At 59.4% G+C, this 55,780-nt stretch carries 56 protein-coding genes and 3 tRNA genes (1 of these 59 cut by a window edge); 26 read left to right on the forward strand and 33 right to left on the reverse strand.

What is annotated here, in order from left to right; all coding sequences use genetic code 11:
• Positions 1 to 353: 353 nt before the first annotated feature.
• Entirely contained in the window at positions 354 to 650 is a 297-nt protein-coding gene (locus tag QP970_RS07725) for a hypothetical protein (RefSeq protein WP_239269631.1), read from the reverse strand.
• A 339-nt stretch (positions 651 to 989) separates the two neighbouring features.
• On the reverse strand, positions 990 to 1,136 hold the full coding sequence (locus QP970_RS07730; RefSeq protein WP_239269632.1) for a hypothetical protein: 147 nt from the start codon (positions 1,134 to 1,136) through the stop codon (positions 990 to 992).
• 193 nt (positions 1,137 to 1,329) lie between these two features.
• On the opposite strand from QP970_RS07730, the gene QP970_RS07735 reads away from it, so the two are divergent.
• Entirely contained in the window at positions 1,330 to 1,755 is a 426-nt protein-coding gene (locus QP970_RS07735; protein WP_441303174.1) for an IS30 family transposase, read from the forward strand.
• Between the two features lie 128 nt (positions 1,756 to 1,883).
• Here the strand turns inward: QP970_RS07735 and QP970_RS07740 are convergent.
• The 6 genes from QP970_RS07740 to QP970_RS07765 form a co-directional block, all read right to left on the reverse strand.
• A tRNA-Arg gene (locus QP970_RS07740) sits at positions 1,884 to 1,956 on the reverse strand.
• Between the two features lie 170 nt (positions 1,957 to 2,126).
• Positions 2,127 to 3,194, reverse strand: coding sequence for a GTP-binding protein (locus tag QP970_RS07745; RefSeq protein WP_239269633.1), 1,068 nt, complete (start codon positions 3,192 to 3,194; stop codon positions 2,127 to 2,129).
• A gap of 52 nt (positions 3,195 to 3,246) precedes the next feature.
• Positions 3,247 to 4,821 carry an SLC13 family permease gene (locus QP970_RS07750; protein WP_239269634.1) on the reverse strand — a complete coding sequence of 525 codons (1,575 nt, stop codon included), beginning with the start codon at positions 4,819 to 4,821 and terminating at the stop codon, positions 3,247 to 3,249.
• Between the two features lie 284 nt (positions 4,822 to 5,105).
• Positions 5,106 to 6,470: a magnesium transporter gene (gene mgtE / locus QP970_RS07755; protein ID WP_239269635.1), complete on the reverse strand. Its 1,365-nt coding sequence runs from the start codon at positions 6,468 to 6,470 to the stop codon at positions 5,106 to 5,108.
• A gap of 124 nt (positions 6,471 to 6,594) precedes the next feature.
• Entirely contained in the window at positions 6,595 to 6,918 is a 324-nt protein-coding gene (locus QP970_RS07760) for a DUF202 domain-containing protein (protein WP_239269636.1), read from the reverse strand.
• A complete protein-coding gene (locus QP970_RS07765) occupies positions 6,911 to 7,273 on the reverse strand; it encodes a YidH family protein (protein WP_239269637.1) in 363 nt (120 codons plus the stop codon). The genes QP970_RS07760 and QP970_RS07765 overlap by 8 nt, the downstream gene beginning before the upstream one ends.
• An 85-nt stretch (positions 7,274 to 7,358) precedes the next feature.
• Here QP970_RS07765 and QP970_RS07770 point away from each other — a divergent pair, with 85 nt between their 5' ends.
• Positions 7,359 to 7,736: an NUDIX hydrolase gene (locus tag QP970_RS07770; RefSeq protein WP_239269638.1), complete on the forward strand. Its 378-nt coding sequence runs from the start codon at positions 7,359 to 7,361 to the stop codon at positions 7,734 to 7,736.
• Positions 7,737 to 8,305: 569 nt separating this feature from the next.
• Here QP970_RS07770 and QP970_RS07775 read toward each other — a convergent pair.
• A tRNA-Ser gene (locus tag QP970_RS07775) sits at positions 8,306 to 8,394 on the reverse strand.
• A 120-nt stretch (positions 8,395 to 8,514) separates the two neighbouring features.
• Here QP970_RS07775 and hisC point away from each other — a divergent pair.
• Positions 8,515 to 9,567, forward strand: coding sequence for a histidinol-phosphate transaminase (hisC, locus tag QP970_RS07780; RefSeq protein ID WP_239269639.1), 1,053 nt, complete (start codon positions 8,515 to 8,517; stop codon positions 9,565 to 9,567).
• The gene (locus QP970_RS07785; protein WP_239269640.1) at positions 9,568 to 9,960 is read left to right on the forward strand and encodes a phage holin family protein; all 393 of its coding nucleotides are present in this window, start codon (positions 9,568 to 9,570) and stop codon (positions 9,958 to 9,960) included. It abuts the gene before it with no gap.
• Between the two features lie 9 nt (positions 9,961 to 9,969).
• On the opposite strand, the gene QP970_RS07790 is transcribed toward QP970_RS07785, so the two are convergent.
• Entirely contained in the window at positions 9,970 to 10,230 is a 261-nt protein-coding gene (locus QP970_RS07790; RefSeq protein ID WP_023016533.1) for a MoaD/ThiS family protein, read from the reverse strand.
• Positions 10,231 to 10,288: 58 nt separating this feature from the next.
• On the opposite strand from QP970_RS07790, the gene QP970_RS07795 reads away from it, so the two are divergent.
• Genes QP970_RS07795 through QP970_RS07810 form a run of 4 tightly spaced genes read left to right on the forward strand, consistent with a single transcriptional unit; the run spans position 10,289 to position 13,356 of the window.
• Positions 10,289 to 11,425: a molybdopterin molybdotransferase MoeA gene (locus QP970_RS07795; RefSeq protein ID WP_239269641.1), complete on the forward strand. Its 1,137-nt coding sequence runs from the start codon at positions 10,289 to 10,291 to the stop codon at positions 11,423 to 11,425.
• Positions 11,422 to 11,901, forward strand: a complete 480-nt coding sequence (locus QP970_RS07800) for a MogA/MoaB family molybdenum cofactor biosynthesis protein (protein ID WP_239269642.1) — start codon at positions 11,422 to 11,424, stop codon at positions 11,899 to 11,901. Before QP970_RS07795 ends, QP970_RS07800 begins: the two co-directional genes overlap by 4 nt.
• Complete coding sequence (locus tag QP970_RS07805) at positions 11,891 to 12,352, forward strand: molybdenum cofactor biosynthesis protein MoaE (protein WP_023024915.1); 462 nt, start codon at positions 11,891 to 11,893, stop codon at positions 12,350 to 12,352. Before QP970_RS07800 ends, QP970_RS07805 begins: the two co-directional genes overlap by 11 nt.
• Positions 12,349 to 13,356 carry a ThiF family adenylyltransferase gene (locus QP970_RS07810; protein WP_239269643.1) on the forward strand — a complete coding sequence of 336 codons (1,008 nt, stop codon included), beginning with the start codon at positions 12,349 to 12,351 and terminating at the stop codon, positions 13,354 to 13,356. The genes QP970_RS07805 and QP970_RS07810 overlap by 4 nt, the downstream gene beginning before the upstream one ends.
• Positions 13,357 to 13,379: 23 nt before the next feature.
• Here the strand turns inward: QP970_RS07810 and QP970_RS07815 are convergent, their stop codons facing one another.
• The 4 genes from QP970_RS07815 to QP970_RS07830 all read right to left on the reverse strand — a co-directional run bounded on the left by QP970_RS07815 (position 13,380) and on the right by QP970_RS07830 (position 15,371).
• Entirely contained in the window at positions 13,380 to 13,634 is a 255-nt protein-coding gene (locus QP970_RS07815; protein WP_023024910.1) for a hypothetical protein, read from the reverse strand.
• Between the two features lie 149 nt (positions 13,635 to 13,783).
• Positions 13,784 to 14,542, reverse strand: coding sequence for a hypothetical protein (locus QP970_RS07820; RefSeq protein ID WP_239269644.1), 759 nt, complete (start codon positions 14,540 to 14,542; stop codon positions 13,784 to 13,786).
• A gap of 270 nt (positions 14,543 to 14,812) precedes the next feature.
• Positions 14,813 to 14,971: a hypothetical protein gene (locus QP970_RS07825; RefSeq protein ID WP_023024906.1), complete on the reverse strand. Its 159-nt coding sequence runs from the start codon at positions 14,969 to 14,971 to the stop codon at positions 14,813 to 14,815.
• A gap of 315 nt (positions 14,972 to 15,286) precedes the next feature.
• Positions 15,287 to 15,371: transfer RNA gene (locus QP970_RS07830), tRNA-Ser, on the reverse strand.
• 128 nt (positions 15,372 to 15,499) lie between these two features.
• Between QP970_RS07830 and QP970_RS07835 the strand changes: the two genes are divergently transcribed.
• Positions 15,500 to 16,456: an NAD(P)H-quinone oxidoreductase gene (locus tag QP970_RS07835; protein ID WP_284772160.1), complete on the forward strand. Its 957-nt coding sequence runs from the start codon at positions 15,500 to 15,502 to the stop codon at positions 16,454 to 16,456.
• A gap of 18 nt (positions 16,457 to 16,474) precedes the next feature.
• Here the strand turns inward: QP970_RS07835 and QP970_RS07840 are convergent, their stop codons facing one another.
• A complete protein-coding gene (locus QP970_RS07840; RefSeq protein ID WP_284772158.1) occupies positions 16,475 to 17,728 on the reverse strand; it encodes an aminotransferase class V-fold PLP-dependent enzyme in 1,254 nt (417 codons plus the stop codon).
• A 213-nt stretch (positions 17,729 to 17,941) separates the two neighbouring features.
• Between QP970_RS07840 and wzm the strand changes: the two genes are divergently transcribed.
• Together wzm and wzt are read left to right on the forward strand one after the other, a co-directional pair.
• Entirely contained in the window at positions 17,942 to 18,793 is an 852-nt protein-coding gene (gene wzm / locus QP970_RS07845) for a galactan export ABC transporter permease subunit Wzm/RfbD (RefSeq protein WP_051138399.1), read from the forward strand.
• Between the two features lie 55 nt (positions 18,794 to 18,848).
• Entirely contained in the window at positions 18,849 to 19,649 is an 801-nt protein-coding gene (gene wzt / locus QP970_RS07850; RefSeq protein WP_237792304.1) for a galactan export ABC transporter ATP-binding subunit Wzt/RfbE, read from the forward strand.
• 3 nt (positions 19,650 to 19,652) lie between these two features.
• Here the strand turns inward: wzt and QP970_RS07855 are convergent, their stop codons facing one another.
• Positions 19,653 to 20,318 carry a GNAT family N-acetyltransferase gene (locus QP970_RS07855; protein WP_284772157.1) on the reverse strand — a complete coding sequence of 222 codons (666 nt, stop codon included), beginning with the start codon at positions 20,316 to 20,318 and terminating at the stop codon, positions 19,653 to 19,655.
• 62 nt (positions 20,319 to 20,380) lie between these two features.
• Between QP970_RS07855 and glfT1 the strand changes: the two genes are divergently transcribed.
• The gene (gene glfT1 / locus QP970_RS07860; protein ID WP_284772156.1) at positions 20,381 to 21,298 is read left to right on the forward strand and encodes a galactofuranosyltransferase GlfT1; all 918 of its coding nucleotides are present in this window, start codon (positions 20,381 to 20,383) and stop codon (positions 21,296 to 21,298) included.
• Between the two features lie 24 nt (positions 21,299 to 21,322).
• Here the strand turns inward: glfT1 and QP970_RS07865 are convergent, their stop codons facing one another.
• From QP970_RS07865 to QP970_RS07875, 3 genes are read right to left on the reverse strand one after another with little or no spacing between them, the layout of a single operon-like run.
• A complete protein-coding gene (locus QP970_RS07865; protein ID WP_005280656.1) occupies positions 21,323 to 21,763 on the reverse strand; it encodes a GtrA family protein in 441 nt (146 codons plus the stop codon).
• Positions 21,764 to 21,774: 11 nt separating this feature from the next.
• The gene (locus QP970_RS07870; protein WP_284869844.1) at positions 21,775 to 22,683 is read right to left on the reverse strand and encodes a plasmid pRiA4b ORF-3 family protein; all 909 of its coding nucleotides are present in this window, start codon (positions 22,681 to 22,683) and stop codon (positions 21,775 to 21,777) included.
• A gap of 9 nt (positions 22,684 to 22,692) precedes the next feature.
• Positions 22,693 to 23,157 carry a hypothetical protein gene (locus QP970_RS07875; RefSeq protein ID WP_284772154.1) on the reverse strand — a complete coding sequence of 155 codons (465 nt, stop codon included), beginning with the start codon at positions 23,155 to 23,157 and terminating at the stop codon, positions 22,693 to 22,695.
• Positions 23,158 to 23,191: 34 nt separating this feature from the next.
• Between QP970_RS07875 and QP970_RS07880 the strand changes: the two genes are divergently transcribed.
• From QP970_RS07880 to QP970_RS07900, 5 genes are all read left to right on the forward strand, one after another.
• Positions 23,192 to 23,467 (forward strand): hypothetical protein, encoded by a 276-nt coding sequence (locus QP970_RS07880; RefSeq protein ID WP_284772153.1) that lies wholly within the window; start codon positions 23,192 to 23,194, stop codon positions 23,465 to 23,467.
• A 127-nt stretch (positions 23,468 to 23,594) separates the two neighbouring features.
• Positions 23,595 to 25,010: a decaprenylphosphoryl-beta-D-ribose oxidase gene (dprE1, locus tag QP970_RS07885; protein ID WP_239269651.1), complete on the forward strand. Its 1,416-nt coding sequence runs from the start codon at positions 23,595 to 23,597 to the stop codon at positions 25,008 to 25,010.
• Positions 25,011 to 25,055: 45 nt separating this feature from the next.
• Entirely contained in the window at positions 25,056 to 25,814 is a 759-nt protein-coding gene (dprE2, locus tag QP970_RS07890) for a decaprenylphospho-beta-D-erythro-pentofuranosid-2-ulose 2-reductase (protein WP_239269652.1), read from the forward strand.
• 129 nt (positions 25,815 to 25,943) lie between these two features.
• A complete protein-coding gene (locus QP970_RS07895; RefSeq protein WP_239269653.1) occupies positions 25,944 to 27,920 on the forward strand; it encodes a galactan 5-O-arabinofuranosyltransferase in 1,977 nt (658 codons plus the stop codon).
• Between the two features lie 75 nt (positions 27,921 to 27,995).
• A complete protein-coding gene (locus QP970_RS07900; protein ID WP_239269654.1) occupies positions 27,996 to 31,442 on the forward strand; it encodes an arabinosyltransferase domain-containing protein in 3,447 nt (1,148 codons plus the stop codon).
• Positions 31,443 to 31,479: 37 nt separating this feature from the next.
• On the opposite strand, the gene QP970_RS07905 is transcribed toward QP970_RS07900, so the two are convergent.
• Both QP970_RS07905 and QP970_RS07910 read right to left on the reverse strand, forming a co-directional pair.
• Positions 31,480 to 32,358 carry an alpha/beta hydrolase gene (locus QP970_RS07905; protein WP_239269655.1) on the reverse strand — a complete coding sequence of 293 codons (879 nt, stop codon included), beginning with the start codon at positions 32,356 to 32,358 and terminating at the stop codon, positions 31,480 to 31,482.
• 58 nt (positions 32,359 to 32,416) lie between these two features.
• Positions 32,417 to 34,351: a M13 family metallopeptidase gene (locus QP970_RS07910; RefSeq protein WP_239269656.1), complete on the reverse strand. Its 1,935-nt coding sequence runs from the start codon at positions 34,349 to 34,351 to the stop codon at positions 32,417 to 32,419.
• A 42-nt stretch (positions 34,352 to 34,393) separates the two neighbouring features.
• Here QP970_RS07910 and QP970_RS07915 point away from each other — a divergent pair, with 42 nt between their 5' ends.
• From QP970_RS07915 to QP970_RS07925, 3 genes are all read left to right on the forward strand, one after another.
• Positions 34,394 to 34,975 (forward strand): hypothetical protein, encoded by a 582-nt coding sequence (locus QP970_RS07915; protein ID WP_239269657.1) that lies wholly within the window; start codon positions 34,394 to 34,396, stop codon positions 34,973 to 34,975.
• Positions 34,976 to 35,827, forward strand: coding sequence for a PrsW family intramembrane metalloprotease (locus tag QP970_RS07920; RefSeq protein ID WP_239269658.1), 852 nt, complete (start codon positions 34,976 to 34,978; stop codon positions 35,825 to 35,827).
• A 226-nt stretch (positions 35,828 to 36,053) separates the two neighbouring features.
• Complete coding sequence (locus QP970_RS07925) at positions 36,054 to 37,385, forward strand: SLC5/6 family protein (RefSeq protein WP_239302394.1); 1,332 nt, start codon at positions 36,054 to 36,056, stop codon at positions 37,383 to 37,385.
• Positions 37,386 to 37,403: 18 nt separating this feature from the next.
• Here QP970_RS07925 and QP970_RS07930 read toward each other — a convergent pair whose 3' ends face one another.
• The 8 genes from QP970_RS07930 to betA all read right to left on the reverse strand — a co-directional run bounded on the left by QP970_RS07930 (position 37,404) and on the right by betA (position 43,401).
• Positions 37,404 to 38,252 (reverse strand): hypothetical protein, encoded by an 849-nt coding sequence (locus QP970_RS07930; protein WP_239269660.1) that lies wholly within the window; start codon positions 38,250 to 38,252, stop codon positions 37,404 to 37,406.
• A 72-nt stretch (positions 38,253 to 38,324) separates the two neighbouring features.
• Entirely contained in the window at positions 38,325 to 38,633 is a 309-nt protein-coding gene (locus QP970_RS07935; protein ID WP_239269661.1) for an MGMT family protein, read from the reverse strand.
• Between the two features lie 20 nt (positions 38,634 to 38,653).
• Positions 38,654 to 39,481, reverse strand: coding sequence for a VOC family protein (locus QP970_RS07940; protein WP_284772150.1), 828 nt, complete (start codon positions 39,479 to 39,481; stop codon positions 38,654 to 38,656).
• Positions 39,482 to 39,766, reverse strand: coding sequence for an RNA-binding S4 domain-containing protein (locus QP970_RS07945; RefSeq protein WP_023016489.1), 285 nt, complete (start codon positions 39,764 to 39,766; stop codon positions 39,482 to 39,484).
• Positions 39,767 to 39,823: 57 nt separating this feature from the next.
• Entirely contained in the window at positions 39,824 to 40,153 is a 330-nt protein-coding gene (locus QP970_RS07950) for a YbjQ family protein (protein ID WP_005276253.1), read from the reverse strand.
• Positions 40,154 to 40,162: 9 nt separating this feature from the next.
• Positions 40,163 to 40,810 (reverse strand): LysE family translocator, encoded by a 648-nt coding sequence (locus QP970_RS07955; protein WP_005276251.1) that lies wholly within the window; start codon positions 40,808 to 40,810, stop codon positions 40,163 to 40,165.
• A 106-nt stretch (positions 40,811 to 40,916) separates the two neighbouring features.
• On the reverse strand, positions 40,917 to 41,600 hold the full coding sequence (locus tag QP970_RS07960; protein ID WP_239269663.1) for a LysE family translocator: 684 nt from the start codon (positions 41,598 to 41,600) through the stop codon (positions 40,917 to 40,919).
• A gap of 28 nt (positions 41,601 to 41,628) precedes the next feature.
• Complete coding sequence (gene betA, locus QP970_RS07965; RefSeq protein ID WP_239269664.1) at positions 41,629 to 43,401, reverse strand: choline dehydrogenase; 1,773 nt, start codon at positions 43,399 to 43,401, stop codon at positions 41,629 to 41,631.
• A gap of 333 nt (positions 43,402 to 43,734) precedes the next feature.
• Between betA and betT the strand changes: the two genes are divergently transcribed.
• The 3 genes from betT (at position 43,735) to QP970_RS07980 (ending at position 49,118) form a co-directional block, all read left to right on the forward strand.
• Positions 43,735 to 45,975, forward strand: coding sequence for a choline BCCT transporter BetT (betT, locus tag QP970_RS07970; RefSeq protein WP_239275737.1), 2,241 nt, complete (start codon positions 43,735 to 43,737; stop codon positions 45,973 to 45,975).
• Positions 45,976 to 46,020: 45 nt separating this feature from the next.
• Positions 46,021 to 47,598: an aldehyde dehydrogenase family protein gene (locus tag QP970_RS07975; RefSeq protein WP_284869845.1), complete on the forward strand. Its 1,578-nt coding sequence runs from the start codon at positions 46,021 to 46,023 to the stop codon at positions 47,596 to 47,598.
• A gap of 167 nt (positions 47,599 to 47,765) precedes the next feature.
• The gene (locus QP970_RS07980) at positions 47,766 to 49,118 is read left to right on the forward strand and encodes a hypothetical protein (protein ID WP_284772149.1); all 1,353 of its coding nucleotides are present in this window, start codon (positions 47,766 to 47,768) and stop codon (positions 49,116 to 49,118) included.
• Positions 49,119 to 49,562: 444 nt separating this feature from the next.
• Here the strand turns inward: QP970_RS07980 and QP970_RS07985 are convergent, their stop codons facing one another.
• The 3 genes from QP970_RS07985 to QP970_RS07995 are packed head-to-tail and all read right to left on the reverse strand — an operon-like array spanning position 49,563 to position 51,588.
• The gene (locus tag QP970_RS07985; protein ID WP_237792272.1) at positions 49,563 to 50,282 is read right to left on the reverse strand and encodes an SDR family oxidoreductase; all 720 of its coding nucleotides are present in this window, start codon (positions 50,280 to 50,282) and stop codon (positions 49,563 to 49,565) included.
• A gap of 34 nt (positions 50,283 to 50,316) precedes the next feature.
• A complete protein-coding gene (locus QP970_RS07990; protein ID WP_284772148.1) occupies positions 50,317 to 50,859 on the reverse strand; it encodes an NADPH-dependent FMN reductase in 543 nt (180 codons plus the stop codon).
• Between the two features lie 39 nt (positions 50,860 to 50,898).
• Complete coding sequence (locus QP970_RS07995) at positions 50,899 to 51,588, reverse strand: alpha-ketoglutarate-dependent dioxygenase AlkB family protein (protein WP_239269669.1); 690 nt, start codon at positions 51,586 to 51,588, stop codon at positions 50,899 to 50,901.
• Positions 51,589 to 51,633: 45 nt separating this feature from the next.
• Here QP970_RS07995 and QP970_RS08000 point away from each other — a divergent pair, with 45 nt between their 5' ends.
• Both QP970_RS08000 and QP970_RS08005 read left to right on the forward strand, forming a co-directional pair.
• Entirely contained in the window at positions 51,634 to 52,299 is a 666-nt protein-coding gene (locus QP970_RS08000) for a sugar O-acetyltransferase (RefSeq protein ID WP_239269670.1), read from the forward strand.
• Positions 52,300 to 54,570, forward strand: coding sequence for an ATP-dependent RNA helicase (locus tag QP970_RS08005; RefSeq protein WP_239269671.1), 2,271 nt, complete (start codon positions 52,300 to 52,302; stop codon positions 54,568 to 54,570). It begins immediately after the preceding gene.
• Between the two features lies 1 nt (position 54,571).
• Here QP970_RS08005 and QP970_RS08010 read toward each other — a convergent pair whose 3' ends face one another.
• Positions 54,572 to 55,342, reverse strand: coding sequence for a TSUP family transporter (locus tag QP970_RS08010; protein ID WP_239269672.1), 771 nt, complete (start codon positions 55,340 to 55,342; stop codon positions 54,572 to 54,574).
• 58 nt (positions 55,343 to 55,400) lie between these two features.
• Between QP970_RS08010 and QP970_RS08015 the strand changes: the two genes are divergently transcribed.
• Positions 55,401 to 55,780: the start of an AbrB family transcriptional regulator gene (locus QP970_RS08015; RefSeq protein ID WP_239269673.1), read on the forward strand. The gene runs 727 nt beyond the window's last position; only the first 380 of its 1,107 coding nucleotides appear in the window; its start codon is at positions 55,401 to 55,403; the stop codon falls past the right edge of the window.

Below are 55,780 nucleotides of genomic sequence, written 5' to 3' on the forward strand. Positions count from 1 at the left end.
AACCAGAAACGAAGAAAAAATCGCTGCCTAACCGCTAGGTAGCTCTACTACGTGTCCACGATTTGCGGGCAACCCCACTTTGATTCCCTGTTTCCCTGGGCAGTTATTTGTTACTTTTACGTTGTCAGCACTTGGCTGGACGTTAACGCAGGTAGCAACCGGGGACGAAGCGGAAAAGAAACTAATTCCGCCCTTAGTTGCGTCGGGGAGAAAACCGTCTGGGTCGACAGAGAGTGGCACGGTGTCCCCAGGTTGATACTGATTATTTTCAGATGCGTGGGCGGTGACAGGGAACACTGCAGTTAGTAAAGTGCAGCCCATTAAAATGAGACCCTTTTCCATGTCATTGACAATCATCCTTTCTGGATATATTCCATAGAATTGAATTTATCCTTTTCGGGAGTTGAGGTAAGGAACATCTCTACGAAACCAGAGCCCTGAAGTATTTCATCCCACTCGATAGATTCTTCATTTCTACTTAAATCAGGGAATCTTCCCCAAAGGCGAACGACTTTTCCTTCGTGAAGTCTAGGGTTAAAGAGGTCGAAGTGGTACCAGAGCTGATTTTCGGGGGAGCCGCTGTTTCTTCCCGCTTGGATGCCGACTCCGGCTAAAATTGTTTCCTCTGGAAGTATGGTGTCTTGAAACATTTGGGTGGATATATTTTTCAAAAACTTGATTTCATCAGTCGTGATAGAAACAAATTGATTGATGACTATTCTCCTAGCGGTAGAAAGCAGTGATTATTCCGACAGGTCGGCCGTCTCCGCTTGCGGGATCTACTCGTTCTGTGGCAACAACCGTCATAACTCTTCCATTGATTGGGTAAGAGCATTTTTTCTTGCCATTTCCTGCATTTAAGCCGCCTTTGCAGTCGGGGGCGTTATGTAAAACTGTGTCAATCTCTGTAGTGGCTGGAACGAAACCGTCGTGACTGTCTTTGATGTGAGAAAGCCCAAAACCAACACTGCCGGGTTCATCTCCTTGTCCTACGCGGAGTGGAAGATCTCGCCTTTCGGGCCAATGATTGTTTGGCTGATGGTCCAGTCAATTGGCTGAGCGGCCACTGCAGTGGGGGAAACAAGTAATCCGATAAATGCCGCCAAAGTGGCGGATAAAAATTTCTTTACTTTCACGGCAACGCCATTCAAATGTGTTTGGAAGATTTGCGACGGGAGAGAATGAAACCTTTGGTGCTGATGTTGGTGTCAAGTGAGGCATGAACCAAAAAGGAAACCCTGTCTCATTAATTATGATGGTCTAACTCTCCGTTTCCCGCAAGACCTTTTTGTGAATGCATAAATTAATTTATGCATTGCTTCAATCGGGCTGCTACTCGAACGCGTCAGCCGATTTGTTGTCCTTGGCCACCTGCCAGGCAGGCACACCAGCAAAGAAGTATTCACAGCCCTGCACAAGGCTGTCGCTGGAATCGATAAAGCACTCTGGTCATCAATTACCTGGGACCAAGGAAGCGAAATGGCAGGCCATAAAGCCTTTACCATGGCCACTGACATTCCCATCTACTTCTGCCATCCAGGATCACCGTGGGAACGCGGCAGCAACGAAAACACCAACGGCAGGCTCAGGAGAAACCTTCCCAAAAACAGCGACCTGTCCATCTACAGCGCCGAGGACCTGGAGATGATCGCCAACATACACAACCACAAACCACGCAAAGCGCTCAACTGGCGCACCCCAGCCGAAGTCATGACCAACGCCCTGACACAAACCGGTAGTATCACACCAAAGTAACCATCATCGTTGCAACGACCCCTAGAATCCAAGCCTCCGACACTCCTCGCCCACTCCGAGAATAAGCCCGGAAATAAAAAATCTCGAGACACCGTCTTGGAGATGATGTCTCGAGATTCGAAATTTTGTGCGCCCGGAGGGATTCGAACCCCCAACCTTCTGATCCGTAGTCAGATGCTCTATCCGTTGAGCTACGGGCGCAGTCCGTTGTGAAGCAGCGCGTATGCTCTGCTGTGCAACGAGAATTTACTATACCCACGGACCTGAAAACTAACAAATCGCCTGTACAGAGCCGTGTTCGGCGGGATAGCCAGCGGTGTATTGTTCACCCGCCGTTCACGCTTGAGCTCGGTGTGGAGGGCGAGGGGAGGCTATACAAGGGCGGAGGCTTCGGCATCGGAAAGCAGGGCGTCTTGAAAGGCCTGCAGGGTGGATTCATGATCGAAGTCGACGCCGATGAGCACGAGCTCCGTGCCGGGGGTTACACCATTGGCGGCCCATAAAGAAGCGGGCATAATCTGCAGGTTTGGCCCGGCCTGCTGCCACGCGTGGGCCACGCGCAGATCGGTATCGATCCAGCAATACCCCTTGGACCGCACGAGGCCCGTGCTTGCCCGGAGGGCGGCGATGAGGCGCTCGCGGTTAAAGGGGCGGTCGGCGCGAAAGACGACTGAGGAGATGCCGTATTCCTCGGTTTCTGGAGTGTGTGGGTTCGCAAGCTCTTCGGCATAGCCGTGATAGGCGGCAGCGGTGGCGGTATTGAACAAATGCGCATCGAGAACTAGCCCCGGTTCGATGACCCCGTGGGTCACCGGCACCACGCGAGCCCGTGGATTCATGGCGCGGACTGCGGCGATGACGCGCTCGGTTTCGGCGGCATCGACAAGATCGGTCTTGGTAATGAGGATAAGGTCGGCGAATTCGACTTGGTCCACTAAGAGATCAGAAATGGTGCGGTCATCTTGGGGCGTAGCCTCGATGCTTTCGGAGACGAGGCTGCGGCCGCGGCGCAATTGGTTTAAGAAGGTGGAGGCATCGACGAGGGAGACCATGGTGTCGATGGGGGCGGCATCGGCAAGCGTGGTGCCATCGGCAAATTCCCACTCAAAGGTGGCAGCCACGGGCATGGGCTCAGAAATGCCGGTGGATTCGATGACGATCTGATCAAAGCGGCCGGAGCGCGCCAGCTTGCCCACGGACTCGATGAGGTCTTCACGCAGGGTGCAGCAGATGCAGCCATTCGACAGCTCCACGAAGCGATCCTCGCCGCGTTCGAGGTGGCCTTCGCCGGCGACGAGGGCGGCATCGATATTGACCTCAGAAAAATCGTTGACGATGACCGCCAGCTTGCGCCCCTCCCGGTTCGCGAGCAGGTGGTTAAGTAGCGTGGTCTTTCCGCTGCCTAAAAATCCGGACAGCACGGTAACAGGTGTAGCCATCCTTTAATGGTAACGTTTTTCATTAAAGGATGGCTACTGAGGTGCTTAATGTCTAGACCGTCAGCCCGAAGATCGGTACCGCCAGCAGGAAGACGGTAAGGGTGATGAGGAAGATACCGATGACGTTGAGTCCAACGCCGCCCTTGATCATCTCGCCAATCTTGACGTAGCCGGAACCATAAGCAATGGCGTTCGGCGGGGTTGCCACCGGCAGCATGAAGGCACAGGTTGCGGCCAAGGCGACCGGGATGGTGAGCAGCAGGACGTTGATATCGCCTTCGGTGGTCAGGCCCACGCCCACGGCGACGCCGCCCATGATGGGAATGAAGGTGGCCGCGGTGGCGGTATTGGAGGTGATCTCCGTCAGGAAGAGGACCAGGGCGGCCACGGCTGCGACGATGAGCACGATGGGCAGGGAGCTGAGCCCCTTGGCCATCTCACCGATCCACAGGGACAAACCGGAGGAGTTGAAGGCCGAGGACAAGGAGAGGCCACCGCCGAAGAGGAGGAGGACGTCCCATGGCATTTCATTGGCCGTCTTCCAATCCAGCAGGCGGATGCGGCGCTCCGAATCGGCCGGCAGGATGAACAGGAGGATACCTGCGGCGATGCCGACGATGGCATCGTCATAATTATCAAAATCGCCAAGGACGATGGGCAGGGTTACCCAGGCCAGGGCGGCTAGGACGAAGATGATGCCGGTCATGATCTGCGGGCGGGTCCATGAGCCCAGCGCCTTGATTTCCTCGTTGATGAGCTCGCGGCCGCCGGGGATTTCGGTCATTTCCGGCTTGAAGATGGTAATCAACAGCGCCCATGCGATGAGTAGGAAGACAAGCGCCAGCGGCACGCCGACGGCCATCCAACGACCAAAGCCGAGGGTGACGTCCCAGGTATCGGCCATGTACGCATTCAAGAAGGCATTCGGCGGTGTACCAATCAGGGTACCCAGCGAGCCGATGGAGGCGGAGTACGCGATGCCCAGCATGAGGGCGGTGGCGAATTTCTTCTGCTTATCCCAACCGCCAACGGTCTCTGCGGTAAGCGCCAGCACGGACGTACCAATCGGCAGCATGACGACGGCCGTTGCGGTATTCGATACCCACATGGACAAAAAGCCGGTGGCCAGCATGAAGCCCAAAATGAGGCGGCGCGGCGAGGTGCCGATGAGCTTTACCACATAAAGCGCAAGGCGGCGATGCAGGTTCCAGCGCTGCAGCGAAAGCGCGATAAGGAAGCCACCCATGAACAAGAAAATGGTGGCAGAGGCATACGGCGCGCCGACTTCCTTAATGGTGCCCACGCTTGCGAGCGGGAAGATGACCAGCGGAATCAGCGCGGTGGCAGCCAGCGGGATGGCCTCAGTCATCCACCACACACCCATGAGGATGGTGACCGCCGCAACGGTGCGGATGGCGCTTAGCGTGTAATCGGCTTCCTCGTCCACGCCGGTGGACTGCTGGACCGTATCGATGGCATTTGAAGGGAAGATGAAAAATACGAGGATGGCCAGGGCGAGGCCGATGAAAAGGCCAATGAACTGGCGGCGCCATTCATTGCGTGGGGCACCCGGATCCTCAGCGCCCTCTGATTGGGCGGTAGATTCGTGAGTATGCGGGGTGGTCATGCCGCGAACTCCTTTGCTAGAGAGACTTTTAGCAGGGCGGGGGTGTGATAGCTCTGTCAATTACCAGCAATCGAGCCGGATCCTTGGTGCATCCCGAACATCATTCAGTCCGTGCAGAGCATGCTAAGACCCTACAAAACATTTGCACCAGAAACCACAAACTTTACTGAATTCACCCCCACCGCATTTAAAATTCACACACCGCAGCTACTCACAATGTGAAATTTTCCCCACCGGTTCGCTACCCCCGCCCGGCGCGCCAGGCCCCGTGTGCCAGGGGGCCTTTATAGCCCGAGCACGGACTTGGCGATGAGGAAATAAATAATCAGACCCGTGGCATCGCAGAACGTGGAGATAAACGGATTGGAAAATACGGCAGGGTCCGCGCCAATGGTCTTTGCAACGATGGGCATCAGCCCGCCCACCGTGGCGGATATGGAGCAGATTAAAAACAGCGTCGAGCCAATGACTAGGCCAATATCTACGCCATAGACCACCGTTGCCAGGCCGAACCCTGCCAAGCCCAATACTGCACCAAGCAGCATGCCTACCCGGAGCTCGCGCCAGAGAACGGCAAGGAGGTCGCGCCCGCGGACATCGCCAAGCGCCAGCGCACGGGTGACCGTCGTTGCTGCCTGGTTTCCCGTATTGCCGCCGGTACCGGTCAGCAGCGGGATAAACAGGGAAAGCACCACGGCCTGCGCCAAGGTGTCCTCGAAGGCGTCCAGGACCCGCACGGTCAACAGCGCGGACACCGCCAGAACCAGCAGCCACACGATGCGGGACTTCACCAATTTTAATAGCGGCGTGGACAGGTACGGCTGCTGCAGGGCCTCGGTACCGCCGGCGCGCGCTGAGTCCTCGCTATCTTCTGCTTCGACGATGTCAATGGCATCATCCCAGGTCAAAAGGCCTACCAGGCGGTCCGAATCATCCACGATGGGCAATGCCAAAATATCGAGCGGCAGGAACCACCTAGCTGTGGCTTCCGCATCATCATTGGCGTTGGCATAGATGGGGCTTTGCATGATCTCCCCAATCGTGGTGCCCTCCTCCGCGGTAAAAATCTCCCGCAGCGTCACCACGCCCACTAGGCGGCGGTCCGCGCGGGTGATGGGCACCGCATAGATGGTTTCCAGCTCATCGGCCTTCGCACGCAGGGTCCGCAGCGCTTCCTCCACGCTCATTTCGGGATGGATGCCGGGGACCTCGGGCGACATGCGGCGGCCCACCGAGCCCTTGGTATAGCCCAGGACAACCCCGGTGACATCCCGCTTTGATTTGGTAAGCGAGCGCAGCAGCCGATCCGCGATTTCCGCCGGCAGCTCATCCAAAAGGGCCACGCGGTCTTCTGGCTCGAGTTCATCGAAGAACTCATAAACATCAGCATTTCCCAGCTCATCGATGATATCTGCCTGGTGCTTGGCATCCAGGGCATCAAATACCACGATGGATTTACGCCGCGGCAACAAGCGCAGGGCCAGCGCGGCGCGGATGGCATTTTGCCGCTCGACGATGGCGATGAGCTCTTGCAGTGGCACCTCATCAAGCAACGCCTGCAAGCGGGGCGCTTTTTGCGGGTCAATGGCAGAATCCTGCTTCAACCATGCCTCGACCGTATCGCTGGCCTGCTCAGTAGTATCCGCCATCGCCGTCACCTTGCCCTTCTCGCCCCTCATACCGCGGCACCGGTGGCCACCGTAATTGATATAGCCCCACATAGATTACGCGTATCTCCCATCAGCACACAGCGCTGCGGGGAAAAATCTGCCTTTAGGCAAAAACACCCCACAAGGCAAAGGCCGCAAGCAGGGAGACCAGCCCCGCGCTACTGGCCAAGACGGCGGCGCTGGGGAGGTGGCGGTGGGTGCGCAGGGAGGCATCGACAAGCGATGCCCGCTTCCTCACCGCCAAGATCAGCACCAGCACGCCCGCCGCGAGCGCCAGCAACGGGAGAAACACACTAACGCTGACCACCCGCATGACCCCTAGGAGTATCACCGCCAGCGCGAGGATGGTGCGCTGCCACGATAGGCGGGTGCGCTCGGGCTGCAAGCCGGGGTCAAAGAGCTCCCCATGCGGCTGCGGGCTAGGCAAGTAACTCTCCTACCAGCAGCACGGCCGCGATAACGACGATGGTGCCCACCAGCACCGGGATGGCGATGCTAAAGGGCAGCGGGCGCTGTTGCCGCAAGGCACGCTCAGCCCGCTTCCATTGCACCCACGCGACTATCGGCAGCACAATCGCCACCACCAGCATGAATGCGGAAACCACCGCGCGCAGGGTCGCCGGTAGCGGCACATCGAAAGCCTCCAAGGCCACTCCCCCGGCAATCAGCGCGAGCGAGGTGCGAATCCATGCGAGGAAGGTGCGCTCATTCGCCAGCGTAAAACGCGGATCAGGGTCACTTCCTACCCCAAATACCGAGCGGGGAAACCTCGAATCGCTCATGCCTTCCTACCTTATATTCAATGCACGTCCTTAGCGCGATAAGGCCGCGAGCCTGTTCGCCGGTCACCTCGTTATGATCGGGGCCATGATTGAAGTCGCAGCCATCGTTTTCCGCAATTCCTTTGGCCACGTGCTTGGCGTACGCAAGGCCTCATCCACAAAGTTTCAGCTGCCGGGCGGCAAGCTAGAAGAAGGCGAAAGCCCTGTCCAGGCCGCTGCGCGCGAGGCGGAAGAAGAAATCGGCGTGCAGGTACGCCTACCTGAACTCACTGAGCTCGGCACCTTCACTGCCCCGGCCGCCAATGAACCGGGCCAGACCGTCCGCGGGCATATCTTTACCTACCCGCGCCCCGTCATCGCCCACGCCGCGGCCGAAATCGCCGAAACCGCCTGGATCGATCCCGCCGACCCGCAGTGCGAGCTTGCCGATCTCCTGCGTAGCAAGGTTTTTCCGGCGCTGTAAAGTGGTCAAGCTCGCGTATCAACAGAGAGCCACGCCTACACCCCGTCACCTGCGGCGGGAAGAATCGTGGACCAGCGATGACGTAACAGCCGCTCTGGGGTCAACAAGGTGTGGTTTACTACTTATTTAGACTGACGCCCTGCATTCTCCGCCCACACGCGCACTCCGACAGAAGCAGCAGTCAGAACAACAATGAAGATGGTCACTAAGCCGATGCCTATTACATCGGTCAGCCACAAAACAAATATCACCAAAGAGGCGACTGCTAAAGCGAGCAAAACTCCGTTTTTGTCTTCTGCGCTTTATCCATGTCTCCATTATTCACGATAAAAACTCACCACGCGACGAGTTCATCCTTCTGAAAAATCTCCTTGAGCACCAAAAGCGCCCTCGGAGAACTACATTTCCATTTCATGCCCGTAGCGGGGGAATACTCGTATTACGCTTGCAGAATAGGGGGCCTGGCTCCTGATTGGTGGCCACCGCATTTTGTCATTTAACCCCGTTTAGGCCTGTCGTTTAAGCTGGCAAAACAACAAAATCCCAAGCGCATTCGCCCGGGATTTGTGTGGCGGAGATGAGAGGATTCGAACCTCCGGACCCCAGAAGGGTCAACTCCTTAGCAGGGAGCCCCATTCGGCCGCTCTGGCACATCTCCAAGTTCAGAAAGAACCGTAAAAGACAATACCTGCCGCATGCGCCACGGCCAAACTAACCCCCTGGTTTTGTCCCCGGTTTTCTTCCACGCGCGCAGGAGAGACGACCTAGAGTGGTAGCCATGATTCGCTCCGACTTACGCGCCATTCCGGGCTATGTGCCCGGCGCGCGCCACGATGATGCCCTCAAGCTCTCTTCTAATGAGGCCACGCAGCCACCGCTGCCTGAGGCCGCAGAGGCTATGGCCCGCGCCACCGCCGAGGCCAATCGCTATCCGGATATCGCGGCCACCGAGTTGCGTGAGGATCTGGCCGAGCACTTAGGCGTGAGCTTCGACCAGGTTGCGGTAGGCACGGGTTCTTCCGCGCTGTGCCAGCAATTGGTACAGATCACCACCACGCCCGGTGAGGAAGTGATTTTTCCGTGGCGTTCCTTCGAGGCTTATCCCATCTTTGCCCAGGTTGTGGGCGCACGCCCCATTCCAGTTCCACTCGATGCGGACCAGCGCGTGGATTTGGCCGCGATGGCGGAGAAGATTACCGCGGATACGCGCCTAATTTTCGTCTGCAATCCGAATAATCCTTCCGGCACCACCGTGACTAAGGCGGAGTTCGCCGAATTTATGGACGCGGTGCCAAGCGATGTCCTCGTTGCCCTCGATGAGGCCTATATCGAATACAACCGGAATTCCGATACCCCGCTGGGCACCGAGCTTTTTGGCACTTATCCCAACGTGGTTTTCCTGCGGACCTTCTCCAAGGCCTATGGTTTGGCCGGCGTGCGCGTGGGCTATGCCTATGGCCCAGAAGATGTCATCGCGGCGCTGAATAAAGTAGCGATTCCGTTTTCCATCAACGCCGTGGCCCAGGCCGGTGCCCGCGCCGCGCTAGCAGCGCAGGATTCGCTGCGCGAGCGCACCGAAGAGACCTGTGACCAGCGCCAACGGGTGGAAAAGGAACTGGCAGAATGGGGCGTTCCCCACTCGGAAGCCAACCACGTATGGCTGCCGGCGGCGAATATTGAAAGGCTAGGAACGCCGCAGGAATTAGCCGCACGCCTAGCCACACGCGGCGTGCTCGTTCGCGCCTTTAGCGAAGGCATACGCATTACTATTACAACCGAGGAAGAAACTAACGCCCTGCTGCAGGCGTGGAACGATACCGTAGGAGGCTAAATGCGTTCGTTGACCAATTTTGCCCTCAATGTAGTCGCCATCGCGATTGCGCTCTGGGTCGTAGTGGGCATTATCCCCGGGATTTATATCACCCCGGATAAGCTGGGCAATTTCATTGCTGTGGCCATTGTTTTCATCATCATTAATGCGGTGGTCATGCCCGTGCTGCGTTTTATCGGCGCCCCGCTGACCTGCCTTACCCTAGGGCTATTCGCGCTCGTCATCAACGGCGCCGCCCTGCTGATCGTGGAGTGGACGCTCAATACCTTTGACTTAGGAATTGGCCACCTTGTGGTCAATTCCTGGGGCTCTGCAATCTTCGGCGCCATCGTCTTGTCCTTAGTCAGCAGCTTGGTCAATTTCTTTACCAGCCCGCTGCGCGAGCCGGTCTAAAGGAACGGGTTATCCCCCGGCGAAGGGCGGCAGCACGTCAACGCGGGTCACGCCCATGAGCGGCGAGTCCGCCTGAGTGTTGCCGGCGCCATCGATAAGAAAGTTGCAGCGCCCCAGCACCTCTTTCATGCTCATACCGGCCTCCGTAGTGCCGGTGTGGTCCTTGCCCAGCTGCTCTATGAGCTGGCCTAAGGTGGTGGGCGCTTTTACCTGCTCCGAAGCTACGCCAGCCGCGGCACGAGCGGCGGCGAAATAGTGAACGGTCAACATGCTTCCTACTATGCCCGCAGGCTTCGAACGTGTCGAACTCGCGGGTAAACTTGACGCCATGCGCACTCCCGAAACCCACGCGCACGAGGTCGCGGCTGCCCTCGGCCCGCGCGAAGTCATATCCCGGTCCTTGGGCCAGGCACAGGAGATGGTCCTTGCCTCCGATGTCTATACCACCTTCCCCTCGCCGCGCTTTAGCAATTCCCAAATGGATGGCTACGCGCTGCCTGCTACCGAAGCCGGTGCGTATGAGGTGGGCCCCACCATCGCCGCAGGCGCGGATCCCGCCGAGCTGCTGGATGGCCCTTTGCGCGCCGCCAGCCCCATCATGACCGGAGCCAAGGTTCCGGAGGGCACGGCAGCCATCGTGCCGATTGAAAAGTGCCAGCCGCAGGAGTTCCTCCAGCCGGGCGAGACCATTACAGTTCCGGCCACTGAAAAGGGCCAATTCATCCGCGGGACGGGCACGGACCTCGAGCAGGGCGCTCTCCTGGCCGCCAAGGGCGATAAGCTCACCCCGGTGCGCTTGGCCGCGCTGGCCTCCCAGGGCATCGAGGAGGTCACCGTTTACCGCCCCGCCCGCATCCTCGTGTGCACCGGCGGCGCGGAAATTGGTACGGGTATAGCTGCTATTCCCGATGCCAATGCACCGCTCATCTCTGCTATGGCCCACCGCGCCGGCATTGAGGTCGCCGGTTATGTCACCACCGATGATGATCCGGAGGTGCTCACCCGCGCGCTGGAGGAGGCCACTAAGCTCCACCGCCCCGATGCCATCGTCACCTCCGGCGGTATTTCTGCGGGCAAATACGAGGTCATCCGGCAGGTGCTCACCGGCTGGTTTGGCCACGTGGATCAGCAGCCCGGCGGGCCGCAGGGCATCGCCAGTTTCCATGGCACCCCGGTCATCTGCTTGCCCGGCAATCCGATTTCCACCATGGTGAGCTTCCGCCTCTTTGTCGCCCCCACCCTGGGCTGGGCACCCGCGGCATATCGCGTACCAATCGCGCACGCCATCGAGGGGCTGCCCCACAAGGATCAATTCCGCCGCGGGTACGCCGATGCGCAAGCCCACGTTACTGGCGGTGCTAGCTCTCACCTGCTGGCCCAAGCCGCCAATGCCACCCACCTCATCCGCATTCCTGCCGGTAAGAGCCTCAGCGCAGGAGAAAAAGTAAAGGTCTATCCCCTATGAGTTCTGCTCGCACCGCCATTGTTTTGGTCGCCTCCACCCGCGCCGCCGCCGGGGTCTACGAGGATCGCTCGGGCCCCATCGCAGTAGATTTCCTGCGCCGCAAGGGTTTCGACTGCCCTGATGCCCGCGTGGTGCCCGATGCCGATATCGCCGCAGCGGTGGACCAGGCCTTCGCCGAAAAGCCCGCGGTTATCCTTACCTCCGGCGGAACGGGCCTGACCCCGGACGATCTCACCGTCGATGCCGTACAGCCCCATCTCACGCGGGAGCTTCCCGGCATCGCCATGGCCTTTTGGAATAAAGGCTTGGAGACTATCCCCACCGCAGTGGCCTCGCGCGCGGTCGCAGGCGTCAATGACACCACCTTTGCCATGACCCTGCCCGGTTCTACCGGCGGAGTCAAAGATAGTTGCGCCGTGCTAGAGGATTTAATCGTCCACATCGTCGATATGTTAGAAGGAAAACATGAGCACTGATCCTTCTTATGTCGCCGCGCAGACTGGGCTCACTGTCGGCGCCATACTGACCGAGCAGCCCCTCGAGCCCCTCCTTGCCGCCGCCAAAGCAGAGGTCACCACCTCAGCCATGGGCGCGGTGGTCACGTTCGAGGGCATCGTGCGCGATCACGATGGCGGCCGGCCCGATGTCACTCAGCTGTCTTACTCCGCACACCCTAGCGCCCCAGAAAAGCTGCGCGAGATTGTCGATGAAGTAGCAGGCCAGCACCCCGTGCGCTTGTGGTCGGCCCACCGCACCGGCGATCTACAGGTGGGCGATTTGGCCTTTACCGTCGTCGCCGCCTCTGCCCACCGCGGCGATGCCTTCCGCGCCGCGGAGTCCTGTGCCGATCGAGTCAAGGCCGAGGTGCCCATTTGGAAGGAACAAAGCCACGGCGATGGCTCCATCAACTGGGTGGGCCTCGAATGAGCACACGCTATGCCCGCCAGGAGGCCCTGTGGGGTGATAAGGGCCAGCAGAAATTGGCTGACTCCCACGTCGCGGTCATCGGCGCGGGCGGGCTTGGCTCACCGGCGCTGCTCTACCTGGCAGGAGCCGGGGTGGGCCGCATCTCGCTTTTCGATGACGACCTCGTCTCCCCCTCCAACCTCCACCGGCAGGTCATTCACACCACCGCCTCCATTGGCACCGTAAAGACCGAATCGGCCGCAACGGCGGTGCGGGCCCTCAACCCTGAGGTGGAGCTCATCTGCCACGGCCGCCTAGAATCCGCCACCGCCCTCGAGCAGCTGCGCGGCTGCGACGTGATCCTCGATGGGACGGATAATTTCGACGCCCGCTACCTGTGCTCATGGGCCGCCCACAGCCTGGGCATTCCCCACATTTGGGCTTCTATCCTGGGCTTTGATGCGCAGATGAGCGTCTTTTGGTCCGGCAAGGGCCCTGTGTACGAGGATGTTTTCCCCACCGCTCCTGCCCCGGGCGAGGTTCCGTCGTGTTCCCAAGCCGGCGTCCTGGGCCCCATCGTTGGCACGGTGGGTTCTGCGATGGCCTTGGAGGCTTTGAAGATCATTACCGGCGTCGGTGCCCCACTTATTGGCACGCTCGGTTACTTTGAGGCGCTATCTGGGACCTGGGAGTATATCCCCATCCGCCCCACCGGCGCGCAGCCTACCCAGCCAGCCGATGCCCCCGAGGTTCGCGAGATCCCCGCGCACGCCCCGCTTATCGATGTCCGCACCGACGCCGAGCGCGCCCGCTCTGCCATTCCTCATTCAACGCATCTGCCCCTCGACCGCATCCTCGCCGGCGAAAACCCGGACATCGGCCAGGGCGATGCCGCTGTTATCTACTGCGCTAGCGGCATCCGCTCCGCGCAAGCCGTCCACGCATTGCGCGGCCGCGGCTACGAGCACGTTGTTTCACTGCGCGGCGGCATTAACGCGTGGTTGGAACAGCACGATTTGTCCTAGCCTCGCCAAACAGTGTGGGGTGCCTATGGCCTTCCGTATTTGTCTTCCTTGCCGCGAACAAAGACGAACCAGATCAGCGGCCCCAAGAAAGGAAGGGCGAAGGTAGCGGCGATAAAGAGTATCTTGGCCGCAATCGTGTACCCAGAAGCGATAATAGAAATAACCGCCGCAATCCAGAACGCGACGAGCAAAATAATGGGAAGGAACCCAAGGAACCACCACGTGTCATTAGAGTTAGTAGATTCCGCTGCTGCTACATAAAGTTCCGAGGTATTCATGACGTCCTTTCGTCGAGCATTTTTATCTCTGGGACAAAGCCAGCACCGCATCGATACCTGACTTGCCCTGTACATTTCCAAGATTAAGTCTGCGCCGCACTAGGCGCGTCATCCCCCGGTATGAAATGCCACAGCAGAATCCCACTGATCTAAGAGGTCTTCCGGTGCCCTGTCATCTCTAGGTTCGCTTTGTCGCCATCTAAGGTGAGGTTTCCCGTCAGTTCCTGCGTGGCCACAGCACCCGATTCGCCTTCCCCATAGGCACGCCACGTTACTGTCACGGTATCGTCGGTCCACTCCAGCTGATTAATATGCCTGCGTGCTGGCTCCATGCCATTACGGGTCCAGTCTTCTACCTGGGTAATGTAATTCAGGTCATTGTCATAAATGAGCAAGTTATCCGGCCAGGCCACGCCGCCTTGATCGCAGACATAGGTAATAACGGCTTCATCTTTGCCATCACCGTTGATATCGGCGTAAGCACCCTTAGGGGTTCCATCCTTGTTGAGCTTTAGCCCGGCGGCAGCATTGGGATATCCAGTCTTTAAGTGCTCGGGCAAAGTCCCATCCACCAACGTGCCGGCGTCATGCTCACACAACGCTGGTACCCACAAGGAGTACAAGTCTTCCACTGGGATGATCTTATTTTCCCCTGAAGTCGCAGATTTCTGGGCCTTTTCCGTCACTGTCGCAGTGCTCGGCTCCGTCGCGGAATCTGAGGCTCCAGCACCTTCATCATCCGTGTTTGAACTGGAGGATTCTTCGCTGACCTCGGAGGTCGCGCTAGATCCGGTGAAATTCGGCTCGCTATCGGCCTTATTAGGTTCATCGGAATTAGAGCAACCGGAAACAAAAGCGACAGCGGTCACGGCCAGGATCGCGCAAGGAGAGGTGAGAGAATTAGGCATAAGCGCAGCATACAGTGCTAGGGCGGCTGGATTCGCGCCAATGGAGGTAAAAATGAGAATTCGGCAACCTGGCGGGAACCAGAAGCTAGCCAACTATCATCTTGTTGTGGGTCACTTTTGGAAAGGAAGTAGGGGGCTCCGTTCTGATTCCAGACAAATTTCTAATGCATATCAGGTTTACCATCATCGCTAGAAATCAGGATGGGTCAGCGCATGAATAAACCCCGAGACCAAATGGCCTCGGGGATTTATTTTCTCGCTTCTTAAATCTTAGAAGCCGAGGATGGAGCGGTTAAACTCGTTAACAGCGTCCGGAACCAGGTAAGGCACCTGACGGAAGAACAGGCTTGCCTGCTCAAGAGCGTCCCAGCCGGTGGAGACTGCGGAGTGTGCTGCTTCCTGTACGTTGGATACAAGATCAAGAATCATTTCAGAATTCCTTTCGAGGTTGGAAAATTCTTATACGCGTTTCCGCGCGCACTGATCATTGTATGTGGTTAGGTGCGGTGATGTGCAACTTTCGAGTAGGCAGTTTATAGATTTGTTAGAAAACAATCGTCCTGGGGTTTAAACGATCTGCATTACATTTTCTTTCTATCTAAAACTTTCGCGCAATAAATTTTAGTTTCAAAGATGATCAAGGGAAGTAGGGAAAGGTTCCACGTTTTCCCGTCCGAGGAAAGGATGAGCCGTACAGACAAGACAAAACCCCTAGTCAGCTGGGACTAGGGGAAATGCTCTCTGCGGAGACGGCGGGATTTGAACCCGCGGAGGAATAAACCTCGCCGGTTTTCAAGACCGGTGCATTCGGCCGCTCTGCCACGTCTCCATCGTGCCGAAGAGGCAACTTGGTTAGCTTACTAAACGGTCCCGCGCGAATCACATTGCCCCACAAGGAAATGGACGTGGCGCACACCACACCCCCTCCATTACATTGGCCGTATGAGTGCTACACAGATGAAGGCAATCGTCCAAACCGATCCTGATACCCCACGGTCGCTAGAGCTACAGGACGTAGACGTTCCTGAGCTGCGTTCCGGCGAGGTACTGGTGAAGGTGAAGGCCGCGGGTGTCAACCGCGGCGATATTCTGCAGACGATGGGCGCGTACCCGCCGCCGCCAGGGGCATCGGACATCATTGGGCTGGAGGCCGCCGGCGTGATTGAGGATGCCGGCGATACGGACTGGGAAGCCGACACCGAGGTCGGATGCCTACTCGCAGGCGGCGGCTATGCGGAATACGTCGCCGTCCCGCAGGGCCAGCTGCTTCCGCTGCCCAAGGGATTTAGCCTGGAAGAAACCGCGGCCGTGGTTGAGGTCGGCTGCACCGTGTGGTCCAACCTGGGCATCGAAGCGGGCCTGCACGAGGGCCAGCGCGTGCTCATCCACGGCGGTGGCGGCGGCATCGGCACCTTTGCCATCCAGGTAGCCAAGGCGTTGGGCGCCGAGGTAGCTGTCACCGCCGGATCACAGGAAAAGCTAGACCGTTGCCGCGAGCTCGGCGCGGATATTCTCATCAACTACAAGGAGCAGGATTTCGTCGATAAGCTCAAGGGCAGCTGCGATGTCATCCTGGATATCATCGGCGCGAAGTACCTGGAAAAGAACATGAAGTGCCTGGCCAAGGACGGCAAGCTCATCATCATTGGCATGCAGGGCGGCACCAAGGCGGATATCAACCTGGCCCCCATGCTGCCGAAGCGCCTGACCATTCAGGGCACGACGCTGCGCGCGCGTGATTTGGACGATAAGGCGGAGATCGTCGCCGGCACCATCAAGAATGTGTGGCCCATGCTGGAAGATGGCCGCGTGAAGCACGCGCTGCACGGCACGTACCCGCTTGCCGATGCCGCCAAAGCCCACGCCGCCCTCGACAGCGGCGAGGTCACCGGCACGCTGGTGCTTACGGTGTAGTTTCCCAGCGCGCCTTCCTTAGGCGAGCGAGGCAACGACGCGCACGAGGTGCTCGATATCGTGGTGGGTATTAAACGGGCCCAATGCTACGGTGACGGCACCGCCGATTTCTTCCACGCCCATTTCCGTGAGCAGCGGCGTTTGTGGGGCCAGCGTGGTGACGAGCCCATTATCAAAGAGGCGCTTGTACACCGTCTCCGCGGGCACGCCCTGGACCGCAAAGGTAAGGCGCGGCAAGCGATTATCGGATGCGCCCGCTGCCGCCTCGCCGGTAACACCCAGGATGTGTACGGCGGGAAGCGTGCTCAAAAATGAGTACAGATCCGCGCGCAAGTCCTCGAGGTAGGCGCTCAAGGCGGTCATGGACTTATTAAGCCGCACCCGGCGCGATCCCTTATCCCCACCGGCCAGGGCCGCGAGGTGATCTACCAGTGGGCCCACTCCGCCGGCTAAGCCGGAGGAGACGGGGGTTTCTAGCTTGCGGCCGTCTTCCTTGGAATAGATGGGATTTAGGGCATCCAGGCGGCGGAGCATGCGCGTATCGCGGAAGACCAAGGCAGCCATTTGCGGCCCGCCCAGCAGCCCGATGTCGATGCCCACGATATCCGCGCCCAGCTCATCGAAGCGGATGGGGCGGTAGGGCGCGATTGCGGAGACATCGAGAAGCGTCCAGGCACGCGAACGCCCCCGCACCGTGTCAATGATCTCCTCAGCTGGGGATACCGTGCCCAAAAGCTCATGCGCGGCGGAAAAGGAAACGAGCCTTGTAGAGCCATCGACAAGCTCTGCGAACTGGAATCCCGGCAATTCGCCGGTGCCAAGGTCCGGCTGCGCCCAGCGGATATCGGCGCGCACGTCAGAAAAAGCGGAATACAGCGTGGGAGGATCCAGCTTGGACAGCACCACCGAGGAATTGCTGCCCAATAGTGGGCGTGCCGCACGCGACAGGGATTGGTACAGCACGGGCAGGGATGGGCCAAGGACCACACGGTCTGCCTTGGAAGCGGTGAGATCCGCAATGGCCATGCGCGCTGCTGCATAGTTGCCATCGCCTGCCAACCGGCCCGGCTCGGGCGCGGCCGAGTGGGCGCCGCCTGGTCCCTCTTGCGTCGCTACCGCCGTCGCCATCCGGAAAGACCGGGCAACGCCGGAGGTCACGCGCTCCGAAATTTGGGGCACCGCGTGCGCATTGAGGTATGTCCAGCCATCAGATAGTCCGGTGTACAAACCTCGCGCACTAAAGACGTCATAGTGTGCCGAAGCTGCTGGCATTAGGTCCCCTTCTTCATCGCACTGAACAACTGCCACCACGTGGCGGTCGATTCCCTACTGTATACGCGTTTGCTCTCAGTTTCCCAAATCTGAATTTTCCCTGGGCATCACTGTTTTCCCAGGCTAGCGGCGTGTAGTTCCCGTTTGCCCAGCACGCGCGCTAGGGTGTTGGGCGTGCAAGATAACAATCAACTGCGCGCTGATATCGCCCGCATGACCTCCCAGCCAGAAGGCGAGGCTATCCCAGCGTCCCAGTCCATGACCCTCAAAGCTGCTTTCGCAGACCTTATGCGGGGTGCACAGCAGCGTGAGCTGTGGTTCAAGCTGGGCCTGCAAGATATCAAGCAGCGCTACCGCCGCTCCGTCCTCGGCCCATTCTGGATCACCATCGCCACCGGTGTGATGGCGCTTGCCTTGGGCCTCTTGTATTCCATGCTTTTTCAGATTCCCGTCGCGGAATTCCTTCCCCACGTCACCGTGGGCCTTATTATGTGGACCTTTATTTCGGGCTGCATTAAGGAAGGGTCCACGGTCTTTATTGATAATGAGGGACTGATTAAGCAGCTTCCCGCCCCGCTTTCGGTGCACGTGTACCGGCTGGTGTGGCGCCAAACCCTGTTTTTGGGCCATAACCTCATCATCTGGCTCTTGCTAATCATGATCTTCCCGCGCAACTTGGGCTGGGAATTCTTCCTCTTTATCCCCGGGCTACTGCTCCTGCTCATTAACGGCGTGTGGGTCACCATGTTCTTTGGCATCATCGCCACGCGCTTCCGCGATGTCGCCCCGCTGCTTGATGCCCTGACGCAGCTACTGTTCTACGTCACCCCAATCGTCTGGATGACCAATACGCTCAAGGACCAAGGCGGTGCGGTGGCGGACCGCGCCCGCATCGCGGAAATCAACCCGCTGTATCACTACTTGGAAATCGTGCGCGCCCCAATGATTGGTGAGCCCGTTGCCGCCTACCACTGGTGGATCGTCATCGGCTGCACCGCAATCGGCTTGTTCATCGCTGGGCTAGTCATGCGCAAGTGGCGCTTCCGCGTGAGCTACTGGGTATAGCTTCCCTTCCTTTACTCCCACCCCACCATGAGGCTCGTTGAAAGGATAAAAACTGATGGTCTCAATTGATACGTATAACGCGTGCGTGGACTTTCCCATCTTTGATGCCAAATCCCGCTCCCTAAAAAAGGCCATGCTTTCTACCGCGGGTGGTGCCATTGGGAAAAATGACCACAACACCGTGGTGGTTGAGGCGCTGCGAGATATTAACCTGCACCTGCGGGAAGGCGATCGCGTCGGGCTCGTTGGCCACAATGGCGCCGGCAAGTCCACGCTGTTGCGCCTGCTCTCCGGTATCTACGAGCCCACGCGCGGTACCGCCGATGTCCGCGGGCGCGTCGCCCCCGTCTTTGACTTGGGCGTGGGCATGGACCCGGAGGTATCCGGCTACGACAACATCATCATCCGCGGGCTTTTTTTGGGCCAATCCATCAAGCAGATGAAGAAAAAGATGGATGAAATCGCGGAGTTCTCCGAGCTGGGCGATTACTTGTCCATGCCCCTGCGCACCTACTCCACCGGTATGCGCGTGCGCCTAGCACTTGGCGTGGTGACCTCCATTGAGCCGGAAATCCTGCTGCTGGATGAGGGCATCGGCGCCGTCGACGCAGCCTTTATGGCCAAGGCCCGCGTGCGCCTGCAAGAGCTGGTCAAGCGCTCCGGCATCTTGGTCTTTGCCTCCCACTCCAATGACTTTTTGGCGCAGCTGTGCAATACCGCGCTGTGGATCGACCACGGCGAAATCCGCTCCGTGGGCGAGGTATCTGAAGTCGTGGGCCAGTACGAGGGCCCAGAAGTAGGCGAATACGTCCGCGATCTGCGCCAGCGCTTTGAGGGCGAAGAGGCGGCTGGGTAGAAGCTAGCGCAGCATCCCCAGCAGCTGCTGGCTCAGCCCGGAAACCTCCACGTGCAGGTCATCCGGGCGCTTGTAATTGGGGGCCTCCACGCGCGCAGTCACGTGCCGCTGCGGACTATTCTCCGGCCCCGCCTTTTCTTCTCCTTCAGAAACCACCTGGTAGCCCAGCTTCTGGCTCACCCGCGCCGAGGCCTCATTCTGTGCCACCCAGCTCGTGGTCATCGCCTGCGCGCCTAGGTAATCCAGCCCAAAGGCCACTACCGCGTGCCGGATGAGCGTGCCCACACCCTGGCCTTGGAACCGGTGAAAGACCCAGGAGCCCGTCGCAATTTCTCGCGTTGCAGCAAAGTCCTCCGCCCGCGCATCGATGGTGCCCAGGATTTCTCCCGAATCTGCGTCGCGCACGATGAAATCCAAGGACCATTTCTCTGGGCGCAGCTGCGCCCGGTTGCTCCACCGGAACTGGGCCGCCGCTGACGGAGTATTCATCCTGGGATTAAAGAGCCACGGAAAGGCGTAATCCGGAATGTCTGCGCCGTAGATATCCTCTGCCGCCACACCGGCGATTGCCGCAATATCCTCATCGCGCATTACGCGCAACTCCACGCCAGGGTGGGTTGTATTGCCCGCGCGTATCGTCAGCCCGAACGGTGGCCACATGCTTTCCATAGGCAGTCAGCTTAGCCCACGCGGAGTGTTTATCCGCGGCAGATCCATTCCCCGGTGGCAAGATGGAACGCATGACTGCCACCCTTGATTCCACCGGTACCACCGCTGCCGTCATTGTCACCCACCAGCGCGCGGACTTGCTGCGTGCCTCGCTCGAAAAGGTAGTCAACCAAACCCACCCCGTGCAGTGGGTCATCGTAGTGGATAATGGCGCCGAGGATGCGGTCCGTGACGCGGTGGAATCCCTGGCAGGCGATCGCGCGGTCTACGTGCCGTCCAAGACCAACCTAGGTGGTGCGGGCGGATTCGCCCTCGGTTTCCTTACCGCGCTATCACTCGGCGCCGACGCCGTGTGGTGCGCCGATGATGATGGCCGCCCCGCCGATTACGGCGTATTAGAAGAGCTCTACCGCGTGGCAGGGAATAATAACCTGCACGAGGTCTCACCTGCCGTGTGCAATATCGACGATCCCGGCAGCTTGGCCTTCCCGCTGCGCCAAGGGCTGGTGTGGCGCCGCCGCATGGAGGAACTCGAGGGAGACTTCCTGCCCGGCATCGCTTCTTTGTTTAATGGCGCTCTGATTTCCGCCGCGGCGATGCAGACCATTGGCGTTCCGGATTATCGCCTCTTCATCCGCGGCGATGAGGTGGAATACCACCGCCGCCTGGTCAATTCCGGGCTGTCTTTCGGCACCGCCTTGACCACCAGCTACCTGCACCCGGACGGTTCGGATGAGTTCAAGCCCATCCTGGGCGGCAAGATGCATACCCAGTACCCGGAAGGCGAGTTCAAGCGCTTTTTTACCTACCGCAACCGCGGCTACCTGCTGTGGCAGCGCGGCATGCGCAAGCTTTTGCCCCAGGAATTTGCTCGCTTTGGCTGGTTCTTCTTGGTCCAACGCCACGATCCGGCCGGCTTCCTGGAGTGGCTCAGGCTGCACAACCGCGGGCGCCGCGAGGATTTCCGCCGCCCCCGGTAATCGCTCCTAAGGCGTGCCGCTGGCCTATTTTTCCTTAAAGATAAAGACCCGCTGGATGGCAAAGTTGGTCACCGTCGCCACGCCTTGGGCAATGACGAAGGCGATGGTGTCTTTCACCGCGCCCTCAAAGCCTAGGGAAATCAGCGGCTCATTGAGTACCCAGTACAAGAAATTCTGCACGGCAAAGGTGGATACGTATAACACGCCCACCGTTGCGGCCGTGCGTCCGGACACCTTTGTGCCAAAGGTCCAGCGCGCATTGGCCAGATAGGCAGCGATGGTGCCAAAGACCCAACCAATCGCCTTCGCCCCAGAGCGGTGCAGACCTAAGTGGGTCAATAGCAGCGTCAACCCATAGTCAATGACGGCGGCAAAAACACCCACCGCAATAAATCGCACCAGCTGCTGCTTCAAAGAGCTGGAGGGGCGCTTTACTTCTGCAGCATCTTCAAGTGGATTAGTCACAGGCAGTTAGCTTACCCGCGCAGCAGCGCTCGGTACATGTCTAGGCGGTACACCGGCGCGGCGGCGTCCTTGCCGTAGGCACCAATCTGGGATAGCTGGTGCAAGGAGGCATCGCACAGCGCGCGAATCTCCGCACCTTTCAAGGTGTTGCCATCATCGTTGACCCAGCCCAAGGCATCCATGGTGGTTTCCACCACGGAATCGGTCAGCTCGTCACCGCCCATGCAGGATAGCGCCAAGGCCATGGACCAAAAGGCATCTTTTCCCTCATTGGTGACTTCACGCGGCAGGCTAGCCAGCGCCTCAGCCGTGGCCGCCGGCAGATCACTTCCGCGGTTTAAGTCCATGGCCTGTAAGAGCGGAACAAAGTCATAGAGCTTGGTGCGCTCGATGAGCGCCCTTACCTGGGGTTTAACCTGTGCCAGAACTTCATCGGTGATTTTTTCACCGGTCAATTCCCGGTTCACCGCAGTAAGTTCAAAGGGCGCGAAGAGGTTGCCCGAGCCGCCCACGCACAGCGCGCTGGGGGTGCCATTATCGCGGGGATAGATTTCTGCGACCACCAGCTCAAAGTCCCAGAGGCCCCACACAAAATCGATCTGGTCGCCCTCGCGCCAAAGGAATTCGGAGGCTTGACGCTCTGGGTCAAGGCGCGGGCCGCGGGCATCACTGTGCTCGTAAAAGTGCCACGGGGAGTTTTCATCCGGCAGACCAAAGCAGATGTGTAGTACTTTCTGCAGCTCATGTAAGGTAAGCGCATCGCTAAAGCCGATTTGACGGTGGACTTCCCCATCCGCACGGATATTGGAGGCTTGGCAGATGACGGTGAGCGGTTCCCGCTTTAGCGACAGCAGCGGGTCGGCACGGCGAGCCCGCGCCTGTGCAGTATCGGTGACCCCTGCATTCATGGGCCCCACCATACGCAAATTTTAAGAAGCCAGTTTTTCTATATCGCGCGCTTCGAGCTCGCTGATGATAAACGTCGCCGCCGCGCCAATTGCTCCCAACAGCGTCCACGGGCGCTTAACGCCGCGCTTGCGCAGGAAAGACACCACCTTGCGGGATACGGCTACATCGGCCCACAAAGCAAGGCCCACCAAGATGAGCACCGCCGCCAAAATAGCCCAAAGTTTCAGGCCCTTATCCGCAAATTCCTGCGGTGAGCGCGGTTCATCGCCGTCCTCTTCGGCCTGGGCGTTGGTATAGGCCACCAATGCGCCAAAACCAATCGTGGACAAAACGTAGGCGGTAATAAGGCCCTTTGTGGATTTAATCCAGTCCGGGTAAGAGGTGACGATGCCCTGTGCGGCCGCTTGGGTGATGCGACCGGCCAAGGTGTCATCGAGGGCGTAATTATCGCGGGATTCTTCTGCTGCTTCGCGGTTGTTTGTCATAGCGACCACTCTAAGCGGCGGTAAGCTATTGCGCATGTACTCGGAAAAGACAGAGCATATGACACCCGCCCAGCAAGCCGCTCAGGATGAGCGGGCCGAGGACGATAAGCGCAACGGGCATTTTGAGGCAACAGAGCACACCAATCTGCCGCTTAGCCCCTTTATGACGCGCCTGATGGCAGAGGAAATGCCGATTTTGGATTCTACTTCGCGCCGCCGCGTGTACGAGATTTTGGACAGCTATGAAGGGCCCACCATTGAGTCCCAAGCGGACCTGCCGGAAGAAATCCGCGAGATCATGGATCTCTAAAGCGCCGCATTCGGGGCAGTCTGTGTGCCCCAAGCTGTTTTAAATATCACGAACGTCACTCCAGCCACCGCACTATGAGCTAGGTAGGCTGGTACATCGATACAATCCGTCGAGCAAAGAGTAAGAGATGGAACTACATACCACCGAAAAGTCCCTGCACGGCTGGGGCCGCACCGCCCCCACGACCGCCCATGTGCTGTCCACGGAAGACGTGGACGTCATCAAGAATGCAGTGGCACAGGTCGCGGACGATAACTCGGACAAGCCCGCCCACCTGCGCCGCGGCGTCATCGCGCGCGGCATGGGACGCTCCTATGGTGACCCCGCCCAAAATGGCGGCGGCCTGGTCATCGACATGCAAAAGCTGAACAAGATCCACTCCATTGACCCGGAGTCCGCGCTTGTTGATGTCGATGGTGGCGTCACCCTTGACCAGCTCATGAAGGCCGCGCTGCCCTATGGCCTGTGGGTTCCGGTCCTGCCGGGCACCCGCCAGGTCACCATCGGCGGCGCCATCGGCCCCGATATCCACGGCAAGAACCACCACTCCGCCGGTTCCTTTGGCAACCACGTGGTCTCCATCGAGCTGCTGGTTGCTGATGGCCGCGTTCTCCACCTCACCCCAGAGGGCAGCGAGGATGACCCGAGCGGTGACCTCTTCTGGGCCACCATCGGCGGCATGGGCCTTACCGGCATCATCCTGCGCGCTACCATCCGCATGACCAAGACGGAGACCGCCTACTTCATCGCGGATACGGATCGCACCGATAACCTGGAAGAAACCATTGCCTTCCACTCGGATGGTTCGGAGCACAACTACACGTATTCCTCCGCCTGGTTCGATGTCATCTCCCCAGAGCCGAAGCTGGGCCGCTCCACCATTTCCCGCGGCTCCCTGGCCACCTTGGCGCAGCTCGAGGAATTGGCCCCCAAGCTGGCGAAGGATCCGCTCAAGTTCAACGCTCCGCAGCTGATGACCGTGCCGGATATCTTCCCGTCTTGGACGCTGAATAAGCTCAGCCTGTCCGCTGTGGGCTTGGCCTACTACACCATGGGCGCGCCGGCGAAGAACCAGGTAAAGAACTTGACGCAGTTCTACCAGCCGCTCGATCTCATTGGCGAGTGGAACCGCGGCTACGGTTCCAAGGGCTTTTTGCAGTACCAGTTCGTCGTTCCCACGGAGGCCGTGGAGCCATTCAAGGAGATCATCCGCGATATCCAGCGCTCCGGCCACTACTCCGCGCTGAACGTATTCAAGCTCTTCGGCGAAGGAAACCGCGCGCCGCTGTCGTACCCGATGCCTGGCTGGAACGTCTGCGTGGACTTCCCCATCCGCCCGGGCTTGGGCGAGCTTCTCGATGACCTGGATCGCCGCGTCATGGAGTTTGGCGGCCGCCTGTACTTGGCAAAGGAATCGCGCACCTCTGCCGAGAACTTCCACCAGATGTACCCGGGCCTAGAAGGCTGGCTCAAGACCCGCAATGACATCGACCCCACCGGGGTCTTTGCCTCCGATATGTCCCGCCGCCTCGAGCTGCACTAATCACTGGACTCATCACCACCCCTCATGAAGGAGATTTTTTAAACCATGCTTAATGCAGTAGGCCAAGCCCAGCACATCCTGCTTTTGGGCGGTACCTCTGAAATCGGCCTCGGCGTCGTCGCCGAATTCCTCGAGCGCGGACCCGCCAAGGTCACCCTGGCCGCCCGCGCCCAGTCCCCGCGCATCGAGAAGGCACAGGCTGACCTGGAGGCCCGCGGCGCGGAAGTCGAGGTCGTGGACTTTGATGCCACCGACTTTGACTCGCACCCGGCGGTCATCGATAAGACTTGGGAGCGCGGCGATGTCGATATCGCCATCGTGGCCTTTGGCACCCTAGGTGACCAGGAAGAGCTGTGGCAAAACCACGACAAGGCCGTGGCTTCTGCCCAGACCAACTACACCGCGCCCGTCTCCGTCGGCGTGCTGTTGGGTGAAAAGTTCAGGCACCAGGGCCACGGCACCATCGTGGCGATGTCCTCGGTGGCCGGCATGCGCGTGCGCCGCTCCAACTTTGTCTACGGTGCTTCCAAGGCCGGCGTGGATGGCTTCTACATCAACTTGGATGAAGCACTGCGCGGCTCTGGCGCCAACGTGCTCGTCGTCCGCCCGGGCCAGGTTCGCACCAAGATGTCCGCTGAGGCCGGCGATGCCCCGCTGACCGTCAATGTCTCTGACGTGGCCAAGGCCACCGTGCAGGCGGTACTGGATGGCAAGCAGTCCATCTACGTCCACCCGCTGTTCAAGTACGTATCGCTGGCATTCAAGTTCATCCCGCAGCCCATCTTCCGCAAGCTGCCGTTCTAACCAGTTCCTGCGCGCAGGGTATGCCGGGCTCCTCAAGGCCCGCGGCCCTGCGCGCTTTGCTAGTTAATAAGCCAGCTCACACCGCGCCTAATCCCAGAAGAGTGATTAAGGTATGCGAAACTAAAGGGCATGACAAGCCCAGCTACGCCTTCCCAAGCAGTTCCCGTGAGCGAGGAGAAACGCACCACCGCCTACCACGCCGATGCCATGTCGCACCGCAGCACCCTGCTGGGCATTATTTTCGCAGCGCTGGGCGGCGGGGCAATTACGCTTTTCGGCTGGTATGCCTTCAAAACCGTCTCCCTGCCCTCCTTTAATACCTCCATGGTCACCCGCGCGCTGTGTACGGTCGGCGTGATCTTGACGTTGGCCTTGGCAGGTGGCTTTAGCGCGTGGTGGCTCTATGACCACTACAAGGAGAATTTCTCTCGCCCGCGCTGGCGCACGTGGGTGACCTACGCCATCACGTATCTCTCCCCCGCCTTATTGACCCTTGCCACCGTGGGCCTGCCGCTGTCTGCCTCGCGCTTATGGCTCGATGGCGTGCAGGTGGACCAGGCATTCCGCACCCAGTTCCTTACCCGGTCAGTAGATCAAATGGGCTATGCGGACATGAACTACCTAGACATGCCCACGTTTTACCCGCTGGGCTGGTTCTGGCTAGGCGGACGGCTCGGCTCCATATTGGGTATTCCCGGCTGGGAGGTTTATCAGCCGTGGGGCCTGATTTCCATCGCGGTTGCAGGCTGTATCCTCGTTCCCATTTGGCAACACCTCACTAAATCCCTGCCGGTGGGAACAGCTATTGCGCTTACCACCACCGCCATTACCTTGACCATCGCGGCGGAAGAGCCTTATTCCGCGGTCATCGCCATGGGCATGCCCGCCATCGCGGTGTTAAGCGCGCGCGCATTCAAAGGATCGTCGTTGTCTACCGCCGCGGTCGCTATCTACCTCGGAATCTCCGCTACCTTCTATACCTTGTTCACCGGCGCGGCAGCGCTGACCGTGGTCAGTCTGATCGCCGTTTTCACCGCGCTGTACGACCGGGCGTGGCGACCCATCGTGCGCCTAGTCATCATCGCGGTGGGATCGCTGGCCATCGCAGCCATCGCTTGGGCCCCATACCTCTGGCAGGTTCTGCATTCGACCGCACCCCTGCAAGCCACCGCGCAGCACTACTTGCCGGAAGAAGGCACGCAAATTCCGGTGCCGTTCCTTTCCTTGAGCATCGTGGGATTCCTCTGTCTTGCCGGTCTAATCTTTATTATCATCCGGTTGCGAGATGCGGAAGTCCGCGCGCTGGGGTTGTCCATCATAGGCATTTATGTATGGACGGTGCTGTCCATGGTGATGACCTTGGTCGGCACCACCCTACTGAGCTTCCGCCTTGAGGTCATCGTGGTGCTGTTGTTCGCGACGGCGGGTATCCTTGCCCTTGCGGAAGTCCGCACAGCCGGTATTCACCGCCTGTACCCCGCTAGTTTCTCCCACACGGCCAATAAGCGGATTACGGCGGTTTTTGGCATTTTCCTCGCCTTGGCTGGAGTCCATTATGCCCAGCAGATTCCCGAGGCAAACGAAGATGCCATCGACCACGCCTACAGTGATACCGATGGTTACGGCGAGCGCGCGGATCGCTTTACCAGCGATTCCGCTCATTATTATCTGGATATCCACAACTTCATCCAGGATCAGGGCTATACGGCCAACGAAACGGTAGTCCTCACGGATGAAAAAACCTTCATGGCTTACTACCCATACTGGGGCTTTAACGCCTTTACCAGCCACTATGCAAATCCCCTCGGGGAATTCAAACACCGCAATGACCAGATTGAAGCCTGGGCGGATGAGTCATGGGACTCTACTCCTGCAGAGTTCCAAAAATCCCTCGATTCCGCACCGTGGCGCGGGCCGGATGCCATCATCTTCCGCGGCGACCTCGACAATAAAGATGATGGGTTCAAGGTGCACTTGGCTGAGGATATCTATCCTAACCAGCCAAATATTCGCTACCGCGCAGTCTTCTTCAACCCCGAGGTCTTTGCGGAAGGCTGGGAGCTGGAGCAAACGGGTCCATTCGTAACGGCGGTGCGAACCAAGTAAGTTCACCCACACTTCCCCGGGGTTATCGGGGCGTGCACACGGGAACTTGGGCCAGACTGACGTACACTAATCGCCGTGTCAGATAGCCTTAAAACGAAATCGAAAGAAGCACGCCCCTCCGGGCTAAGTATCGCCACAGCCCCTGCCGGGTTGCGCTGGACCGCGATCATCGCCGGGTTAATTGGTTTCCTGTGTTTTATAGCCACCCCGCTATTGCCAGTGAACCAAACCCAGTCTTCCTTTGATTGGCCGCAGAATGATTCGCTGCAATCTATCAATGCACCACTTATCTCCGTGGCGCCGGAAAACTTGGAGGCCACCATCCCCATGTCCGCGGTGGATGAGCTCCGCGATGGCCAAAACATGGTCTACAGCACCGTCCCACCCGAGTCCAAGAAGGCATCGAACCGCGGCCTATTTGTCCGTTCCGGCGATGACGGCTTGTCTGTGGTCTCGCTCGATGAGGTCCTACTGACCTTAAGCGCTAAAGAAGTAGCGCAGCTTTCCGATGACGCCCAGCTGCACATCTCCGCCACCGGTGACGGCACCACCGTCAGCGTCGGCAAACACAAAAAGACCACCGAAGATGACCTGCGCCCGCAGGTCACCGGTGTGTATACCGAGCTTAAAGATGATGCCAATGTGCAGAACTTGGTCGATGACGGGCTGAATATCCACGTCGATATCAACTCGCGGTTTACTTCTTCTCCCTCGCTGATTAAGTCCATCGCGATGTGGCTCGGCGTCGCTATGGTGATTGTCTCGCTGTTCTGCCTGTGGCGCATTGACCGCCTTGATGGGCAAAAGTTGCGCTTCATGCCAGAAACGTGGAAGAAGATTCGCCCCCTCGATGGCGTCGTCGCCGCCGTCTTGGGCCTCTGGTACATCTTCGGTGCCAATACCTCTGACGATGGCTTCATCTTCTCTATGAGCCGCGTCTTCGATAACGCCACGTACATGGCCAACTACTACCGGTGGTACGGCGTGCCCGAGGCACCATTCGGCTCACCGTACTATGACCTCGTCGCGCTACTATCGCAGATTTCCACGGCGTCGGTCTTCGTCCGCCTGCCCGGACTAATTTCGGGGCTCATTATCTGGTTCATTCTTTCGCGGGAAATGCTGCCGCGCTTTGGGGACATCGTCGATGCCCGCCGCGTCAGCCACTGGACCGCCGCACTAATGTTCCTAGCCTTCTGGCTGCCGTATAACAACGGCACCCGCCCAGAACCGATCGTGGCCCTAGGCGTGATGGTGACGTGGGCATCCTTTGAGCGCGCCATTGCCACCCACCGGTTGCTGCCGGCAGCCGTAGGCACCATCGCTGCCACGATTACGCTCGCCGCCGGCCCCACTGGCCTTTTTGCGGTTGGTGTATTCCTCGTGAGCCTGCCGCACCTTTTCCGTGCGATGGCCGCGCGCGTGCCCGCCATGGGCGGTGGCGCTACCGGTTGGCTTAGCTTGGTTGCCCCATTTTTGGCTTCCGGCACTGCCATCATCGTCGCTGCCTTTGGAGATCAGACCTTGGCCAGCGTCGCTGAATCCACCCGGGTGCGCTCGGAGGTCGGCCCGTCGCTGCCGTGGTATGCCGAATACGCCCGTTATTCCACGCTCTTCCAAGAATCCGTGGATGGTTCGCTGACCCGCCGCTTCGCCGTACTCACCATGCTGTTTTGCTTGGTGCTCATCCTGGCTGCGTTTATCAAGGACCGCCGCGTTATTGGTGCCGCAGTCGGCCCCACCCAGCGTCTGCTCATCATCGTGGCGCTGTCGATGTTCTTCCTCATGTTCACCCCGACCAAGTGGACGCACCACTTTGGTATCTATGCCGGTGTCGCCGGGGTGATCGCTGCGCTGGCTGCCGTAGTGCTATCCAGGTTTGCGTTGCGCTCCCCGCGCGCCCGCACCTTTAGCATCGCCGCGGTGCTCTTCTTGCTCTCCATCTCCTTCGCGGGTTGGAATGCTTGGTGGTACGTATCCTCCTTCGGCATCCCATGGTGGGACCGCACGGTGCAGTTCAAGGGTATTGAGGCCAACTCGATCCTGCTCGCCATCTCCTTGGTCGTCCTCGCGGTCGGCGTGGTGCAATCCTTGCGCCACAGCCATCACAAATTGCAGGCCCAAGAGGAAGGCACGGAAAAAGAATTCAAGCAAGAAGCCGCCGCGAAGGTATCGCGCTCGGCCGGCATCATGTCCGCGCCCATCGCGGTAGCCTGCGCCATTGTGGTGGCTTTTTCGATGGCTTCTTTTGCCAAGGCCACCGTCGCCCAGGCGGATTCCTACTCAGTGGGCAAGGGCAACCTAGCATCCTTGCGCGGTGATACCTGCTCGCTAGCCAATGAAACCTTGGTAGAAACCAATACCAATGACTCCTTCCTCACCCCGGTGGATGGGGACTTGGGCGATTCCTTGGTAGACAAGGATGAAACCAGCAACGGATTCGGGCCGAATAATATCCCCGAATCCATCGAGCCTGAGGATCAGGATTCTGCTTCTGTGGGTGCCATTGGAGATAGCTCCCAAGATTCCGACTCCACCAGCCAAGACGATGCCACCGCTGGGACGGATAAGGAATCGGGCGGGGATTCTTCTGATGATTCGCAGGAGACCCGCCGCGCTGGGAAGAAGGCTTCAGAAAGCACCGATACGTCTGAAGGCGGTGTCCGCGGCACGAAGGGCGTCAATGGCTCGACCATGCACCTGCCCTTCAACTTGGACTACACCAGCGTGCCAGTCTTGGGCTCCTACACCGAAAGCCAAGAGTCGCTGTCCCAGGTAACCACGAAGTGGTATCACCTGCCGGAGACTACGGAAAATACCCCGGTTCTGGCTGTCAGCGCCGCGGGCAAGATTTATCACCACGATGTCAATGATGTGGAACAAGAGGGCATGGAGCTCACCTTGGAATACGGCACCATTGATGAGGATGGCAAGGTCACCGATAAGGGAGAAAAAGAGCTTTCCGATGTCGGCGCCACCCCCAAGTGGCGCAACCTGCGCCTGCCCATGGATGAATTGCCGGAAGAAGCCAATGTCGTGCGCCTAGTGGCCGAGGACGATTCCACCGATGAAGATGACTGGCTAGCCTTCACCCCGCCGCGCGTGCCGGAACTAGACAGCATCAATAACCAGTTCCCTGCGGAAAAGCCCGCGCTCTTGGACTGGGCGGTGGCTCTGCAGTTCCCCTGCCAGCGCACCTTTGACCACTACGCCGGCGTAACCGAGATTCCGGAGTATCGCATCCTCCCAGATGCGGCGGCGCAAACCTCCCTGACGGATTTCCAATCCTTCTCCGGCGGCGGTGCCATGTCCACTGCGGAAGCGGTGAACTACTCCTACGAAATCCCGAGCTACCTCAATAACGATTGGGCGCGCGACTGGGGCGCCATTGAAAAGTACGAATTGCGTACCGATTCACAGGGCAATACCCCGGCCAAGGCAGAGATCGATTATGAGGACGTTACTCGTTCTGGACTGTGGAAAGAGTCCGAGATGAAGATCCGGCCAGAGGGCGAGCAATAGCGACCGCCCCTAGCTGTGCAGCCAGCCGCAGCCGGTTTTATTGCGTCAGCTCACCGCGCAAAAATTCGGCTGCATCCTGCACCCGCTGGCGCGCCACGGCCGGGGTGGACACGCGGTGGGTCGAGACATAATCGCGCTCTTTAGCTTGGGGAATGTGGACACGATCGGCTATCTCATCCTCGGTCGCGGTCTGCACGAAGGTCTCAGGGAATTGTTTAGGCAGCTCATAGCCCACGCGGTAGTCCTCCGGCAGGTTGGCTAGGGCGCCGAAGTCGGGGAAGGTGAGCAAGAGGGCATCGGCAGGCGCGAGCGCTGCCAATGCACCGCCGGAAGAATATCCCCACGTGGTGACGTGGGAGGCGCCCTGCTCGCGGGCATAATCAATGGCGCGGTTGACCGCCGCGACCATGTCTTTGACCGTATGCTCCGGCGCGAGCGGATAATCCACGTCAATGATCGTGGTGCCGGAAAGCTGCGCGGCGGCGGCAACCTCGGGGCGCCACTGCATTTCCAGCGCCTTCCCATCGCCGCGCCACCAGCCGCCGGAGTGCAACGATACCGCCCACCGGCCAGTGGGCTCAGAGGGGCGAAAAATGGCGCCGACCTCGGCGGAGTCTACGGTAATGCCGTCCGTAAACGCCGTACCCGGAAGCGCATGATTAACGCCGGTGCCCAACACCATCATGGCGGCGTGGGTGATGCGGTCTGGCAGTAGGGCGCAATACTGGTCCGCCTCCGGCGAGCCACCGCCGACCCAAGGCGGGCGGAAATCCGGCGCCTCATAATGGGCGTCGATATAAGAAACCAGCTGCTCTAGCTGTTCTTCCTCGCTCATCTGGCGGTCTTGCCCGCCGATGCGCCATTGTTGGCCGGGCTCTAGCGGCCGGTGCGGATCTTTATCGTGTGCATCAGTCATATTTCCGAGCCTACGCGTGCACATGATGCGCACAAGGCAGGCTCGGGGAAGAACTAATTTACCAGATGGTGACGCGGTCCGCCGGGGCCAGGTACATCGGGGAGTCTTTGTCTACGTCGAAGGCCTCGTAGAATTCGGCGATATTCGCGGCGATGAGGTTGCAGCGGAACTCCGCGGGCGAGTGCGGATCAATGGCCAGGTACTGGGTCGCCATCTCCGGGCGGATGGCCGTGCGCCAGACGCGGGCCCAGGACAAGAAGAAGCGCTGCAGACCGTTGTAGGTGTGCTCGGCCAATTCCGGCTCGGCGCCGTCGACCACAAATTCTTCTTCTTGGCCCAGCAGGTCAATGCCCTTATCGGCGCAGTAATTCTTGTAGGCCACCACGGAAATGCCCAGTCCGCCTAGGTCACCAATGTTTTCACCCAAGGTGAATTTGCCGTTGACGCCGGAAGATTCGGTGCCAGCATCCTTTAGCACCGTAGGCACCTGGCCATCGAATTGCTCCACCAGCTTTGCCGTGAGCGCCTCAAAGTCCGCGCGGTCTTCATCGGACCACCAGGAGTTCAGGTTGCCCTGGCCATCGAATTGCGAGCCCTGGTCATCAAAGCCATGGCCGATTTCGTGCCCGATGACAGAACCAATGGCGCCGAAGTTCTCAGCGGCATCCGCATCCGGGTTATAGAACGGCGGGCGCAGGATGGCGGCCGGGAAGGTGATGTCATTGACCACCGGGTTATAGAAGGCGTTGACGGTCTGCGGGGTGGTGACCCACTCGTCGCGGTTGGCGGGCTTGCCAATCTTTGTCAGTTCATAGTCGTGGGAAAAGGCGGACCCGGCGCGGGCATTGGCAATCAGTTCCGCGCCCTGGTCAGAAATCTCCAGCCCGGAGTAGTCGCGCCAGGTATCGGGGAAACCAATCTTGGCCTTGAACTGGGAAAGCTTTTCTAGGGCGCGCTCGCGGGTCTGCGGGGTCATCCACTCCAGCTGGGAAATGCGCTCGCGGTAGGCAGCGATGAGATAATCCACCAGCTCATCCATCTCGCGCTTGGAGGATTCTGGGAAGTGCGCGTCCACGAACTCCTTGCCAATTTCCTCTCCTACCAGGCTTTCTGCCAGGCCCACCGCGCGCTTCCAGCGGTCGCGCTGCTGGGTCGCACCAGAGAGCCGGGTGCCGTAGAACTCGAAGTTCTTTGCGCCTACTTCTTCCGGCAAGAGGGCCGCGCGGGAGCGCAGGATGTGCCAGGTGGCCCACAGCTGCCAATCAGCCATGCGGTCAGCGGTAAAGAGCTTTTCCAGGTGCTCCAGGTAGGACGGCATCATATTGACCACGCGGTGCTCCGGCAGCTTTCCGCCGGCGAGCAAGGCTTGGGTGATGGAGGGCAGCTCAGAAAACTCGCACGGGTTATTGGTCTTTACCGCATCGCGGGTAGAAACCACGTCCCAGTGGCCCGCCGCCAGTTCTTTTTCCAAACCGACGATGCGCTCGGCGGCAACTTCGGTGCCGAGGCCAAATAGGCGGGTGGGCTCGATAAAGCCCAGCATCTCCGCCACGTGCTTCTCGTAGGCGGTCAGCGTTTCCGCGTGCGCTTCCTCGCGGTAGTAGGCCTCATCCGGCAGGCCTAGCCCGGATTGCACGATATAGGCAACGGCCTCTTCCGAGCCGGAGTCCTTTTCCACCCAGAACGTCGCCGGCGCCCCCACGCCCTCGCGCTCGAGCTCGCCCAAGCGGTGCGCCAATTCCGTGGGATCGGCGGCGCTCAAGCGGTCAAGGTCCGCATCCAATGGAGCCATGCCGGCATTGTTGACGCCCGCGGTATCCATGAAGGATGCATACAGCTTGCCGGGGCGAGCATCGTTGTCTTTGACGATGTCATGAACCAGTTCTTCTGCTTCATCGCGCAGCGCGTGGAAGGTGCCATCCACACCGCGATCATCTGGGACAACGTGATTTTCTACCCAAGGTCCGTTGACTAATTGATAAAGATCTTTCATGGTTGCCACTGTAGGCCAAACCTTCCAGTTAAGGTATGGACTATGGAAAAATTCCGCTTTCCACCAGCCCGGCCGCGCGTCCTCTTTATCGCCGTCCTTGCCTTCGTGACGGTGGTCCTCGCCTTGCCCGCCATCGTCCACGCGGTGCTACCGCCGCACCCCGCCGATGTGGAGCAAGTAACCCTGTCTGATCCCAGCCAGGACTGGGATATTACCGTGCCTGATCTGTACTGCGAGCGCGACTATACTTCGCTGGCTAGCGTTGGCTGGACCTGCGGTGACACCTCCGTGCAGGCGGTCATCGTGGAAGATACCGACGACGATGAACACACCCTGCGCCGCATGGTCCGGGCCTATGGCATGGCCCCAGGTCTTCCCGAGGGCGAGGTCTACGAAGGTAAAAATGGCGCCCTCGCGCTTGCCGATGCCCCCTCCTCCACCGCCGCCATCTCCATCAACGGCACCGGTGCGGACGAAAATAAGGACTGGGTGGTCACCGTCACCGGGGAATCCGCCGCAACGCGCACGACCACTCAACGCCTCTGGAAGGCCTTCGGGCAAGACGAACTACCAGAAGAAGTCACCGCTGATATCGAGGAGTTTTCTGGAAAGGCCTTGGTTTAAATGTCTAAGCTCTTTCGCACCGCGCTGTGGATTTTCTCCGGTCTGGGCCTTATCGGTTTTATCTCCCAGACGGTCATCACCCTATTGATCTCACCGCTGATGGGCATTATCAGCATCCTCATCGCGGCGATCCTCGTCGCGGTAGTCATCGCGCTATTGCGCCTGAGCCCTATGTGGGCGCGCCCGGCGCGCGTATGGGCACCGCTTGCCTTTTTATGGGGCTCCGGCATGGCCATTAGCTTGGCATCTATGAGCTCCCCGGCGGTCATGCAGCTCGCCATCAATTCAGGCTGGATCGATTCCTTCATGTCCTGGAGCGGCGCCTATCCCGAAGAGATTTCCAAGGCCACGGGCGTTTTATTCGTCCTGATGTCCTTCCGCCAACTCAACCGCCCCTGGCACGGGTGGATGGTCGGCGCCGTCATCGGCCTTGGATTTGAAGCCAACGAAAACATCCTTTACGGCTCCATGGGCGCTACCACCCACCCGGATAGCGATTTCACCGGGCTCATACAGATGTGGGGCCTGCGCCTTATCGCCGGCCCTGGCCTGCACGTTTTGCTCACGGCGCTGGCCGGTTGGGGCATCGGCTGGGCCCTCTACGCTGCCGCCAAGCCGCTCTGGTGGCGCATCAGCGTGGCACTCGGCTGCCTCGCGGTATCCTTCCTCCTCCACTTTGGTTGGAATTACCTGCACGATTCCGATATCGCGGCCGTTATCCAGGCCCTTGCCGTAGCTATTATCTTGTACCCGCTGAGCGTCTGGCTCATCCTGCGCGGCAATAAATACGCACACGACGATGACAGCTACAGCCACAGCACCGCAGAGGAGGCGCTATCCTTCACCCGCTAACCCCAAGCCGTGCTTGTTTCTCCCAAAATGTCCAAACCAACCGCATTCCGCCAAAACTTCTCCAGCTTTCAGAGAAACGCGGTTGCTTTAGACGCTCGAGCCTTCCGTAGATCCCCCCCGGCCGCAAAAATCTGTGGTTTAAGGCACATGCGGGTAGTGACTTTCGCTACACTCTCTACAAGGCGCTTTTGCCACCTATCCTCCACTTTAAGGACTGAGGACCTTCATGAATGCCCCAACCCACGAGTCCCGCACGGATGACAGCACGGAAAGTACCGAGGGGGCAGCTCCGACAAATTCCGCAGAGGAAGCCAACCGGCAGAAGGCGGTGGGCTCCGCCCTGTCTTGGGTCATCGCGCTTTTTGGCACCGGTGTTGGTGCCGGCATCCTCTTCTTGCCGCTCAACGCCGGCGCCTTCGGATTTTGGCCGCTCGTCTTCGCCACCGTGTTCATCTTCCCGCTGGTGTATTTTTCCCACCGGACCTACGCCCGCATAGTCAGCGGCGCACCACAAGAACAACACGGGAAAGACGTCCTAGAGCTGGTGCGCTACTACCTTGGCCGCAATAGCGGCCTTTTCATCGCCGTCTTGTATTGGCTGGCCATCGTGCCAACAGTGCTCATTTATGGCATCAGCATTACCAATGTGGTCGATAGCTTCATCGTCAACCAGCTCGGCGGGCCGAGCATCAACAGGTGGATACTATCCATTGCCTGCGTAGGCGTCATGACGGGCCTTTTTGCCATCGGCCGCCGCCCCATGCTGTGGCTGGCCCAGATGCTGGTCTACCCGCTCATCGTCGCCTTGGCGGCAACCTCCATTTATTTGATCCCCAAGTGGGATTTCGAAAGCTTCCTCAACGTTGAATACGAAGGCGGTATCTGGGGAATCCTTAAGGGCATCCTGCTTATTCTTCCGGTGCTGGTCTTTTCCTTTTCCCACATGGCCGCGCTATCGCAATTCTCCGTAGACGTGCAGCCGGCCTACGGCAAAAAGACGGAGAAGTTCGTCTCCCGCGTGGAGCTCTATACCGCCGCAATGCTCGTGGTATTTACCATGTTCTTCGTCTGGTCCTGCGTCCTCGCGCTCGGAGCGGACGGATTGAAGGAGGCAGCCGATCAAAACATCCCGGTGCTGTCTTATTTCGCCAACGTCACGGGCACGCCGTTCATTGGTTATATGGCACCGCTAATTACCATGTGCGCGATCATCTCTTCCTACTTCGGGCACATGCTTGGTTCCGAGGAAGGCACCGAGTACCTCCTGCGCATTGCCGTTCCCCGCATGGCCAATAAGCTTTCGCGCCGCGCGCTGCTCAACATCATTTATGTCATCGTATTCGTGGCAACGGCCCTCGTGGCCGTCTTCAACCCCTCCATCATGGACATGATTTCAGTGGTTGGCGGCATCTTCGTGGCATTCTTGGTCTATCTGGTGCCGGTCTACATGTTTAAAAAGGTCGATGACTATTCCCAGTTCAAAAACGACATCTGGAATTACTTCGTCTTTTGCATGGGACTTGTCATCATGGCCGTGACCGTCTGGAACCTGATCTAACGGCCAGTCCCTCGGCGCTTATTGGCACACCCGCACTTGGCTTACCTGCGCCAGGGCTTGATTAGCGTTCGCGCACGCTTGGCGCTCAAGATCGGCCGCGGTGCGGGTGGCATCGCGAAGCGCCTGCTGCGCAGGTTCTGGCAGGTTGAGGTCGTTTTCGATGCGCGCGCCGATGGCCTCACTGGACCCGCCGACCGGCGCATTGTCGATGCCGCGCATGACATCCGCGGTATGGGTCTGCGCATCGCCATACGTATTGGCGGCTACGGTAAACCCATGCCCGGTAGATACGGAGGCGTGGATGGTGCGGTCATCGGACCAACCGAATTTGGTGCCCCATACTCCGGGAATGTGGTCGGTGCCGAAATCCTGGCGGTACCCATCCGCAGCCACGGGAGCAGCAGTGGCCATTCCCGCAAAAATGGGTGCTGCGATGGGGTCGTGCTGGATCTCCGCGGTAAACCGCGCGATATCTTCGGTCGAGGTCTGCGTGGTTCCCCAGTAGCCGGTGTAGTGAGTTTCACTCAGCCCGAATTCTTGGATGATGCTGGGAATGGCCTGCGGGTAGCGGCGGTCCAGGTCGCTGGCCACATTATCGTCGCTATAGCGAATCATATTTTCCACTTGGGCCTTATCGGCGGCAGAACCATACTTGAGCACCCAATATCCCAGGTAGAGCTTGCTCAAGGATAGCGCCGGGCGGGACTCGTGACTATTGGCAGTCGAGACGGTGGCGCCGGAATCGTGCCTAACGGTGATCTGCGTACGATCAGGCACTGATTGGGGATCGAGGCTGACCGCTTGGGCAGCGGGAATGGTCACGAAGGAAAGTGCGGTAACGAGAGAACCAATAGCTAATTTTTTCATAACGCATATAGCGTAGCCGTGGATGTACATCGCCGCAGGCTATAAATGCAAAAAGTTTCCCTATTGTACTATCTATCGCAGCAATACTTCTAGGTCCCGCGCATCCATGCCGTGCTTATGCATGGCGACGCGCCCGTGGGAGTGCTCGATGCCCTCGCGGTTCCAGTATTCTTCCGCGCGAACGGGATCGTGGGAGGCACCATTGGCGCGGACCACGCGCCACCAGGCGGCGTTACCGCCGTGCCTATTCATCACGGTGCCGACATTGCGGGCCCCGCACCCGGCGAGTTTTGCCACCTCCCCGTAGGAGGACACATTGCCGGGCGGGATAACGGCCACGATGGCTAGCACGCGCTGTGCCAAATCAGAGGAGCCTGTCATCAACGCCTCTCTCCCCGCGCTTAGTCCCTGGTGGGGTTGAGCACGTCGTCGGATTCGGTGGGCTCATCCTCGGGGGCGTCTTCGACCTCAGTCAGGGTGACGGTCGCGCCGGTGGAATCCGCGAGCAGGCACATGCGCCCGAAGGGGGAATCCCACGGCTCGCGGATGATTTCACCGCCGAGCTCTACCGCTTTCTTGGCGGCTTCATCGATATCGCGCACCCCTAGGTAGGTCTGCCAGAAGCTCGGCACCTGGGGTGGGAACTGGCCTTCAGCATTCCACAGGCCCGCGAACGGGGCGCCGTCTTCTTCCACGGTGGCGTAAATGAAATTCTCGTCCTCAGACTCCATGGCGCGAATCTCCCAGTTGAATAGCTCGCCATAAAAGTCCATGGCCTGCTGGAATCGCGTCGTGGCGGTCAGCTCGTGCCATACCGGGGTGCCGGGTTCGCCACCGGCGACGAAGTGCTCTGGGCCAGAGGGCTGGATGAGGCCGAACATGCCACCGGCGGCATCGGCAAGCAGGGCCATGTGGCCCAGCTGCACGGGCTGGGGGGCGGCGAGGATCCTCCCGCCGAGGTTCTCCGTGCGCTGGCAATCGCCGTCGATGTCTTTGGAGAGGAAGTAGGTCACCCAGGTATCCGGCGTGGGGGCTTCCTCCGGCTGCGGGATGAGGCCGGCGATGGGCAGGCCCTGCAGGCGCGCCATCTGATAGGGGTTGTCCTCCTGGGTCTCGGCCGAAATTTCCCAGCCCAAGACCTGCTCATAAAAGTGGGCGGACTTGCGCGGATCCGAGGTGGTCAGATCGATCCAGTAGGGCATGCCTACTTCGGCTTCAAATGCGGGCATTTATAGATTCCTCCACTTTTCCGGATCAAAGTCATCGTCTGCGGTGGCTTCATCAAAATAGTCATCATCATCGTCGGGCTCGCCCACGCGCGCGCAGGTGCCTTCGATGCACACCTCATCGCCAATCTGCAGCGTAGCGCCGCGGCGGGTCTCGGTGTCACCGTTGACCGTGACCGCGCCTTCTGCGATAAGTTCCTTGGCTTCACCACCGGTTCCGACCAAGCTGGCCAGTTTAATAAACTGGCCCAATTTGATGGACTCGCCAGAAATTGCAACCTCAAGCACGCCGCCCAGCTTACCCAGAGCCCGTTGCCGCGCGGCTATGGGTGGGGGTGGACAGGCTTAGTCACGCGCGCGCAGGGAGACCGCCGTGCCCGTGGCGGTGACCAACAGCATGTCATTATTGGTGCCCATTGGGGAATAGTCGAAGGCGATGCCCACCACGCCATCAGCACCCAATTCCTGGCCGCGGCGCCACAATTCATCCAGCGCCGCCTCGCGGGCCTTGATGGCTTCGCTTTCATAGCCTGAGGCGCGTCCACCGGTAATATTGCGTATCGATGCCCCAAAGTCTTTGAGCATATTGATGCCGGTAACGGTCTCACCAGCGATGATGCGCAGGTATTTGGTGATTTCATAACCGTCGACGGTATTTGTGGTAGTAAAAATCATAAGTTCAGCCTACATCGCAATAAGCCCACGGATGCCTTCAAAGAGGATAACCACGCCGAGGAGCAGGAAGACGATGCCACTGACGATGTCCACCCACGCCGAGTTCTTGGCCATCCACTTCGATACCGCGCGCGTGCTCAAGCCGACGCCGACGAAGAGCACCAAGCTTTCCAGCACCAGTACCGCGGCGACGACGACGTTTCCGCCCACGCCCATTCCTGGGTCGATGAAATTGGCAAAGATGGCGCCAAAAAAGATGACCACCTTGGGGTTGGAAAGATCGCAGACCAACCCCATGCGGTAGGCCGTCTTTGCCTTAATAATTCCGTCCGGGGTAAACCCTCGCGGTTGGGGTGCCTGCTTTTCCGTGCCCACGACGGTGGCGGGTGCGCGCCGTTCCCGCAGGCCGGAGGAAATCGCGCTATAGGCCATCCACAGCAGATAGCTGCCGCCGAGGACCTGCAGGAGCACCAGGATGCCCTCATGCGTAGAGATCAATGCCGAAAGCCCGGCGAGCGAAGCGATGGTCCACAGGGCAAGGCCCGTCGTGCTGCCAATGGCCACCCACACCGCCGCGCGGGTGGACCGCGCACCCAGGCGGATAATCTGCACCACATCCGGCCCCGGCGAAGCCATGGCCGCGAACCATACGCCCATCAGGGTCACAAGGGCACCTATAGCCACCTAACACCTCCACATTCGTATGCATTTTTACTAACGCATTCAACTGTAGGAAGTGTCTCACCTGCAGCGAAACAGGTAACTACTGTGATTTCAGCAGCGCGGTGGCACCCTCCCCGGCCATCACCACACCGAGCAGGCCAAAGACGAGGCCTGAGACCATATCGATGCCGGCGGAATACCGCGCCGTCCACCGCGCGGCCGCGCGCACGAGCAGCGCAAAGGCGGAAAACCACACAAAGGACATGGCCGCGAGGATTAACGCCACCGCGATAGTCCACCCCACGGACATATCCGGGCGGATGAATTGGGCGAATACCGCACCGAAAAACACCAATGCCTTGGGGTTCGACAGGTTAGTCACCAGCCCCAGCTTGAAGGCCCGCCAGTTGGTCATGTCTTCGACGTCGGCATCGCCAGCCGCCCGTGCCTGGTCCGCATAGTCTTCCGTGTCCACCTCGTGAGCGGGCGCGCGCCGCGCGGCTAACCCGCTGCGCAGGGACGATACACCCATGTACAGCAAGAAAAGCCCACCGAGCAATTGCAAGATGCTCAGCACGCCCGGCCGCGCCGTAATTAGCGCCGATAAACCGGCCAGGGAGGCGACAATCCAAAAGACCGTCCCGCTAAATACCCCCACCGCGCACAATAGCCCGGCGCATGTGGATCGTGGGGCCACGCGAATGACCTGCACGATATCCGGGCCCGGAGACACCAAAGCCGCGAGCCAAATTCCCATCAAGGTAAGAAGAGAGGAAATGGTCACGGCTTTGTCTCCTTAATGTAAGCGGGCGTTAGTAAGCACCCTTCGGTGCCTCTTTGTGGTCACGGATTGCCTCGCCTTCGGCGTAGAGCGGCATATCCTCGTGTGCCTTGTACCACGGAGTGTAGTTGGGCTCGAGCGGCGTGCGGCCGGCAATGAGGTCAGCAGCCTTCTCGCCCACCATCATAGTCGGGGAGTAGATATTGCCGTTGGGAACCGAGGGGAATACGGAAGCATCGGCAATATACAGGCCATCGATGCCCCATACTCCCATGGTTTCTGGGTTCACCACGGCCATGGGATCGGACTCATCGCCCATCTTGGCGGTGCAGGATGGGTGCAGTGCGGTTTCGCCGTCATTGCGGACCCACTCCAAGATTTCCTCATCGCTCTGGACCTCTGGGCCCGGGCTGAACTCGCGGGCGCCAACTTCCTCCATTGCCTTGGTATCCAGCAAGGAGCGGGCGACGCGGACGGCTTCTACCCATTCGCGGCGGTCCTGCTCAGTGCGCAGGTAGTTAAAGAGGATGGAGGGCTTTTGCCGGATATCGGAGCTCTTGATGTGCACGTGGCCCTTGGTATCGGAGAACATCGGGCCGACGTGCCACTGGAAGCCGTGCTTAACGTCGGCCTTTTGGCCGTCATAGCGCACCGCCATGGGCAGGAAGTGGAACATCAAGTTCGGGTAGGCCTCATCCTCGTTGGAGCGCACGAAACCGCCGCCCTCAAAGTGCGAGGTGGCCACTGGACCCTTCTTCGTCAGCAGCCACTGCAGGCCCATGAACGGCCAGCGCCACTTATCCAGGTAGGGCTGGGAGGAAGCGGTGGACTTGGTGGTCTCGTACTGGATGTAGACCTCGAGGTGGTCCTGCAGGTTCTCACCCACGCCGGGCAGGTGCTTGACGACGTCGATGCCGTGCTTTTCCAAGATCTCGCGGTCACCCACGCCAGAGACCTCAAGCAGCTGCGGGGTATTGATGGCACCGGCAGACAAGACGATCTTTTCTGCGAAGACGCGGTGGGTGCCACCCTGCCACTCGTATTCCACGCCCACTGCCTTGGTGCCTTCAAAGAGGATCTTGGTGGTAAATGCGCGGGTCCGCACCTCGAGGTTGTCGCGGTCCTGGTTAGGGTACAGGTAGGCGCGGGCAGCGGACCAGCGCTTGCCGTGCTTGATATTGCGATCGAAGGGGGCAAAACCTTCTTGGCGGTAACCGTTGACGTCATTGGTCAGGTTATAGCCAGCCTCTTGTACCGACTTAAATAGCGCCTGGAACAGCGGCGAGGTAGCAGGACCGCGGGACAGGTAGAGCGGGCCATCGTGGCCGCGGCGCGGATCATCGTCTTCTGCGGCAGCGGTGGTTTCCATGCGGTTGAAATACGGCAAGCAGTGGGCAAAATCCCAGTTATCCATGCCCGGGTTCTGGCCCCACTTTTCGTAGTCCATGGGGTTGCCGCGCTGGTAGATCATGCCGTTGATGGAAGAGGAACCGCCAAGCACCTTGCCGCGCGCATGGTAGATGCGGCGACCATTCATCTCCGGTTCCGGATCGGATTCATACATCCAGTCATAGTTCTTTGCCCCGATGGGGAAAGAGAAACCGGAAGGCATGTGGATGAATAGGTCCCACAGGGAATCCGGGCGGCCGGCCTCAAGAACGAGCACGCGGGTGTCTTTATCCTCGGTCAGGCGAGCGGCGATGACGGAGCCGGCAGAGCCACCGCCGACGACGACCACATCGCTGACCTCATCCGTCGCCCTCTTTGTCGAGCGCTTCTTAGTCAACTTGTCCACAATACCCATAAATCCCCTTCCTTCTGTGAGCCATCTCACGCGTAGTTCTCGCCGTATTTCGGGCGGATCCATTGTATCCTGCGCAAAAAATCTATACTTTTCCGCTTTCATTTATGCGCAATAGCGCCCCCAGAATACACATCTGGTGGACGTTTTCCCAGATTAATGTATATTTACGGTGTTCGGGTATGCATCTGAGTAGATGAAATCCGGGGTCTTTACGCATAGATTGCTCGCATATGATTTATGCCACCAACCTATCTCTTACCCCTCTTTTCGGGGAATTGCGGGGCAGTCTTGCGAAAGATTCGACACTTAATCGATCAAGACTAGGAGAAGTAGATGGCAAACCGTGGTCCGCACGACCATGAAGAGTCCCACACAGGGGATTCCGACACCTCTCTCGCTCACTCCACTGGGGAAACTCACCCAACTGGGGACAAGGGCCATAAACCGCGCAACCAAGTCCGCGCCATCGTCGGCAGCTACAAGGCCGAAACCGGCGACGATGTCGGCGCAGACGAGGTGGCCGCGCCCAAGCCCAATTGGCCGGTCTTTATCATTTCCGGTGTCCTGATTATCGCCATGGCCCTGTATGCGGGCTTTGGCAAAGAATCCGCGGCGAATACCCTCGCCAGCGTCACCGGATGGATCGGCACGAACCTGGGATGGTTCTACGTCCTGACCGCCACCATCGCCGTGGTCTTCGTCCTCTACATCGCCTTTTCCAATACCGGCAGCATCCGCATGGGCCCGGACCACTCCCGGCCCAAATTCAATACCTTCTCGTGGGTATCCATGCTCTTTGCCGCCGGCATCGGCGTGGACCTCATGTTCTTCGCCGTGGCCGAGCCGGTCACGATGTACATGGACCCGCCGGTGGGCGATGGCGAAACCATGGAGGCCGCAAAAGAAGCCGTGGTCTATGCCATGTTCCACTACGGCCTTACCGGCTGGGCGCTCTATGCGCTAATGGGCATGGCCTTTGGTTACTTCGCCTACCGCCTGAATATGCCGTTGGCTATCCGCTCGGCGCTGTACCCGCTCATCGGCAAGCGCGTGCATGGGCCCATTGGTTCGGCGGTGGACATTGCCGCCATGCTGGGCACCGTCTTTGGCGTTACCGCATCCCTGGGCATCGGCGTGGTGCAGCTGTCCTACGGGTTCCACCTCATCTTCGGCATCGAGCAAGGACTGGGGCTGCAATCAGGGCTCATCATTATCGCGGTCGCCATTGCGACGTTGTCTGCCGTATCCGGTGTGGATAAAGGCATTCGCTTCCTCTCCGAGCTCAATGTCTACCTGGCCATCGCGCTGATGATCTACGTCGTGGTCTTTGGCAAGACCGCCTACCTTTTCGACGCCATCGTCACCAATATCGGTGACTACGTCTCCAAGTTCCCCTCCTGGACGCTGGAGACCTTCGCCTTTGCTGAGGACCAAGCCAGCGTGGATACCTGGATGCAGTCCTGGACCCTCTTCTTCTGGGCCTGGTGGATTGCCTGGGCAACCTTCGTCGGCCTATTCCTGGCCCGCATTTCCCGCGGCCGCACGCTGCGCCAGTTCATCCTGGGCACGCTGACCTTCCCCTTCCTGTTCATCTTGATGTGGATGTCCTTCTTTGGCAATACCGCCCTGGACATGGTGCGCTCCGGTGACTATCCGGAATTTGCAGAAAACGCCATCAACGTTCCGGAGCAGGGTTTCTACGACATGCTCCAGGAATTCCCTGGCTCCGCCATCGTCATCTTCCTGACCACCTTCATCGGCCTGCTGCTGTATATCACCTCGGCCGACTCCGGTGCGCTGGTCATGTCGAACTTCACTTCCCGCATCACGGATAACCGGCAAGATGGCGCCCGGTGGCTGCGCATTTTCTGGTCCATCACCGTCGGCGCGCTCACCTTGGCGTTGCTACAGCTCGATGGCATTGCCACCGTGCAGTCTGCAACCGTGGTCATGGGCCTACCCTTCGCGTTCGTGGTCTACCTCATCATGTTCTCGCTCTGGAAGTCGCTGCGCCTGGAAATCCTCCAGCGTGAGGCCCGGAAAACCGCGTTGCACGGCGCCATCAGCAGCCGCACCGAGCGCGAGCCGAGCGATTCCAACCTGTGGAAGAACCGCCTGGACCGCGCCAATTCCTTCCCCACCAAACAGGACATGGATGACTACCTGCGGGGAACCGCCACCTACGCCCTCGAGCAGGTGGCCACGCAAATGCGCACCCGCGGCTATGACGCCATCTTGCTCACCAGTGAGCTTCCCGATGCCGAATTGCCCCAGCTCGATCTCGAAGTCCGGCTGCACAACGAGCGCCAATTCCGCTACCAGCTCTTCCCTGTTTCCGCGGAGCGCCCGGACTTCTGCGAGGGCGACGGCGAGTACTACCGCCTTGAGGTCTACGACATGACCGGTTCGCTGGGCTATGACGTCTACGGCTACTCCGAAAACCAGATCATCAATAACGTGCTGGACCTGTACGAGCGCCACCTGGCATTCCTCTACATGCAGCAAAGCCAGCCGGGCGATTCCGATGTCTCCGATGGCGCCGAGCCGGAACGCACCTGGCGCGAAGATAGTTAAACTGGCGGGCGATACCGCCGCAATTAGAGAAAGGTTGCTTGCACTTTGAGCACCCAGAACACCTTGTTCGATCCCACGACCACCGAATTGCTCCAGGGCGTGCACTCCGGTGATGCCCCGAAGTCGCTCTTCATCAACGGCCAGTGGGAGGCCGCCCAGGATGGCGAGACCCGCACCATTGTCTGCCCTGCCGATGGCTCTACCGTCGGCGTCGTCTCCGAGGCATCCGAGGCAGATACCCTGCGTGCCATCCAGGTTGCACGTGAAACATTCGATAAGGGCGAGTGGGCCGCAACGCCGTCCGCCGAGCGCGGCAAGATTGTCATCCGCCTGGCGGATTTCATCCGGGAACACAAGGAACTTTTTGCCCAAGCCGAATCCGCGGATACCGGCAAGCGCTACGAGGAATCCCTGGGCGATATGGACGATATTGCCAATGCTTTCGAGTACTTCGGCACCTTGGCCCAGCACCAAGCCGGCCGCGTGGTCGACCCGCAAGATCCCAACCTGCGCTCGCGCATCGACGCCGAGCCGGTGGGCGTCTGCGGCCTGATTACCCCGTGGAACTACCCGCTGCTGCAGGTGTCCTGGAAGGTGGGCCCAGCCCTTGCTGCCGGCAATACCTTCGTGCTCAAGCAGGCGGAGCTGACTCCGCACACCGCCATGCTGCTCATGGCGGCGCTGAAGGAATGCGGCCTGCCGGATGGCGTGGGCAACCTCATCACCGGCGCCGGCGCCAACTGCGGCAATCCGCTCTCCCAGCACCCCGACGTGGACATGGTCTCCTTCACCGGCGGCCTTATCACCGGCAAGCTGATTGCAAAGAACGCGGCAGAGACCGTCAAGCGCACCGCGCTGGAGCTCGGCGGCAAGAACCCGAACGTCATCTTCGCCGATGCCAACTTCGACGTCGCCGTGGATAACGCGCTCAACGGCGCCTTCTTCCACTCCGGCCAGGTCTGCTCCGCTGGCTCGCGCATCGTAGTGGAAGAGTCCCTGCACGATAAATTCGTTGCCGCACTGGTCGAGCGCGCCGAGAAGATCAAGATCGGTGGCCCCACCGATGAGAAGGCCGAGACCGGCCCGCTCATTTCGGCCGATCACCGCGAGAAGGTAGCAGCCTACGTGGACAAGGCCCGCGAACAAGGCGCCAAGATCCTCACCGGCGGCCGCGCCGCCACCAGCGAGGACACCAACGGCCAGCACGGCACCGGCACCACGGATCTGGGCCAGGGCGTGTACTACCTGCCCACGATTATCGATGGCGCTACCCGCGAGATGGACTGCGTCCACGACGAGGCCTTCGGTCCGACCGTGACCATCGAGACCTTCACCACTGAGGAGGAGGCCATCGAGATCGCAAACGATACCGAGTATGGCCTGGCCGGCGCGGTGTGCACCTCCGATGCCGGCCGCGCCGAGCGCGTTGCCCGCGCCCTGCGCCACGGCACCATTTGGATCAATGATTTCCACCCGTACCTGCCGCAGGCGGAATGGGGCGGCTACAAGCAGTCCGGTAATGGCCGCGAGCTGGGCCCCACCGGCCTTGCCGAATACCAAGAGCACAAGCACGTGTACCAGAACCTGGCCCCTGCCGCATGGGATCAGTTCGGTCTGCAATAAGGCGCAAAAAATTATAAAGCCTAAGGCCCCTCGCTCATTGATGAGCCTGCGGGGCCTTAAAAACTATTCATTAACCCATTTTGCTGCTGTGTAATTCATCTCGATCACCGCGTTGGCAACTATAATCATGGCCTGTACTTGGCCAAATCTATTTTTTAGGATCTCTAATGAAAGATCTCAGCACCCTCGAATTAGAAATAGAGAACCCCAAAACACGAGCACTCCTCTCCGAAGTTATTAATTGCTATCATGCAGGCGCCCACCGTGCCTCACTAGTTTCGCTGTGGATCACAGTTGCCGTAGACCTTATCCATAAACTTCGATATCTGGCAGATACTGGCGATAATGAAGTGCGCAAGCACTTGGAAGGCTATGACACTGCTATTAGAGATAAAAACGTCACCCGAGCTCAAGAGTTCGAAAGGACACTCCTCAAGAAGTGCGAAGAAGAATTTAATCTTCTAACCCACCGGGAAAGAGAGGAACTCCAAAGGCTTAAGACAGATCGAGATTTGTGCGCTCATCCTGGCTTCATCGAGAATGATAAACTGTTTGAACCCGACGGAGAACTAGTACGCTCTCATATTATCGCCGCACATCGTGCAACATTCTCTCATCCACCGATAGCGGGTAAGGCTCAACTCGAACTATTCAAAAAAGAAATCTTAAGCGACGGTTGGCCCGACGATGAAGACTACTTTGTTGACCGTTTCTACCGGCATTCCACAAAATCGACACAACTGAATCTTTGCAAGCTCTTGATCAAGTGGAGCTTAAAATCCACTGCGGAGCTACCAGAGAAAGATCCGAGGGTAGGTTCACGGGCACGGTCATCAGCTTGTAGCCTGAGCACTGCAGCACCCGGTGATTTCGAAAGAGCTCTTAACAGCGTTCTTGCTAACTGGGAGAAAAGCGGAAAGCTAGATGACGCCACTCTTATTCGTGCTGTCGGGGCATACGGCTCACAGCAGACTTTTTGGGATACTATCCCCGGAACCGCCGAAAAACGTCTATCAACGGTAATCTCCGCAGCTAAAGACTCCGATCTCTTTTCAAAAGGTTACTTAGCTGGCGACCCTCCGCTCAAACAGAAATTTAGGGACCGCAGATCTCAACTAATCGACAATCTGGAAGCAAAGCAACTAGCTACATTACATAATTTAACTTCCGATCGTGAATCTTTAATTCAACGGGCTTTAGTGCTGGTCAGGGAATCTTGCAGTTTTCGTGATGCCGAGGCGAATCTTCGCGCTTTGGAACTTTTTGCTAAAGATTTAAAAAAGGATCATATAGAGACACTATTTCAGGCAATAAAGAACAATAAATACGATCAGGTTCGTCTAGCGGCGAGAACCGAAACAATTCTTATCAGCATCATTAAACAACAAGAAAATATAGATGCGTCACTGGATAATTGGAAGTCAATTGTCAACTGGCTTAGCGAACGTGGCTCAGAAGATTCAAATGATGACTACTTGTACTTAGATCTGTCAAAAGCCCTCAAGGATTTGAGTCACTAGTGACCGAGCATAACAGGCAGAGTAGTTTTGAAGTGAAACTCATCTAAACTCAGAAAACTTCACAAGCTTAATCATCCAAGCTTGGTTCCATGTACTAAGTAAAATTTGAGGCTTCGTAATTTATTTGAAAATCGCGAGCGCTTAATCCGTTTTCGCGATGTTCATCCTCGCATGTCACTCCAAGTCGACGGAACACATCAGCTAAGTAATTTTCGTTGTTCAAATCCTATTTGACTGCTTCTCGTGCAAGTTTGCACTGCTACTTAAACGCTCCAAACCTTTGGTGAACTTTCAAGAAAATTTTCAAAACTCTATAAATATTTGTCGCACAATATCGAGAACTCAGGTTCCTTTTCTCTCTTCTTCTAACTTACTTGTCGTTACAAAGGGATCGTCATTTACACTCCGGAGTATCAAAGGTTCGATGCTCGAAAGCAAGGCAGCCTAGCTTTGCGTGCGCGGCTTGATGGTCATCGTATCCACGTTGACGTGGGCCGGTTGGGCAGCAACCCAGCGGATGGCCTCGGCAATATCCTCTGCCACGAGGTTGAGCTGGCCGTCATACACCTTGGCCGCGCGTTTCTCATCGCCCTTGAAGCGCACCAAGGAAAAGTCCGTGGCCACGCGGCCAGGATCGATCTCGGTAACGCGCACATCGTGGTTTTCTAGGCGCAGCGCGCGAGAAATCACGCGCACGCCGTGCTTCGCGGTGTTATAGCCTGAACCGCCTTCGTACACCGTCCAGCCGGCAATGGAACCGACATTAATAATCAGCCCGGAAAGATCCGGCACCCGCTCTAACTTGGGCATGAGCGCCTGAATCATGCGCACGGTGCCGAGCACGTTGGTCTCGTACATCCACTGCCAGTCCTCAATGGAGGTATCGACAAGCGGCTCCAAGCCCTTGGCACCGCCGGCGTTATTGACCAAAAGATCTACGCGGTCGAGGTGGGAGACGAACTTGGAAACAGAAACATCGGAGGTAACGTCCAGCTCATAGGCCTCGCCACCGATTTCATTGGCAAGCTGCTGCAGGCGGTCTGTGCGGCGAGCTCCCACCACGACGTGCCAACCGTCCTTGGCCAAAGAGCGCGCGGTGGCCTCCCCAATACCAGAGGAGGCACCGGTTACTACTGCTACTTTCTTTTCAGTCATGCACCCCATGCTACGCAGCGCGCAGCACGGTGCAGGGCTTTTTCTACTGGAGTGCGTCCTCGAGCTCAGAAAGCAGGGAATTTGCGCGCTCGTAGGAGTCATCGCTGGGGCGGAATTCGCCGTCGTTCCAATCGGTAAAGATATTAAAGTCCAGCTGGTTGCGCAGCTGTGGCATGGAGAAGTTAGCCACGACATTGCGCCATGCCTCGACCGCGCGCACGCCGCCGACGGAACCATAGCCCACGAAGGCCACCGGCTTGCCCGCCCATTCCGCGCCGAGCGAGTCGTAAGCATTCTTGAACGCACCGGGCACGGAGTGGTTGTACTCCGGGGTCACGAAGACGAAGCCATCGCAGGCATCGACGGCCTTGGACCATTCCTGCACGTTGGCGTCATCGTACTGCTTATTCGCCGCACCCGGAACAACCTCGCTGGTGAGGATGGGGATATTGAACTTCTTGAGCTCCAACAGCTGGTACTCCACGCCATTCTCACGGCCTTGGGCGAGGTCGTTGACCCACTCGCCTACTGCCTGGCCTGCCGCCTTATCGCGGGTGGAACCGATGATGATGCCAATTCGGGACATAAGAAAAACCTCTTTTCTTCAACCTTTATGTAACCCGCCCTAGCCTACCGCGCTCGCCGAAACTTGTCTGATGGTGATATTGATTCTGCCTTCTTGCAGCCCGCATCCCTCCGGCAGCGTGCCATCATTTACCCGCACCACCCCGTGGTAGGCAAAGCGCTTCGGCCCGCCAAAGACCACCAAATCACCCGAGCACAGGGTCACATCGTCCCAGGGCTTGGTGCGATTTTCGGTATGGCCTATGCGGAAGAGGGCCTCATCCCCAATCGAAAGCGAAATCACGGGCGCGGGCGATTCCTCAGAGTCATCTACGTGCATGCCCATCGCCGAGCCGGGCGGATAATAATTCACCAGCGCCATCTCCGGCACGAAGTTATCCACCCATGGTTCCAGCTCCGGGGCAATCTGGGCCGCCTGTCGCAGCGCCGCCGGGGCCAATTCCCGCAGGCTATCCGGTACCGGCGGCACCCGCGTGCCTTCCATATTGTCCACGTACCGGTAGCTGGGATAATGCCAATACCGGCCAAGATGCAGCTGAAATACGCTCATCTGCCCACCCGATTTCAGCCGCGGCTGCACCATCGCCATCGGCGTATGCGCATACGCGCGAGCGATCTCCCGTGTCTCTTCTACCAGGGCCTTTTGCTTGCCGATGCCCACCCATCCCGGCACGTGCCCCACGCCCGGCGCGACGTACGCATTCGGCCGCGGCAGCGAATCAAAAAGCATGCCTCCACCCTAACCGCTAATCGGTTAGGCCACGCGCCCTCTACAATGGCCACCATGGATGAACAGAAGCTGCACGACCTGCAACGCTACGGCACTTGGGAGCGAATGACCGGTGGGCAGTGGCATCTGCCGGGCATGGGGGACATCGATAAGGAGCACCAGCGCACCTTTGGGTTGATTGGGCAGTTCAACGATCTGCACAACACCGATAAGGAGCAGGCGCAGGCAATCTTGCGGGAGATCTTGCCGGAGGAATCACACGTGCCGGGGGCGCACGCGCCGCTGAATATGGAATACGGTTGCAATATCGTCTGTGGGGAAGGCGTCTTCATCAACTTTGGCAGCAGCATATTGGCCCAGGCCAAGGTCACATTCGGGGACCGCGTGCTGATTGGGCCCAATTGCTCGTTTATTACGGTGGGCCACCCCGTTAACGATCACGCGATGCGCGAGGGCGGGTGGGAAATCGCCCACCCCATCACCGTGGGGCGCAATACGTGGTTTGGGGCCAATGCCACCGTCATGCCGGGGGTTACCATTGGTGAAAACTGCGTTATTGGTGCCGGCACGCTGGTGACCAAGGATATCCCGGATAATTCGCTGGTCCTGGGCACGCCCGGCCGCGTGGTGCGCACGCTGGACGGCGATGAGGATTCGTGGGAGCGCAAGGATTTGGACGGCCCCGTGGAAGGTTTTGGGGCCGCCAACTAAATGTTCGATCTCGCCAGCATCGGCGCGGGGCTGCCCGTAGCCGAGACCATCGATTCGCTGCCTCGCACCGGAAACGTCGTCATTCAGGCACCGCCCGGCACGGGTAAAACCACGCTCGTGCCACCAGCACTAGCCAATCATTCCGCAGGGCGCGGCAAGGTCATCGTCACCGCCCCGCGCCGCGTGGCCGTGCGCGCGGCCGCCCAGCGCTTGAGCACCCTCAGCGGCACCCCGGAGAAGGTCGGTTTCGCCATCCGCGGCGAATCCCGCACGGGAAGCGAGGTCGAATTCGTCACCCCGGGCGTGCTGCTGCGCCGCCTGCTAAAGGATCCGGAGCTCGAGGGCGTGGCCGCCGTAGCCATCGATGAGGTCCACGAGCGCCAGCTGGATACGGATCTGGTGCTCGGCATGTGCCTAGAACTGGCCGAGCTGCGCGAGGACTTCCGCGTCATCGCCATGTCCGCCACGGTAGACGCACAGCGCTTTTCCCAGCTCATGGGCGCGCCCGTCCACACCACCGAGGCGGTGACCTATCCCCTGGATATCCAGTACGCGCCGCAGCCGGGGCGCGCGGCGGGATCGCGGGAGTTTTACGGGGGCATCGCCAAGCAAGCGGCCCGCCAACACGAATCCACGCTGGTCTTCGTGCCCGGCGTGCGCGAGGTCAACCTGGTGTGCGAGGAGCTGCAGGGCCATAATGTTTTCCCGCTGCACGGCAAGCAGACCACCGCGGAGCAGGATGCCGCGCTTTATACCGATGAGCAGCGCATTGTGGTGGCGACATCCATCGCAGAGTCTTCGCTGACGGTGCCTGGCGTGCGCGTGGTGGTAGATGCGGGGCTGGCCCGCGTTCCCCGGCGCGATGCGCAGCGCGGTATGTCCGGTTTGGTAACGGTCTCCACGTCGAAGTCGAGCGCGGACCAGCGCGCGGGCCGTGCCGGGCGTGAGGCGCCAGGTACGGTCATTCGTTGCTATTCCCAGGACGATTACCAACACTTTTCCCCGCACACCACTCCGGAGATCCTGTCCGCGGATCTCACGCAGGCTGCGCTGTTTTTGGATTGTTGGGGCGCGGGCCCGGATTTCCCGCTGCTCGATCCGCCGCCCGCCCAGGCCCTTGCGGCCGCGCGCGCCACCCTCGAGCGCATTGGCGCGACGCAGGAGCTCGCCCTCCTGCCCACCGATCCCCGCCTCGGCGCGGCCCTTATCCGGCACGGCAGCCAGGCGGCGCCCACCATCGCCGCGCTTGCCGATGCCCCCACCAATACCACCGATCTCACCCGCCGCCCCGCACCGCAGAAGGAAGTCAAGCGCCTGTCCCGCCTGGTGGAGGATCTCGGCCCCGCAGACCCCGGCGAGGTCGTCGCCACCGCCTATCCCGAGCAGGTGGCCAAGCGCGTGGGTGAAGACTATCTGCTGGCCAGCGGCACTCGCGCCCGGCTGCTGGATAACTCCGGGCTGGCAGGCTCGCCGTGGCTCGCCATCGCGGAGGTCACCCTCTCCAATGCCGGAAACCCCATCATCCGCACCGCCGCGCGCATCGCAGAATCCGCCGCGCTGGATGCCATCGGCGTGACCGAAGAAACTCGCGCCTTCCTGCGTGGGGGCCGCGTGCGCGGGGTCAAGGTCCGGGCGGCCGGGGCGATTGTGTTGTCCGAAACCCCGGTCAAGGTCACTGGCGATGCCGCTGCGCAAGCCCTAGCCGCCGGCATCCGCGAAGAGGGCCTGGGCTTATTTACCTTCAGCGAGAAGGCCCAGAGCTTAAAAGATAGGCTCCGCCACCTGCACGCGCACTACGGCGATCCGTGGCCGGATGTCGATACCGCCGATCCCGCCGAGTGGCTCGGGCCCGAGCTGCACCAGATTGCCGCGGGAACCCCCACCGCCAAGATAGACATGTACCCCGCCCTGCAGCGCCTGCTCCCCTGGCCCGAAGCCACCCGCTTAGACGAGCTCGCACCTCAGCGCCTCCCAGTGCCCTCCGGCCGCGATGCCAAAATCGACTGGTCGGGCGAGCGCCCCGTGGTCCACATCAAGTTGCAGGAGTGCTTCGGCCTGGCCGAATCTCCGGAGTACTGCGGCAACCGCGTGCAATTTCACTTGCTCTCCCCCGCCGGCCGCCCGCTGGCGGTCACCGATGATCTTGCTAGCTTCTGGTCCGGCCCCTACGCCGGGGTGCGCGCCGATATGCGCGGACGCTACCCCAAGCACCCGTGGCCCGAGGATCCGTGGAATGCCATCGCCACCGCGCGGACCAAGAACCGGATGTAGCCTAACCCCACTGCTGCCAGGATAAATAGCAGCTCATGACCACTACCAAGGTAAGCAGGGCATAGCGGATAAACTTCGTCCCGCCGCTGAGCACCGTCCGCGCGCCCACCTGGGCGCCGAGGATATTGGCGGCGGCCAACGCGATACCAAGGGTCCACCACACGTGGCCGCCAAGGATAAAGGTCACCAGCGCGCCAAGGTTCGTGGCGGTATTGACCACCTTGGCCATCGCCGCGGATTTTAAGAAGTTCTGGGAGAAGATAAAGGTAAAGGCCATGATCAGGAACATGCCGGTTCCCGGGCCAAAGATGCCGTCATAAAAGGAGATGGCCGCGACCGCCACAAGCCCCGCCCAGGTGCGCCATCCGCCGCGGATGCCGGGTGACTCGGTGGTGCCGAAGCTCGGCTTAAAGGTCACGAAGACGCCCACCACCACTAACAGCACGATAATGAGCGGGCGCATGATGTCGCTATTTAGATTCGCCGCCACACTCGCGCCCAGCCCGGCGCACACGAGGGCGATGAGGGCGTAGCGAACGAGCTCTCCTGCCGGCGGGCCCACCCTGCGCGCCAAGGTCACGGCCGCCGATGCCGTGCCCGATACCGCCGCGAGCTTGTTGGTGGCCAGCGCCGTTGCCGGTGCCAGCCCCGGCACGACGGCAAGCAATAGCGGAATAAGCACGAGGCCTCCCCCGCCAATGACCGCGTCGATCCAGCCTGCCCCCGCCGCTCCCATAAGGAGCACCGCCCACTGCGCCACGTCGATATCCATGAGGAGATCATAAACCCCGCGGCGGGGAGGTCTAGACTCGATCGAGGACGAGCAGAAGATGGGAGAATACGTGGCTAAACGGCACTGGGGAATAAGCGTAGACACCCACACCATCCTGCGGTGGGGCATCGTCGTCCCCGTCTCCATCCTCTTGGGCTGGCTTTTTAGCATGTGGCACGTGCCGGCCGCGTGGATTTTGGCCGCGATCATCGCCTCTGGAGCCATGGCCCTTATCACCGGCGAAGACCTCAAGGTCAACCGCAAATTTTATGGTCTATCGCGCGGATTCATCGGCATCATGGCCGCGCTGCCGCTAACGGTGGTCTCCTTTGGCCAATTGGTGGGATACCTGCCGGCGGCCATAACCATGTCCTTTGTCACCATCGCGCTGGGCATCTTCTGCGGCGTCATGCTGCACCGCCAGCAGCCACGGGACGT

Source organism: Corynebacterium sp. MSK073 (genome assembly GCF_030232085.1).
Lineage (GTDB): Bacteria > Actinomycetota > Actinomycetes > Mycobacteriales > Mycobacteriaceae > Corynebacterium.

Bases quoted from the DNA above. Each gene is read 5' to 3' on its own strand.
- QP970_RS07725 (WP_239269631.1), bottom strand. From the start codon at position 650: ATGTTTCAAGACACCATACTTCCAGAGGAAACAATTTTAGCCGGAGTC.
- QP970_RS07745 (WP_239269633.1), bottom strand. From the start codon at position 3,194: ATGGCTACACCTGTTACCGTGCTGTCCGGATTTTTAGGCAGCGGAAAG.
- QP970_RS07750 (WP_239269634.1), bottom strand. From the start codon at position 4,821: ATGACCACCCCGCATACTCACGAATCTACCGCCCAATCAGAGGGCGCT.
- mgtE (WP_239269635.1), bottom strand. From the start codon at position 6,470: ATGGCGGATACTACTGAGCAGGCCAGCGATACGGTCGAGGCATGGTTG.
- QP970_RS07765 (WP_239269637.1), bottom strand. From the start codon at position 7,273: ATGAGCGATTCGAGGTTTCCCCGCTCGGTATTTGGGGTAGGAAGTGAC.
- QP970_RS07770 (WP_239269638.1), top strand. From the start codon at position 7,359: ATGATTGAAGTCGCAGCCATCGTTTTCCGCAATTCCTTTGGCCACGTG.
- hisC (WP_239269639.1), top strand. From the start codon at position 8,515: ATGATTCGCTCCGACTTACGCGCCATTCCGGGCTATGTGCCCGGCGCG.
- QP970_RS07785 (WP_239269640.1), top strand. From the start codon at position 9,568: ATGCGTTCGTTGACCAATTTTGCCCTCAATGTAGTCGCCATCGCGATT.
- QP970_RS07790 (WP_023016533.1), bottom strand. From the start codon at position 10,230: ATGTTGACCGTTCACTATTTCGCCGCCGCTCGTGCCGCGGCTGGCGTA.
- QP970_RS07795 (WP_239269641.1), top strand. From the start codon at position 10,289: ATGCGCACTCCCGAAACCCACGCGCACGAGGTCGCGGCTGCCCTCGGC.
- QP970_RS07800 (WP_239269642.1), top strand. From the start codon at position 11,422: ATGAGTTCTGCTCGCACCGCCATTGTTTTGGTCGCCTCCACCCGCGCC.
- QP970_RS07805 (WP_023024915.1), top strand. From the start codon at position 11,891: ATGAGCACTGATCCTTCTTATGTCGCCGCGCAGACTGGGCTCACTGTC.
- QP970_RS07810 (WP_239269643.1), top strand. From the start codon at position 12,349: ATGAGCACACGCTATGCCCGCCAGGAGGCCCTGTGGGGTGATAAGGGC.
- QP970_RS07815 (WP_023024910.1), bottom strand. From the start codon at position 13,634: ATGAATACCTCGGAACTTTATGTAGCAGCAGCGGAATCTACTAACTCT.
- QP970_RS07820 (WP_239269644.1), bottom strand. From the start codon at position 14,542: ATGCCTAATTCTCTCACCTCTCCTTGCGCGATCCTGGCCGTGACCGCT.
- QP970_RS07825 (WP_023024906.1), bottom strand. From the start codon at position 14,971: ATGATTCTTGATCTTGTATCCAACGTACAGGAAGCAGCACACTCCGCA.
- QP970_RS07835 (WP_284772160.1), top strand. From the start codon at position 15,500: ATGAAGGCAATCGTCCAAACCGATCCTGATACCCCACGGTCGCTAGAG.
- QP970_RS07840 (WP_284772158.1), bottom strand. From the start codon at position 17,728: ATGCCAGCAGCTTCGGCACACTATGACGTCTTTAGTGCGCGAGGTTTG.
- wzm (WP_051138399.1), top strand. From the start codon at position 17,942: ATGACCTCCCAGCCAGAAGGCGAGGCTATCCCAGCGTCCCAGTCCATG.
- wzt (WP_237792304.1), top strand. From the start codon at position 18,849: ATGGTCTCAATTGATACGTATAACGCGTGCGTGGACTTTCCCATCTTT.
- QP970_RS07855 (WP_284772157.1), bottom strand. From the start codon at position 20,318: ATGGAAAGCATGTGGCCACCGTTCGGGCTGACGATACGCGCGGGCAAT.
- glfT1 (WP_284772156.1), top strand. From the start codon at position 20,381: ATGGAACGCATGACTGCCACCCTTGATTCCACCGGTACCACCGCTGCC.
- QP970_RS07870 (WP_284869844.1), bottom strand. From the start codon at position 22,683: ATGGTGGGGCCCATGAATGCAGGGGTCACCGATACTGCACAGGCGCGG.
- QP970_RS07875 (WP_284772154.1), bottom strand. From the start codon at position 23,157: ATGACAAACAACCGCGAAGCAGCAGAAGAATCCCGCGATAATTACGCC.
- QP970_RS07880 (WP_284772153.1), top strand. From the start codon at position 23,192: ATGTACTCGGAAAAGACAGAGCATATGACACCCGCCCAGCAAGCCGCT.
- dprE1 (WP_239269651.1), top strand. From the start codon at position 23,595: ATGGAACTACATACCACCGAAAAGTCCCTGCACGGCTGGGGCCGCACC.
- dprE2 (WP_239269652.1), top strand. From the start codon at position 25,056: ATGCTTAATGCAGTAGGCCAAGCCCAGCACATCCTGCTTTTGGGCGGT.
- QP970_RS07895 (WP_239269653.1), top strand. From the start codon at position 25,944: ATGACAAGCCCAGCTACGCCTTCCCAAGCAGTTCCCGTGAGCGAGGAG.
- QP970_RS07905 (WP_239269655.1), bottom strand. From the start codon at position 32,358: ATGACTGATGCACACGATAAAGATCCGCACCGGCCGCTAGAGCCCGGC.
- QP970_RS07910 (WP_239269656.1), bottom strand. From the start codon at position 34,351: ATGAAAGATCTTTATCAATTAGTCAACGGACCTTGGGTAGAAAATCAC.
- QP970_RS07915 (WP_239269657.1), top strand. From the start codon at position 34,394: ATGGAAAAATTCCGCTTTCCACCAGCCCGGCCGCGCGTCCTCTTTATC.
- QP970_RS07920 (WP_239269658.1), top strand. From the start codon at position 34,976: ATGTCTAAGCTCTTTCGCACCGCGCTGTGGATTTTCTCCGGTCTGGGC.
- QP970_RS07925 (WP_239302394.1), top strand. From the start codon at position 36,054: ATGAATGCCCCAACCCACGAGTCCCGCACGGATGACAGCACGGAAAGT.
- QP970_RS07930 (WP_239269660.1), bottom strand. From the start codon at position 38,252: ATGAAAAAATTAGCTATTGGTTCTCTCGTTACCGCACTTTCCTTCGTG.
- QP970_RS07935 (WP_239269661.1), bottom strand. From the start codon at position 38,633: ATGACAGGCTCCTCTGATTTGGCACAGCGCGTGCTAGCCATCGTGGCC.
- QP970_RS07940 (WP_284772150.1), bottom strand. From the start codon at position 39,481: ATGCCCGCATTTGAAGCCGAAGTAGGCATGCCCTACTGGATCGATCTG.
- QP970_RS07950 (WP_005276253.1), bottom strand. From the start codon at position 40,153: ATGATTTTTACTACCACAAATACCGTCGACGGTTATGAAATCACCAAA.
- QP970_RS07955 (WP_005276251.1), bottom strand. From the start codon at position 40,810: ATGGGCGTATGGTTCGCGGCCATGGCTTCGCCGGGGCCGGATGTGGTG.
- betA (WP_239269664.1), bottom strand. From the start codon at position 43,401: ATGGGTATTGTGGACAAGTTGACTAAGAAGCGCTCGACAAAGAGGGCG.
- betT (WP_239275737.1), top strand. From the start codon at position 43,735: ATGGCAAACCGTGGTCCGCACGACCATGAAGAGTCCCACACAGGGGAT.
- QP970_RS07980 (WP_284772149.1), top strand. From the start codon at position 47,766: ATGAAAGATCTCAGCACCCTCGAATTAGAAATAGAGAACCCCAAAACA.
- QP970_RS07985 (WP_237792272.1), bottom strand. From the start codon at position 50,282: ATGGGGTGCATGACTGAAAAGAAAGTAGCAGTAGTAACCGGTGCCTCC.
- QP970_RS07990 (WP_284772148.1), bottom strand. From the start codon at position 50,859: ATGTCCCGAATTGGCATCATCATCGGTTCCACCCGCGATAAGGCGGCA.
- QP970_RS07995 (WP_239269669.1), bottom strand. From the start codon at position 51,588: ATGCTTTTTGATTCGCTGCCGCGGCCGAATGCGTACGTCGCGCCGGGC.
- QP970_RS08000 (WP_239269670.1), top strand. From the start codon at position 51,634: ATGGCCACCATGGATGAACAGAAGCTGCACGACCTGCAACGCTACGGC.
- QP970_RS08005 (WP_239269671.1), top strand. From the start codon at position 52,300: ATGTTCGATCTCGCCAGCATCGGCGCGGGGCTGCCCGTAGCCGAGACC.
- QP970_RS08010 (WP_239269672.1), bottom strand. From the start codon at position 55,342: ATGGATATCGACGTGGCGCAGTGGGCGGTGCTCCTTATGGGAGCGGCG.